At 44.3% G+C, this 57671-nt stretch carries 54 protein-coding genes; 31 read left to right on the top strand and 23 right to left on the bottom strand.

Annotation, left to right across the window (positions count from 1 at the left end; all coding sequences use genetic code 11):
- Nucleotides 1–340: 340 nt before the first annotated feature.
- On the top strand, nt 341–1381 hold the full coding sequence (locus tag MAR181_RS02065; RefSeq protein ID WP_013794957.1) for a cache domain-containing protein: 1041 nt from the start codon (nt 341–343) through the stop codon (nt 1379–1381).
- Nucleotides 1382–1387: 6 nt separating this feature from the next.
- On the opposite strand, the gene MAR181_RS02070 is transcribed toward MAR181_RS02065, so the two are convergent.
- The 4 genes from MAR181_RS02070 to msrA all read right to left on the bottom strand — a co-directional run bounded on the left by MAR181_RS02070 (nt 1388) and on the right by msrA (nt 5234).
- Nucleotides 1388–3043 (bottom strand): EAL domain-containing protein, encoded by a 1656-nt coding sequence (locus MAR181_RS02070; protein ID WP_013794958.1) that lies wholly within the window; start codon nt 3041–3043, stop codon nt 1388–1390.
- Nucleotides 3044–3195: 152 nt separating this feature from the next.
- A complete protein-coding gene (locus MAR181_RS02075) occupies nt 3196–3720 on the bottom strand; it encodes a peroxiredoxin (RefSeq protein ID WP_013794959.1) in 525 nt (174 codons plus the stop codon).
- 37 nt (nt 3721–3757) lie between these two features.
- Complete coding sequence (gene nfsA / locus MAR181_RS02080; RefSeq protein WP_013794960.1) at nt 3758–4495, bottom strand: oxygen-insensitive NADPH nitroreductase; 738 nt, start codon at nt 4493–4495, stop codon at nt 3758–3760.
- Nucleotides 4496–4586: 91 nt separating this feature from the next.
- Complete coding sequence (gene msrA, locus MAR181_RS02085; protein ID WP_013794961.1) at nt 4587–5234, bottom strand: peptide-methionine (S)-S-oxide reductase MsrA; 648 nt, start codon at nt 5232–5234, stop codon at nt 4587–4589.
- A 161-nt stretch (nt 5235–5395) separates the two neighbouring features.
- On the opposite strand from msrA, the gene yghU reads away from it, so the two are divergent.
- Complete coding sequence (yghU, locus tag MAR181_RS02090; protein ID WP_013794962.1) at nt 5396–6253, top strand: glutathione-dependent disulfide-bond oxidoreductase; 858 nt, start codon at nt 5396–5398, stop codon at nt 6251–6253.
- 162 nt (nt 6254–6415) lie between these two features.
- Here the strand turns inward: yghU and hisF are convergent, their stop codons facing one another.
- From hisF to hisB, 3 genes are read right to left on the bottom strand one after another with little or no spacing between them, the layout of a single operon-like run.
- Nucleotides 6416–7189 carry an imidazole glycerol phosphate synthase subunit HisF gene (gene hisF, locus MAR181_RS02095; protein WP_013794963.1) on the bottom strand — a complete coding sequence of 258 codons (774 nt, stop codon included), beginning with the start codon at nt 7187–7189 and terminating at the stop codon, nt 6416–6418.
- A 42-nt stretch (nt 7190–7231) separates the two neighbouring features.
- Entirely contained in the window at nt 7232–7894 is a 663-nt protein-coding gene (hisH, locus tag MAR181_RS02100; protein ID WP_013794964.1) for an imidazole glycerol phosphate synthase subunit HisH, read from the bottom strand.
- Between the two features lie 29 nt (nt 7895–7923).
- Nucleotides 7924–8517, bottom strand: a complete 594-nt coding sequence (gene hisB, locus MAR181_RS02105; RefSeq protein WP_013794965.1) for an imidazoleglycerol-phosphate dehydratase HisB — start codon at nt 8515–8517, stop codon at nt 7924–7926.
- 242 nt (nt 8518–8759) lie between these two features.
- Here hisB and MAR181_RS02110 point away from each other — a divergent pair, with 242 nt between their 5' ends.
- The 4 genes from MAR181_RS02110 to MAR181_RS02125 all read left to right on the top strand — a co-directional run bounded on the left by MAR181_RS02110 (nt 8760) and on the right by MAR181_RS02125 (nt 13772).
- Nucleotides 8760–11081, top strand: a complete 2322-nt coding sequence (locus MAR181_RS02110) for an AsmA family protein (RefSeq protein WP_013794966.1) — start codon at nt 8760–8762, stop codon at nt 11079–11081.
- 33 nt (nt 11082–11114) lie between these two features.
- A complete protein-coding gene (gene mutY / locus MAR181_RS02115) occupies nt 11115–12176 on the top strand; it encodes an A/G-specific adenine glycosylase (RefSeq protein ID WP_013794967.1) in 1062 nt (353 codons plus the stop codon).
- 21 nt (nt 12177–12197) lie between these two features.
- Nucleotides 12198–13391 (top strand): chromate efflux transporter, encoded by a 1194-nt coding sequence (gene chrA, locus MAR181_RS02120; protein ID WP_013794968.1) that lies wholly within the window; start codon nt 12198–12200, stop codon nt 13389–13391.
- A 96-nt stretch (nt 13392–13487) separates the two neighbouring features.
- A complete protein-coding gene (locus tag MAR181_RS02125) occupies nt 13488–13772 on the top strand; it encodes an oxidative damage protection protein (protein ID WP_013794969.1) in 285 nt (94 codons plus the stop codon).
- A gap of 76 nt (nt 13773–13848) precedes the next feature.
- Here the strand turns inward: MAR181_RS02125 and MAR181_RS02130 are convergent, their stop codons facing one another.
- Nucleotides 13849–14265, bottom strand: coding sequence for a flagellar basal body-associated FliL family protein (locus tag MAR181_RS02130; RefSeq protein WP_013794970.1), 417 nt, complete (start codon nt 14263–14265; stop codon nt 13849–13851).
- A 142-nt stretch (nt 14266–14407) separates the two neighbouring features.
- Here MAR181_RS02130 and MAR181_RS02135 point away from each other — a divergent pair, with 142 nt between their 5' ends.
- The 6 genes from MAR181_RS02135 (at nt 14408) to MAR181_RS02160 (ending at nt 18900) form a co-directional block, all read left to right on the top strand.
- Nucleotides 14408–14917 (top strand): disulfide bond formation protein B, encoded by a 510-nt coding sequence (locus tag MAR181_RS02135; protein WP_013794971.1) that lies wholly within the window; start codon nt 14408–14410, stop codon nt 14915–14917.
- Nucleotides 14918–15017: 100 nt separating this feature from the next.
- Nucleotides 15018–15488 carry an Rsd/AlgQ family anti-sigma factor gene (locus tag MAR181_RS02140; protein WP_013794972.1) on the top strand — a complete coding sequence of 157 codons (471 nt, stop codon included), beginning with the start codon at nt 15018–15020 and terminating at the stop codon, nt 15486–15488.
- Nucleotides 15460–16443: a WD40 repeat domain-containing protein gene (locus tag MAR181_RS02145; protein ID WP_013794973.1), complete on the top strand. Its 984-nt coding sequence runs from the start codon at nt 15460–15462 to the stop codon at nt 16441–16443. The genes MAR181_RS02140 and MAR181_RS02145 overlap by 29 nt, the downstream gene beginning before the upstream one ends.
- Before the next feature lie 3 nt (nt 16444–16446).
- Nucleotides 16447–16830 (top strand): DUF423 domain-containing protein, encoded by a 384-nt coding sequence (locus MAR181_RS02150; RefSeq protein WP_013794974.1) that lies wholly within the window; start codon nt 16447–16449, stop codon nt 16828–16830.
- Nucleotides 16831–16971: 141 nt separating this feature from the next.
- Nucleotides 16972–17712, top strand: coding sequence for a tRNA (guanosine(46)-N7)-methyltransferase TrmB (gene trmB, locus MAR181_RS02155; protein WP_013794975.1), 741 nt, complete (start codon nt 16972–16974; stop codon nt 17710–17712).
- Nucleotides 17713–17772: 60 nt separating this feature from the next.
- Complete coding sequence (locus tag MAR181_RS02160; RefSeq protein WP_013794976.1) at nt 17773–18900, top strand: Wzz/FepE/Etk N-terminal domain-containing protein; 1128 nt, start codon at nt 17773–17775, stop codon at nt 18898–18900.
- Between the two features lie 256 nt (nt 18901–19156).
- Here the strand turns inward: MAR181_RS02160 and MAR181_RS02165 are convergent, their stop codons facing one another.
- Nucleotides 19157–19555, bottom strand: coding sequence for an H-NS histone family protein (locus MAR181_RS02165; protein ID WP_013794977.1), 399 nt, complete (start codon nt 19553–19555; stop codon nt 19157–19159).
- 286 nt (nt 19556–19841) lie between these two features.
- Here MAR181_RS02165 and MAR181_RS02170 point away from each other — a divergent pair, with 286 nt between their 5' ends.
- Nucleotides 19842–22001, top strand: a complete 2160-nt coding sequence (locus MAR181_RS02170; protein ID WP_013794978.1) for a Tex family protein — start codon at nt 19842–19844, stop codon at nt 21999–22001.
- Between the two features lie 75 nt (nt 22002–22076).
- Here the strand turns inward: MAR181_RS02170 and MAR181_RS02175 are convergent, their stop codons facing one another.
- Nucleotides 22077–22670 (bottom strand): FMN-dependent NADH-azoreductase, encoded by a 594-nt coding sequence (locus MAR181_RS02175; protein WP_013794979.1) that lies wholly within the window; start codon nt 22668–22670, stop codon nt 22077–22079.
- Between the two features lie 164 nt (nt 22671–22834).
- Between MAR181_RS02175 and MAR181_RS02180 the strand changes: the two genes are divergently transcribed.
- A complete protein-coding gene (locus MAR181_RS02180) occupies nt 22835–23752 on the top strand; it encodes a LysR family transcriptional regulator (RefSeq protein WP_013794980.1) in 918 nt (305 codons plus the stop codon).
- Nucleotides 23753–23811: 59 nt separating this feature from the next.
- Here the strand turns inward: MAR181_RS02180 and MAR181_RS02185 are convergent, their stop codons facing one another.
- Nucleotides 23812–24372 (bottom strand): MSMEG_1061 family FMN-dependent PPOX-type flavoprotein, encoded by a 561-nt coding sequence (locus MAR181_RS02185; protein WP_013794981.1) that lies wholly within the window; start codon nt 24370–24372, stop codon nt 23812–23814.
- A gap of 269 nt (nt 24373–24641) precedes the next feature.
- Here MAR181_RS02185 and glmU point away from each other — a divergent pair, with 269 nt between their 5' ends.
- Nucleotides 24642–26003, top strand: coding sequence for a bifunctional UDP-N-acetylglucosamine diphosphorylase/glucosamine-1-phosphate N-acetyltransferase GlmU (gene glmU, locus MAR181_RS02190; RefSeq protein WP_013794982.1), 1362 nt, complete (start codon nt 24642–24644; stop codon nt 26001–26003).
- 124 nt (nt 26004–26127) lie between these two features.
- Nucleotides 26128–27954, top strand: a complete 1827-nt coding sequence (glmS, locus tag MAR181_RS02195) for a glutamine--fructose-6-phosphate transaminase (isomerizing) (protein ID WP_013794983.1) — start codon at nt 26128–26130, stop codon at nt 27952–27954.
- 109 nt (nt 27955–28063) lie between these two features.
- Here glmS and MAR181_RS02200 read toward each other — a convergent pair whose 3' ends face one another.
- Nucleotides 28064–29221, bottom strand: coding sequence for an oligogalacturonate lyase family protein (locus MAR181_RS02200; protein ID WP_013794984.1), 1158 nt, complete (start codon nt 29219–29221; stop codon nt 28064–28066).
- Between the two features lie 247 nt (nt 29222–29468).
- Between MAR181_RS02200 and kdgR the strand changes: the two genes are divergently transcribed.
- From kdgR to dtd, 6 genes are all read left to right on the top strand, one after another.
- Entirely contained in the window at nt 29469–30257 is a 789-nt protein-coding gene (gene kdgR / locus MAR181_RS02205; protein ID WP_013794985.1) for a DNA-binding transcriptional regulator KdgR, read from the top strand.
- Between the two features lie 214 nt (nt 30258–30471).
- Nucleotides 30472–30828, top strand: coding sequence for a cupin domain-containing protein (locus MAR181_RS02210; RefSeq protein WP_013794986.1), 357 nt, complete (start codon nt 30472–30474; stop codon nt 30826–30828).
- A gap of 1 nt (nt 30829) precedes the next feature.
- On the top strand, nt 30830–31468 hold the full coding sequence (locus MAR181_RS02215; RefSeq protein WP_013794987.1) for an RpiB/LacA/LacB family sugar-phosphate isomerase: 639 nt from the start codon (nt 30830–30832) through the stop codon (nt 31466–31468).
- Between the two features lie 110 nt (nt 31469–31578).
- Nucleotides 31579–32679 carry a pectinesterase family protein gene (locus tag MAR181_RS02220; protein ID WP_013794988.1) on the top strand — a complete coding sequence of 367 codons (1101 nt, stop codon included), beginning with the start codon at nt 31579–31581 and terminating at the stop codon, nt 32677–32679.
- A gap of 268 nt (nt 32680–32947) precedes the next feature.
- Complete coding sequence (gene typA, locus MAR181_RS02225; RefSeq protein ID WP_013794989.1) at nt 32948–34768, top strand: translational GTPase TypA; 1821 nt, start codon at nt 32948–32950, stop codon at nt 34766–34768.
- A 112-nt stretch (nt 34769–34880) separates the two neighbouring features.
- Nucleotides 34881–35315 carry a D-aminoacyl-tRNA deacylase gene (dtd, locus tag MAR181_RS02230; protein WP_013794990.1) on the top strand — a complete coding sequence of 145 codons (435 nt, stop codon included), beginning with the start codon at nt 34881–34883 and terminating at the stop codon, nt 35313–35315.
- 69 nt (nt 35316–35384) lie between these two features.
- Here dtd and tatC read toward each other — a convergent pair whose 3' ends face one another.
- The 8 genes from tatC to MAR181_RS02270 all read right to left on the bottom strand — a co-directional run bounded on the left by tatC (nt 35385) and on the right by MAR181_RS02270 (nt 41942).
- Nucleotides 35385–36164 (bottom strand): twin-arginine translocase subunit TatC, encoded by a 780-nt coding sequence (gene tatC, locus MAR181_RS02235; protein ID WP_041651542.1) that lies wholly within the window; start codon nt 36162–36164, stop codon nt 35385–35387.
- A 35-nt stretch (nt 36165–36199) separates the two neighbouring features.
- Nucleotides 36200–36598, bottom strand: coding sequence for a Sec-independent protein translocase protein TatB (gene tatB / locus MAR181_RS02240; protein ID WP_013794992.1), 399 nt, complete (start codon nt 36596–36598; stop codon nt 36200–36202).
- Nucleotides 36599–36601: 3 nt separating this feature from the next.
- Nucleotides 36602–36820, bottom strand: a complete 219-nt coding sequence (gene tatA, locus MAR181_RS02245) for a Sec-independent protein translocase subunit TatA (protein ID WP_013794993.1) — start codon at nt 36818–36820, stop codon at nt 36602–36604.
- 80 nt (nt 36821–36900) lie between these two features.
- Nucleotides 36901–37230 carry a phosphoribosyl-ATP diphosphatase gene (locus MAR181_RS02250; RefSeq protein WP_013794994.1) on the bottom strand — a complete coding sequence of 110 codons (330 nt, stop codon included), beginning with the start codon at nt 37228–37230 and terminating at the stop codon, nt 36901–36903.
- 16 nt (nt 37231–37246) lie between these two features.
- The gene (ubiB, locus tag MAR181_RS02255) at nt 37247–38890 is read right to left on the bottom strand and encodes a ubiquinone biosynthesis regulatory protein kinase UbiB (RefSeq protein WP_013794995.1); all 1644 of its coding nucleotides are present in this window, start codon (nt 38888–38890) and stop codon (nt 37247–37249) included.
- 2 nt (nt 38891–38892) lie between these two features.
- On the bottom strand, nt 38893–39648 hold the full coding sequence (gene ubiE, locus MAR181_RS02260) for a bifunctional demethylmenaquinone methyltransferase/2-methoxy-6-polyprenyl-1,4-benzoquinol methylase UbiE (protein WP_013794996.1): 756 nt from the start codon (nt 39646–39648) through the stop codon (nt 38893–38895).
- Between the two features lie 121 nt (nt 39649–39769).
- Nucleotides 39770–41305: a GGDEF domain-containing protein gene (locus tag MAR181_RS02265; RefSeq protein ID WP_013794997.1), complete on the bottom strand. Its 1536-nt coding sequence runs from the start codon at nt 41303–41305 to the stop codon at nt 39770–39772.
- A 16-nt stretch (nt 41306–41321) separates the two neighbouring features.
- The gene (locus tag MAR181_RS02270; RefSeq protein WP_013794998.1) at nt 41322–41942 is read right to left on the bottom strand and encodes a thiol:disulfide interchange protein DsbA/DsbL; all 621 of its coding nucleotides are present in this window, start codon (nt 41940–41942) and stop codon (nt 41322–41324) included.
- A 246-nt stretch (nt 41943–42188) separates the two neighbouring features.
- Between MAR181_RS02270 and yihA the strand changes: the two genes are divergently transcribed.
- The 3 genes from yihA to MAR181_RS02285 all read left to right on the top strand — a co-directional run bounded on the left by yihA (nt 42189) and on the right by MAR181_RS02285 (nt 44736).
- On the top strand, nt 42189–42833 hold the full coding sequence (yihA, locus tag MAR181_RS02275; RefSeq protein ID WP_013794999.1) for a ribosome biogenesis GTP-binding protein YihA/YsxC: 645 nt from the start codon (nt 42189–42191) through the stop codon (nt 42831–42833).
- 133 nt (nt 42834–42966) lie between these two features.
- Complete coding sequence (locus MAR181_RS02280) at nt 42967–43398, top strand: VOC family protein (RefSeq protein ID WP_013795000.1); 432 nt, start codon at nt 42967–42969, stop codon at nt 43396–43398.
- Between the two features lie 102 nt (nt 43399–43500).
- Nucleotides 43501–44736 (top strand): winged helix-turn-helix domain-containing protein, encoded by a 1236-nt coding sequence (locus tag MAR181_RS02285; protein WP_013795001.1) that lies wholly within the window; start codon nt 43501–43503, stop codon nt 44734–44736.
- Between the two features lie 52 nt (nt 44737–44788).
- Here the strand turns inward: MAR181_RS02285 and rhaI are convergent, their stop codons facing one another.
- Both rhaI and MAR181_RS02295 read right to left on the bottom strand, forming a co-directional pair.
- Nucleotides 44789–46081 (bottom strand): L-rhamnose catabolism isomerase, encoded by a 1293-nt coding sequence (gene rhaI / locus MAR181_RS02290; RefSeq protein WP_013795002.1) that lies wholly within the window; start codon nt 46079–46081, stop codon nt 44789–44791.
- A gap of 62 nt (nt 46082–46143) precedes the next feature.
- On the bottom strand, nt 46144–48234 hold the full coding sequence (locus MAR181_RS02295) for a bifunctional rhamnulose-1-phosphate aldolase/short-chain dehydrogenase (RefSeq protein WP_013795003.1): 2091 nt from the start codon (nt 48232–48234) through the stop codon (nt 46144–46146).
- 239 nt (nt 48235–48473) lie between these two features.
- Between MAR181_RS02295 and MAR181_RS02300 the strand changes: the two genes are divergently transcribed.
- From MAR181_RS02300 to MAR181_RS02325, 6 genes are all read left to right on the top strand, one after another.
- Nucleotides 48474–49256 carry a DeoR/GlpR family DNA-binding transcription regulator gene (locus MAR181_RS02300; protein WP_013795004.1) on the top strand — a complete coding sequence of 261 codons (783 nt, stop codon included), beginning with the start codon at nt 48474–48476 and terminating at the stop codon, nt 49254–49256.
- 62 nt (nt 49257–49318) lie between these two features.
- Nucleotides 49319–50311, top strand: coding sequence for a rhamnose ABC transporter substrate-binding protein (gene rhaS, locus MAR181_RS02305; protein ID WP_013795005.1), 993 nt, complete (start codon nt 49319–49321; stop codon nt 50309–50311).
- 146 nt (nt 50312–50457) lie between these two features.
- Nucleotides 50458–51972 (top strand): sugar ABC transporter ATP-binding protein, encoded by a 1515-nt coding sequence (locus tag MAR181_RS02310; RefSeq protein ID WP_013795006.1) that lies wholly within the window; start codon nt 50458–50460, stop codon nt 51970–51972.
- Nucleotides 51966–52973 carry an ABC transporter permease gene (locus MAR181_RS02315; protein ID WP_013795007.1) on the top strand — a complete coding sequence of 336 codons (1008 nt, stop codon included), beginning with the start codon at nt 51966–51968 and terminating at the stop codon, nt 52971–52973. The genes MAR181_RS02310 and MAR181_RS02315 overlap by 7 nt, the downstream gene beginning before the upstream one ends.
- A 15-nt stretch (nt 52974–52988) precedes the next feature.
- Complete coding sequence (locus MAR181_RS02320) at nt 52989–53996, top strand: ABC transporter permease (protein ID WP_013795008.1); 1008 nt, start codon at nt 52989–52991, stop codon at nt 53994–53996.
- Between the two features lie 21 nt (nt 53997–54017).
- Nucleotides 54018–55733 carry an L-rhamnose mutarotase gene (locus MAR181_RS02325; protein ID WP_013795009.1) on the top strand — a complete coding sequence of 572 codons (1716 nt, stop codon included), beginning with the start codon at nt 54018–54020 and terminating at the stop codon, nt 55731–55733.
- Between the two features lie 222 nt (nt 55734–55955).
- On the opposite strand, the gene MAR181_RS02330 is transcribed toward MAR181_RS02325, so the two are convergent.
- Nucleotides 55956–57353 carry an MBL fold metallo-hydrolase RNA specificity domain-containing protein gene (locus MAR181_RS02330; protein WP_013795010.1) on the bottom strand — a complete coding sequence of 466 codons (1398 nt, stop codon included), beginning with the start codon at nt 57351–57353 and terminating at the stop codon, nt 55956–55958.
- Nucleotides 57354–57671 lie beyond the last annotated feature (318 nt).

The following is a 57671-nucleotide window of genomic DNA, read 5'->3' on the forward strand; positions in this document are numbered from 1 at the left end:
TGCCTTTTGATGCTAATTTTGAATAATCGCCTTCTATATATTCCAATATTCTAAATAGCTGGACTTCCCAGACTTTACTAGACACCTATTAACGTTAAAATCTAGTTAAATAAGAGGTGTATTATGAAGTCCGAACGATTCTGTTAACGCAGTTAGTGGGCTTGGATTTGTTGTGGGAGTTTAGCGGTTCTATCCGCGTATTTGAGGGAAGGGAATAATAGTGATTTTCGTTTACTTATTGGTTTGATATGACGGGGTAATCAACTACATAAAAAAACAATTAATTTAGGCTTAAGCATCGTATAGTTGGATCAATCAAAATCACTCTGAGAGAGAATGTATGAAGCTTTCAAGTAAATTCACTTTGATTGTTTTCGTTGTGTTTTTAGTTATTGCGGGACTGTCTTATTTGTCTGTTTATACTTTAAAAGAGAGTCTTATTGATGCTCGAAAGCATGAAATTCAGTCGATTTTGAAATTTACGGTGAATCAGGCGAATTACTATATAGAGCAAGAGAAGAATCAGATACTGACCCGTGAAGAGGCGGAAGAAAAGGTAGAAGCGCTGTTATCTACGATGCGATTTGATAACTATTATATCTGGGCAAATGATTCAAATGGCATTGCGAGAGTGCATGTCAAACAATCTGTTGTTGGGGCGTTTCAGACTTCTTACCCTAAATATGTCAATGATTTAGATGAACATCCTTTCATGTTTGTTGTTGGTGAAAGCCGTAAAGCTACTTCAAATGCTTTGTATGTGAAAGTGAACGGCATGACCTTGTTGCCGGATTGGCGATGGATGATAGGTATTGGCGTTTATTTAGATGAGTTGGATGAAACCTTACGTCAGTATACTCATCTTGTAATCGCGATTGCGGTGGCTTCGTTTTTACTTCTCTTGGGCGTGTTATTGTGGGTCTATCGAAATACGATTAGCGTGTTGGGGGATGACCCTAATCGAGCTTATGATTTGATGAGAAGAGTGGAACGAGAAGGGGTTCACTATTTAATCGAAGAGCGCTTTCACAAAGGCAGTTTGCTCTATTTAATTAGAGACAGTTTTGAGCATTTTTATCACGCTTTTGAGTCCATGCAACAGCATGCGTATATGGTGGCAGACAAAACTGAAGAGGTGACGCTTGCGACACAGCAAGCTGAAAAACTAATGCAGCAGTTGCTGGTTCAAGGTCGTCAGCTTTCAGAGGCTTTGTCACACAACTCTGAACAAGATATAGCGGTTATTCAAGCATCTTATTTTGCATTATTACAGGATCTTGAAGAGGTTTTGGTCCAGTTGAATTGCGCCGTTGAACAGTCGTCAAATATCAAGCAAGGTGCCAATAAAATCATTGATGATTTAGGTAACTTAGACTTTTAAAAAAGCTTAGTCTGGTGAGTTGGTTAAGAAGGCAGTGGAGGTAAACGGCTGATTTTTTAACAGCTTACCAAGTGACTCGGTATCGACTGCTTTTGAATATAGCCAGCCTTGTCCAATGGCATTGGGGGTGTGTTGTGTTAGGTAATCGACTTCTTCTAGTGATTCAATGCCTTCAAAAACAAGCTTCACGTCCAATTTACTGACCAACAGAAAAATACTGTCTAAGGTGATCTGGTTGACGGTTTGAGTGCCAATGGATTGAATAAACATCTTATCAATTTTGATTTCATGAGGATCAAAGGCGGTTAACCAAGACAAGTTCGAAAAGCCTGTACCAAAATCATCAAGAGAAATTTGGTACCCTTTGCGTAAGAAACGTTTGGTGACTTGTTTTAATACGTCACTTTGTGCCGCGGAACGTTCGGTCACTTCGAAAATAATCTGTCCTGGATGAATGCCTCTCTGCTGTACTTGCCTTTCAACGAAATGTAAGAAGCTTGGGTTTGAAAGATCTTGGATGGACAAATTGATGCTTAGGGTAAAGTCCGAGTTGGCTTTCAAATAGCGCAACATGTCGTCTAAATTTTTCTTCACTAGCTGCTGCGTCAGAGGGGTGATGAGTTTATTTTTCTCAGCACAAGCGATGAATTGGTCTGGTGAAACCGTACCCAGTTCTTGGTCTTGCCAACGTGCTAAGGCTTCAACACCAATGATTTCACCTGTATTTAATTGGATTTTAGGTTGGTAAAGTGAATATATTTGATCATTTTTAATGGCGTATTTTAAACGGTAAATCAGTGAACGACGGTTGGACTTAAAAATCGCCCAACTAAATGCCATGAACATCCCAAAGAACGCCCCGACCAAAATCGCCCAAAGCCATTGCCAGATATTCATGTCAAAATAACCTGTTCTTTTATCAATGGCCGTGGCGCAGAAATTAAAGCCAGCAGGGCATATTCTTAACGTTAATATATTGTTAGCCGTGGGCAACATAGGCACATTATTCTTTGAGTAAGACATGGCCTTTTTAGCTTCTTCTAAGGTGATGTCATCGAAAATTCGATAAATATGTTGTTTTTTTGAAGAATACAGCACACTACCCGTTTTGCGAGAGTGGCGAATTAAATCTGTGAAAGTGGCTGGAGAAGGAATGACAAAAGCATTTCCAGCACTAAACACGGAGCGTTGTTGTCCTTTTGCAAACAGTCCATTGGTTTCAGGCCAATTAATGCGAAAACTGGTGTCTATGTTAGCTTGTTTAGGAAGTTCTAGAGGTGGTGTGAATGGGCCCCACAAAGCAGAGCAAATGAGCTTATGATCCTCTGTAATACGCCCTATGTCTTCAATATAAGGGTATTTCAATAGCGCTATTCGCAAACTATTGAGGTCTTTGTCAGAACAGGCTATCTGATCATTGGTGATGGCCAAATTAAGACTTGTACGCATTTGGAAGACGGATTGCTTGGTACGCTCAATGATGCCTTCTAAGTAACGCTGTAGGGAATGCTGTTCTTGGTAGAGGTAGAAAGCATGGTGTGCGAACAGACTGACACTGATGGAAAAGAGAAGATAAATACTCAGCTTTTGCCATGATGGCAGCAAGACGGATGACAATATCATATCGAGTATGATGGATTTCTTTCGAAAATACCCCAGCATGATTTGTCGCTTTTATCCTGATGTGTAATGCGTAACTTAAAATCTTCTAAAAGGAGTTTAACTGATTATTCGCTAAAAAAGAAATAAGACGTCTAAAAAAGGGAAAGTCTGCTAATGTGCCTTCCCTTTTTGTTATGTATTGTGAGTTTAGATTAACGACTTTTCAGATAAGCTAACATGGTATCCGCATCAGACACTTCAAATGGATCACTGGGAGCATTATCTTGATACCCTGGCTCGGTCAGCATTTTTTTGATTTCACCATTGTCCACATGCATGGCATAACGCCAGCTACGCATACCGAAACCAAGATTGTCTTTTTTCACCAGCATGCCCATTTGACGAGTGAAGTCACCATTGCCATCCGGCAGTAGAAAAACATTTTTCGCATTTTGGCTCTTACCCCATTGGAACATAACGAAGGCATCGTTGACTGAGATACAAATGACAGTATCCACACCTTGCCCTTTAAATTCTTCATACAGTTCCTCATAACGAGGTAAATGAGAGGTTGAGCAAGTTGGTGTAAAGGCACCAGGTAATGAAAACACTACGACACTTTTGTTTTTAAACAGATCATCGGTTGATACATCTTTCCATTCGAATGGGTTTGGTCCGCCGAGTGCTTCATTGCGTACGCGGGTTTTAAATATTACCTGAGGGACATGTTTTAACATGAGTTTTCCTTTTTTCATTTAGGGTATTTCAATAGGATTAGCACTTTAAAAAGCCGTGATTTTGTAAAAAACTTAGCATGTGTTCGCGCTTTTTCTTTTGCACGGCGGCGGCTGTTTGTTCAGACCAATTACTTTGTTTTTTATTGTCATCTCTGGATCGGTAATAAGTCTGCATTTGTTGGTCATATGCTTCCACATCTGAGGCGCAGCGTGAAGTATCGTAGGTGTCCCTATGTAAGATGCTGTTCACTGGAAGACGAGGTTTGAGATCTGGTTGAGCATCTGGGTAACCCAGACATAAGCCGAAAATAGGGTACACCTGTTTGGGGAGTTCAAGCAGTTGAGCTAATTGCTCAGGATCATTGCGAATACCACCAATAAACACCGCACCAAGACCAACGGATTCGGCGCCCAACATTAAATTTTGTGCCATAAACGTGGCGTCGGTTGTGGCGGCGATAAAATGCTCGGTATTGCCGTCTAATGGACCTAAACCTTGTTTTTCACTGCAATACTCAACACGGGTTAAATCGGCACAAATTACCAAAAACTCAGCAGCCGACTCAACCCAACCTTGGCCACCGGCTAATGTGGCAATCTGCTGTCGATGTTTTGGATTAGTGATTTGAATAATCGAATAAGCCTGAATAAAACTGGATGATGCTGCGCCCTGAGCCGCGCTAATCAGTTTTTCTAGCAAGGCATTATCTATGGTTTGATCGGTATATTGACGAATCGACTTATGGGATTTTTGGGCCTGTAATATGGGATTCAAGGGAATTCCTCCAGTAGATAATGGCCTTTCATACTAGAGGCTGAATCCTGTTTCGACAAGACGGTAGTCGTTAACGTCTTGTTTTTTCATATTAATGATAGTCCTTGCTGGCAACCTCTCCCCAAAGCTGTTCTATTGTTCGGTCACGTCCACAGCTGGAACGATAAAAGCCATAGCGAATGGGGTTCTTTTTGTAATAGTCTTGATGATATTGCTCTGCCAGATAAAACTCACTGGCAGGTAAGATGGGTGTGACGATGTCGGCGTTAAAGGGCTTTTCTTTGGTTATTTTTGCCAAAGACGCTTCAAATATCGCTCGCTGTGACTCATTTTGATAAAACAGCCCGGTACGGTAGGGAGCGCCTTTATCGCAGAACTGACCACTGGCGTCGGTGGGGTCAATGGTTTTCCAGAAGTAATCCACCAAACTTGTTAAAGAAACTTGATCATCCTCAAAGACGATCTCAACGGCTTCATAATGCCCTGTTTTTCCCAAGGAAACCTGTTTATAGGTTGGTTTCAGGGTCTGGCCTCCAGTGTAGCCGGATTCTACTTTGATGACCCCTGGTACTTTTTCAAAGTCTGATTCCACACACCAGAAACACCCTCCAGCGACAATCAAACGTTGTTGTTCAGCATGGGCTGTAGGGGCAAATGCTGCACTTCCTATGAGCCAGCCTGTGAGTATGCTTTGGCAGATGGGTTTCAAGGGCGAAAACGCAGTATGGTGGTTTTTCATTTGTTGACCTCAAGTAGGGGATTCTCATTTTTTACCCATTAACGCTATGTACCAAGCTTGTCATGTTGCAAATCAAGCCCATAATGAATGACATGTACCAATCATAATCTATAGACGTTACCAGTGATGGATTTCTTACACAGAATTTAAGAGGAAGCGTAATGAGCGATAACCACCAAGAATACGTGCCACCAACAGTCTGGCAGTGGGAAGCAAAAAGTGGCGGACAATTTGCCAACATTAACCGTCCTATTGCGGGGGCGACACATGAAAAGACCCTTGAAGTTGGTAATCACCCACTTCAACTGCATTCCTTAGCCACACCAAATGGCCAGAAAGTGACTATTATGTTGGAAGAGTTGTTGGCAATGGGGATTAGGGAAGCGGAATACGATGCCTACTTGATTAATATTGGAGAGGGCGATCAGTTTTCTTCTGGTTTTGTCGACATCAACCCAAATTCTAAAATCCCCGCTTTGATGGATCACAGTACCACACCACCAACGCGTGTATTTGAGTCTGGTGCCATCTTGCAATATCTGGCTGAAAAATTTGATGCTTTGGTGCCAACAGATCACCAAGCGAAAACCGAATGCCGTAACTGGTTGTTCTGGCAAATGGGGTCTGCGCCTTATTTGGGCGGTGGTTTTGGACACTTTTACGCTTACGCGCCAACTAAGATGCAATACCCGATTGATCGCTTCACCATGGAAACCAAGCGCCAGCTGGATGTATTGGATAAACACCTTGCTGCCAATACGTATATGGCAGGTGAAGAGTATTCCATTGCTGATATTGCGATCTGGACGTGGTACGGCAATTTGGTGCTCGGTAATCTCTATAACGCCGCGGAATTTTTAGACGTTGCAAGTTATCAGCATGTCGTGCGTTGGGCTAAGTTGATAGAGCAACGTCCCGCGGTGAAACGAGGTCGTGTGGTGAACCGCTCTTTTGGTGATGGCGCGCAGTTACACGAACGCCATGATGCCAGTGATTTTGACGGTTTAGATTTAGGTTAAATTAGTCAAAAAAAGTGCACTAAAAATTGGACAGGAAAAAATCCTTGGTCTAGTTTGAAAGAGTGAGTTATTTAACTCGACATATTTGCCCACTGGCAAACCATAATGAAAAAAGCCTACCTTGTGATCAAGTAGGCTTTTTTCATTTGAGCTGGTGAGAGGCTACAAACGCATCTCAATGCCGGCCTCGGCCATGCATTGCTTGGCCTCTTCAATACTGTATTCGCCAAAGTGGAAAATACTGGCGGCTAATACGGCATCGGCTTTGCCTTCGGTGACACCTTTAACAAGATGCTCAAGGTTACCAACACCACCTGAAGCGATCACCGGAACGTGAACCGCTTCGCTGATGGCGCGAGTGACGCCGAGATCAAAGCCATTTTTAGTACCGTCACGGTCCATACTGGTGAGTAGTATTTCACCGGCGCCGTAATCGACCATTTTCTTCGCCCACTCAACTGCGTCTAACCCGGTGGGTTTACGACCACCGTGGGTGAAAATTTCCCACTTGTCTGGTTCGTCTTCGGCACTGACTTTCTTGGCGTCGATGGCCACCACAATACATTGTGAACCGAAGCGTTGCGCTGCTTCACGGACAAATTCTGGGTTGAATACCGCAGCCGTGTTAATGCCCACTTTGTCGGCACCGGCATTCAACATGCGACGAATGTCGTCACAAGTTCGAATACCACCACCTACGGTAAGTGGAATAAATACTTGCGCGGCAATGGCTTCGACCATATGTACTGTGGTTTCACGGTCGTCTGAGCTGGCGGTTATGTCTAAGAAGGTGATCTCATCAGCTCCTTGTTCATCGTAACGTTTGGCCACTTCAACTGGGTCACCAGCGTCGCGGATATCCACAAATTGTACCCCTTTGACGACTCGCCCATTGTCCACATCCAGACAAGGAATAATTCGTTTTGCTAAGCCCATGTCGGCTCCTAATCTTTTACTTCGCTCGTTAAATGAGGGGGGCTAAGGTTTGCCATCCCAATGGATGAAGTTTTTGTAGAGTTGCAAACCATCTTTGTGGCTCTTTTCTGGGTGGAATTGCACGGCAAAGACATTGTCATGAGCAAGAGCAACACAGAATTCCAAACCATAGTCACAAGTGCCAGCTACATCATCTTTATTGCTTGGTACCACATAGTAACTGTGCACAAAGTAGAAGCGGGCATTGTCTGGAATCCCTTGCCAAAGTGGGTGTGAAATACTCTGTTTCACCTGATTCCAGCCCATGTGTGGCACTTTCAGTTTGCTGCCATCATGATCTTTATGGTCGTTGCCGAAGAATAAGGCGTTGCCTTGGAAATGGTTTAGGCAATCAACCCCGCCGTTTTCTTCACTGTGTGACATCAAGGATTGAATACCGACACAAATTGCTAAAAACGGTTTTTCCCGCATGGCTTTCTGAATGCTGGGGACCAATCCGGTGTTGTGCATTTCACCGATGCAATCACGGATGGCCCCTACGCCTGGTAATAAAACGCGATCGGCCGCATCAATGACAGCAGGGTCACTGGTGACAATCACTTGAGTATGATCGTCGGCCACGTGTTCTAAAGCTTTGGCGACCGAATGTAAGTTGCCCATACCGTAGTCAATCACGGCAACCGTTGAAGTGTGAACTTGACTCATATTTTACCTGTCCTAAAACAACTAGAGGCTTACAAGCAGCCCTTTGTAGATGGCATTTGACCAGCCATACGTTCATCCACTTCCAGTGCCATACGTAGGGCACGACCAAACGCTTTGAAAACAGTTTCAGCTTGGTGGTGAGTGTTTTTGCCACGTAGGTTGTCTAGGTGCAAGGTTACTTTGGCGTGATTGATAAAGCCGTGGAAGAATTCTGAAAACAAATCCACATCAAAACCACCGACAGAAGCACGAGTAAAGGGCACATGCATCTCCAAGCCTGGTCGACCAGAGAAGTCGATCACTACGCGGGAAAGCGCTTCATCTAGTGGAACATAGGCGTGCCCATAACGCTTGATGCCTTTTTTATCGCCAACGGCAATTTCAAAGGCTTGGCCTAAGGTAATGCCTAGGTCTTCTACTGTGTGGTGAGCATCAATGTGAAGGTCACCAACCGCGTGAATGTCTAGATCGATCAGGCCATGGCGAGCGACTTGCTCTAGCATATGATCTAGAAAAGGTACGCCTGTGACGCAGTTAAATTTACCGGTACCGTCTAGGTTGATCGACACCTTGATCTGAGTTTCAAGCGTATTACGCTCGACACTGGCAACGCGATCGGACATTGATTGGATTCTCCACAGTTGATGGCGACTGACCGCCACTTTAATGACATAGTGCGCCCATTATAGAACGAGGGCTCGTTAGCGGCTATGCCTTAACGGCAGGTTTTTTCATGAGTTCTGGCTATTGGATCGATTAACTCGGCTTGCGGGTGCTATGATAGGGCCACCAGTTGTGCTCATCATCGGTGTGTTTTTGAACGAATTTGCGTGTTGTTTTGCGCCTTTATAGGGAGCGTTTATTGATGGTTTGGTTTAAGCGATTTGTTTACTTTGTCTTGATTCTACTGACTTTGATCGGTTTGGCGTTGGCCTATGTCGGGCTGTTTGTGAACCCGAATGATTTTAAAGATGAGCTGAAAAATGTCGCAATGGAAAAAGCCAATGTGAGGTTGCGTTTAGAGGGCGACATTGGTTGGTCCTTTTTTCCTTGGTTAGGCTTAGAGATGGAAAACATTGGTGTGGCCATTGGGTCCGATGCTGAAATCGTGCAATTTGATCGAGCCGAATTTGGTTTGGCGATGCTTCCCTTGCTAGAACAAAAAATTCAGGTAAACAAGGTCAATTTGGTGAACCTGAAAGCTCATCTTCATCAAAATGCTCAAGGCGAAGGAAACTGGCAGTTGCAGATACCGCCCTCTACTTCAAAGACAGATGCCAACATGGCTGTGGTTAAGGGGAGTTCAAACGTTAGCGCTTCAGCTTCGCAAACAGCACACAGTAGCGACGTTAAAATTCCAGACATCCACCTAGAAGAGTTGCGTATTGAAAAGGCTCAGATTGTTTACCGGAATGAACAAACTAAGCAATTGATCGAAGCTGACTTAGATGTGCAGTTAAAAGACGTACAGTGGGACAAAGCTTGGCCAATGGTGATGGAAGCGAGCCTGACTCAGAGTGATCTACAAGGACACCAATCGATTAAGGTGGAAGCGAGTTTAAACAGCCAATTAACCGTTTTCCCTGAACGTGAATCCCTTTTATTAGATGCCTTGGTGGTGCAAGCCAGCATATCGGGTGAGGCGATTCCGGCTAGCCCGTTAGAGGCGAAGCTAAGCGCAGTCAATGTGGCGATGGATTTGCCACAGGAAAACTTGTTGATTGATGGTTTGTCACTCAGTTCGATGGGCGTAAATCTAGATGCGAAAGTTCAGGCATTTGAAGTGTTAAGTGATCCAAAGTTCTCAGCGACCTTGTCGGTTGGGGCGTTTAACCCACGTACCTTATTAACCGCTTTGCAGATCCCATTGCCTGATATGGCCGATTCAACGGCCTTGACGAAAGCCAGTGCCAATGTTGCTCTAGAAGGCAGTTTGGATGAATTGACGGTACAGCCTATTGCCATTGTGTTGGACGATACGAAAATAGAAGCAAATGCTGTGTTGTCTCTTTCTCCCTTGCGCTGGGATGTCAGTATTGCCGGTGCCAATCTGGACTTGGATCGCTACTTACCCGACCCCGTCGAAGCGGAAGCCGGTGTCGATACAGAAGCAGAAACAAAAATTGGCATAGAAGCAAAAAGCACAACGGCGAGTGGTAAGGCGCAAGCCAATCCCACTGAGGCAGAATTGATACCTGTGGAATTAATTCGGGGTCTTAATGGTCATGTTGGTCTGATATTTGATGACATTCAGGTCAAAAAACTCACCATAGACCAATTGGCTTTGGATACCACTCAAACTAATGGCGTCGTCAGCATTTCGCCTTTGGAAGCATCGTTATACCAAGGTAAAGTATCGTCTCAATTACGCCTAGATGTTCGTGGTAATACGCCTAAAATAGACATTGAACCCAGTGTCGAAGCGGTACAGATTCAACCATTTCTGATCGATTTAATGGCAATGGATAACATTGCCGGGGAAACCTTCTTAAGGGGTGATTTAACCAGCCAAGGAAACAGTGTCGATGCTCTGATGTCATCATTACAAGGTGACTTGCTGGTGGAAATAAAGCAGGGGGCTTTGGTGGGGACAAACTTGACCAAAAGTGTCTGTGAAGGCATAGCATCGATTCGTAAAAAGACACTCAATGTCAGTCAATTTGGTAATGATACTCCGTTTGAGACCATGCGCTTTCCTGCTCATATAGTCGATGGTCAGATTTCAACACCGGGTTTAGCTATTAGCTCAGTGGGGTTACAAGTGACGGGGGATGGCATCATTGCCTTGCCCACTCAATCTCTGAATTACCAAGTCAATGTGGGGATTGCTGGCAGCCAGTTAGATGCCGCATGTGGGGTGAATGAAACAGTCACTCAATTAACCTTTCCAGTGGTTTGTAAAGGGGCATTCAGCGATGATCCTGCCGGTTTGTGTCGTCCAGATTTAGTGGGCTTTGGAACATTGTTCGCGGACTTAGCGAAGCAAGAAGCGGCACAAAAATTGGCGGAAGAAAAAGCCAAACTAAAAGCAGAGCTGAAACAAAAAGAGGCGGAATTGAAGGCGGAATTAAAGGCCAAACGTGACGCCGAAGAAGCTCGATTAAAAGCCGAGCTGAAAGCGAAGCGCGAAGCCGAAGAGGAACGCCTCAAGGATAAGCTAAAAGATAAATTAAAAAGCTTGTTTTGAATGACATAAAACAAGCCTTGTTGTGAGAGAAGAATGCAACCAGTCGAACATTTTGCGCCCCGAGTATTAGCTTGGTTTGATGAGCATGGGCGCAAAAACTTGCCTTGGCAGGAAAACAAAACCCCATACCGTGTGTGGATTTCTGAGATTATGTTACAGCAGACTCAGGTCACCACGGTCATTCCCTATTATCAAAAATTTATGACGTCCTTCCCCACCGTGGAAGCGTTGGCCGCCGCAGAACAGGACGAGGTCTTGGCTCATTGGAGTGGGCTTGGGTATTACGCCCGTGCGCGCAATATGCACAAGGCTGCGAAAAGGCTGGTTGACGAGTTTGACAGTGAGTTTCCGCAAAGCTTGGAAGGTGTGTGTGAGCTGCCGGGGATTGGGCGCTCAACAGCGGCGGCCATTTTGTCTATTTCTCGAGGGGTGTCAACTGCTATTTTGGATGGCAATGTCAAACGTGTGTTAGCACGTTTTCATGCTGTGTCCAGTTGGCCTGGTGAAAAGAAAACAGAGCAAGCTATGTGGCGCTTGGCGGATGCTTATATGCCAAGTCAGCGTTGTGGCGATTACACGCAGGCGATGATGGATCTGGGGGCGACCCTGTGCACACGTTCTAAGCCACAGTGTTTGTTGTGTCCCTTAGAAATCGATTGTCAGGCCAGTAAAAAACCGGATCCGACGCAGTTCCCCATTCGTAAGCCCAAAAAGGCCCCTAAGCCCGAGAAGCAAACTCAAATGCTGGTCTTGACCGATGATGAGCAACAAATTTTATTGGAAAAACGTCCTTCATCTGGAATTTGGGGGGGGCTGTGGAGTCTGCCGGAATTGGCGGTAGAAGAGTCAATTGTTTTACACGCGGAACAAAGGTTCGCGACGAATGTGTTGTCTGTCACGCCTTTGTCATCTTTTCGACATACGTTTAGCCATTACCATTTAGACATTGTAGCGAGTCAAGTCAAGTTGGCGGCGATCAAGGGCGTTATGGAAGCCAATAAATACCAGTGGTTTTCGCTCTCTGATGCTTTGGCATTGGGGCTGCCAACGCCAGTTCGGCGTATTTTAGAACAAGATCTGAATGAATTGAGTTAACACATCAACAGGACGCACATTATGTTGGATTCAGCCAAACAAAATTCAGCTTATTTAACTCGGGTCGTGGAGATATTTTCTGCGTTCTTTTTATTAGGTTGGACAAGTTTTGGTGGGCCAGCGGCGCATCTGGGATATTTTAATCAGGTTTTTGTGCAACAGAGAAAATGGGTTGTCGAATCTCAATATGCTCAATGGGTTGCTTTGAGTCAGATCGTCCCTGGTCCTGGTTCGAGTCAGGTGGGCTTCGCACTTGGGTATCATCGTGCTGGGTTATTGGGTGGCATCGTGGCGTTTATCGCCTTTACATCGCCTTCTTTTATGATCATGGTGTTGTTGGCGCAATTTGGTCATATTTGGCAGGGTGACGTCATCTTTACGGGTGTGGTTCATGCACTTAAGTTATTAGCTGTGGTTGTGGTGGCGGATGCTTGCTTGACCATGTGGCGTTCGTTTTGTCAGTCAAGACTGACGGTTTTTTTAGCCTTGTTTAGTACGGCAATCTTGATATGGCTGCCCATGAGTTACATCAGTTTGGTGGTGTTAATCGTTGCTGCAGTGGTATCTATTCTGCTCTTGGATACAGAGCCCAAAATTTACTCGGCGTTGCCAAGTGTCCCAATGGCAGGCCTGTTCTTTTGTTTGGCGATATTGCTGTTTGTACTGAGCTTTTTCTTATCAGAAGGTCTTGGACAGCTGTTTGCGGATTTTTATCAGGCGGGCGCCTTGGTGTTTGGGGGCGGCCATGTTGTGTTGCCTATGTTGTCGGCGTTCGTTGCTGATACCGTTTCAAACGCTAACCTTCTCATCGGCTATGCCGCCGCACAAGCTGTGCCTGGACCTATGTTTACCATGGCCAGCTTTTTGGGGGCTGCGTCGGCACCGGAAGGGACGAGCAGTTGGTTATGGGCCTTGGTCGCGACACTGGCGGTTTTCCTTTGTGGCTTATTGTTAATGTTGAGCGCACAGGGTGTGTGGCAAAAGCTGTCTGATAATCGTCGCTTTTTAGCCGCGGTCGCTGGGTTAAATGCCGCGGTTGTGGGGATTTTGTTGGCCGCCTTGTATCATCCCATTGGGTCTTCCAGCGTACTTTGTTGGCAAGATGCGTTGATGGTTGTGGTCGGTTTTGTTTGGCTGAAGTGGAAACGACCCTCTATTCTCTTTTTGATTTTGGCGTTTGTGTTGCTTGGTGTGTTGCGTGGTTCTTTAGGATGATTAAGTGTCTTGCTGATAAAGCTTGAATTTTATCTTTGTAACGCCATTATGATGACAAGCAATCCGGTTAATCAATAAAGCTAACGAGACAGTCTTATGGCGAATATGGTTTTTTGTAAAAAGTATCAAACAGAAATGGAAGCGTTAGAGCGAGCTCCTTTGCCTGGTGCGAAAGGACAAGAGGTATTGCAAACGGTTTCAAAGCAAGCATGGCAAGAATGGCAACTTCTGCAAACCATGATGATCAATGAGAAACAGCTTAACTTAATGCAGCCAGACGCTCGAAAATATGTGATGGAGCAGATGGATAAGTTCTTCAATAACGAAGAAACCGATAAGGTAACAGGGTACGTGAATCCTGATGACATTACGGAGCTGTAAATACGGTTTGAGTGATAAAAAAAGCCCGGCATAGGAAGCGTTTAGCCGGGCTTTTTTTATGTGTTTTTTGAGTGACTTATTGGGTTACGAAACTGGCAAACAAAATGTCTTTAATCGGTGTGATCCCCGTTTCCGTCTTGAGGGCATCGTTGACTGCAGCAGCAGCCTCTTCTCGAGTTTTCTCACGAGCAATGGCACCGGAAACTTGCGCTGTGGTTCGCGAGCTTAAAAACATCACGATTGCATCACGAACCAATGGCATATTGTGCTCAATTAAATCCACCCGAGTTTCATCCGTACGAATGCTGATGCTGGTTTTGATGTATTTTAGCTGTGACCCTTCACTAATGTGATTCACAATGAAAAGGGGTTTTAGCTCAATATAAGCCGGTGTCGGCGGATCAGCAGCATACGCGCTGGAGACAAGTACACTATTTAGACAGATGAGGAGCAATGCGATAGGTTGTCGAAATAAAGGCATCATCAATGACATGTTCGTTTCTCGTATTCATTACAATAGTTAGTATACTAACTGGCATATTAGCATGCTGTCAGTAGGAATTTTGCACTTTCCTGTATTCTTGCTGTCATAATGGCTTGGTTTTTGTTTTGTTGGTTGTTTTAGGAAACCCTATATGACAAGTTTTATCACGGCGCGCCGTTTTCATGGACTCATTGCTTTCACCGCTTTCGCCTTACTTAGTGTGGCGTTTTATATGGAATATGAAATGGGCTTAGAGCCTTGTCCTTTGTGTATGCTGCAGCGCATTATGTTCTTTGGTGTTGGGGTGATATCACTTATTTCTGCTTTACTTAATAGTGTCAAAATACGTTGTGTATGCGCTTGGCTGGTTGCTGTGTTATCGATATTGGGTGCGGCCTTAGCCATTCGCCATTTATATTTGCAGAATTTACCAGACGATCAATTACCTGCATGTTTGCCTGGTTTGAGTTATATGTTTGAGGTGTTTCCATGGCAGGAAATCATGCAAGCCATGATAATGGGCACAGGAGAATGTGGTGATGTGGTGTGGACGTTCATTGGTTTGAGCATTCCAGGTTGGACCTTAGTTGCCTTTGTTACCATAGCCATTATTAATGTGAGGATTGCATTGACAGAAAATAAAGCTACATCCTTCTCATAAAAGGTTACAAATCCCTGCAGGGGATTGCCTTGCAGGGCTGATTTGATAGGAATATGCTTGGCATAAGACGTAAAAATAATGAATAGGTTGGAGTCTGCATATGTTAGAAAGTTGTAAAACAGCCCAAGAGCGGTGGGGCGGCGTGCATGAAATTATCGATCGGTGGTTGGAGCAACGCCGACAGATGATTGAGTCTTTGGTCTTTCTACGAGAACGCGGTGAATTTACACCAACTGATACGCCTAAGATTTTGACCCTTTGTGAAATGTTGGTCGATTATGTTTCTACAGGCCATTTTACGATTTATGAACAGTTGGCCATTGAAGCCAAAGAGTTTCATGATGATGGTGCCATTGTCTTGTTAGGTGAGCTGTTGCCTGAAATCGACAACACCACCGAAGTGGTGATTGAGTTTAACGACAAGTACGACACCAAAGAACACTGCAACACGCAATTAGAAGCCTTACCTTTTTCTTTACAAGCCTTAACTGTGGTATTGGCTGAACGTTTCCAGTATGAAGACAAATTGATTAGGGAATTACATGAAGCGCACAGTGAAAAAAGCGCTTAAGAACAGTATCTGGGTCATGATAAGTGTGACTCTGTTATCTTGTTCTGCGGAATCGCCAGTCCGAACGGCGCAATATGCAACACAGGGACTTTATTCTGCCGATTTAAGCCATGATGGTGCTTATGCCTTAGTAGGCTCCATTCAGCATGGCGGCAGTTATTGGAAGACGTCTGTTAATGAGCGCCGTTTCAGTTGGAATCACGCTCAAGGAGAATTCTCTTCGTTTAACAGTGTCGACATTGCGCCCAGTGGTGAGTTTGCCGTAACGGGTGAAGCTCGTACACTGGTGCTATGGCGTACGGCCAATGGTCAATCCGATGGTTACTGGACCACTCCTGGTGATATCCTAGCGGTTAAACTGACTCAAAATGGTGATTATGCCTTATTAGGGTTGGATGATCAGACGGCTCGTTACTTTGATGTAAAACGAGGTGGTATTCGTCAGACTCTGAGAACTGGTGCGAAGGTTCGAACGGTTGATGTCACAGCGGATGGTCGTTTAGGTGTTACTGGTGACGATTTATCCAAGGTCATGGTTTGGGATCTGCAGACGGGCCAGAAAAAATTTGAATGGACATTAAATAATCGGATTTCAACCGTGTCGATTTCAGCGGATGGCAAGTACGTTTTTGCCTCGGCACAGTTAGGGAATGCCAAAGTGTGGTCCTTGGTGAATGGTCGAGAATTAACCTCAATTGATACGGGTAAGTTGAAATACCGCAATGTCACCATCAGTAAAGCCATTTTCTCTGATGATAACCGTCAATTACTCACTGGTGAAGTAAACGGTAAAGTATCCTTGCTGCAAGTTAGTACTGGGCAAATATTGAAAGAATGGGAAGTGCACAAAGCAAAAAACCGCCCTTCAGGTGCCAGTGTGATTGCTTTGTCATTTGGTCTAGGTAACCGTTATTATGCTGTTGGCAGTAACGGTTATTTGAATGTGTTGGAATAACGCATGCCAAAGGCTTCTTTCCCCGCTAGGTGGGCTTCTTTGTTTGCGCTACAAGCCTTTATAGCGGTGGTGGCGGGTGCATTCGGCGCGCATGCTTTAACCAGTATGTTGGAGCCAAAAGCATTGGCTTGGTGGCAAACGGCCAGTCAATATTTGATGTATCATGCCTTAGCAGGTTTACTGTTTTCCTTGTTTTATACCCATATCGGTTCGGTCCGTCGAATCCTCGCCCTGCTTTTAGTCGGTAATCTGTTGTTTTCTGGAAGTCTCTATCTTATGGCATTGACGCAATTAACCTGGCTAGGAATGTTAACGCCTTTGGGGGGGATGTGTTATTTAATGGCGTGGACTTGGTTTGTTTGGCGATTATGGCAATGTAAACCTTAGTAATTGAGCTGTATTGGACAATGGAAAACAGGACAGAAGCGCTTTTTTGCGTTAGCATAGCGTCCCAATTTTAGACTGATGTTGGCTTGCGTGGCCACCATTAGATCTCCCTACTAGAGCAATTTGAAACGATAGAGCAACATGAAAGATCAACAAACCGAAATTCAAGACTCAGAATTGCCAGAGTCCAACCCACAAGAACCAGCCAAAAAGCGCACCATACGAAGCTTTGTTGTTCGTGGTGGACGCATGACAGAAGGTCAGCAAAAGAATTACGACGCCAATTGGGCGATGTATGGCCTGAGTCTAGAAGACGGCCGTATTGATTATAAAACAGTATTTGGTCGTGAGTCCGAGGTGGTCCTAGAAGTGGGTTTTGGGATGGGGGCTTCTTTGGCTGAGATGGCTAAAAATGCACCTGAAAAAGATTTCATCGGTATTGAAGTGCATCCGCCAGGCGTGGCTAAATTGATGATGTTGGCCAAAGAGCAGGGTATTACCAACTTAAAAGTCTATTGTGATGATGCTATTGAAGTCATGGCGAAGTGTTTGCCAGAAAAAGCCGCGAGTTGCTTTCAGTTATTTTTCCCAGACCCATGGCATAAAAAGAAGCATAATAAGCGACGCATTGTTCAGCCATTATTTGCGCAGCAAGTGGCGAATGTTTTAAAAACAGGCGGTCAATTTCACATGGCAACTGATTGGCAGCCTTATGCAGAACACATGATGGAAGTAATGGAAGAGCAAAGCTTGTATCAAAATGCGGCAGGCAAGGCGCAATATTACCCACGACCAGAGTGGCGTCCTCTTACTAAGTTTGAAAATCGTGGCGAGAAACTAGGACACGGTGTTTGGGATTTGATTTATACTGTTATTCGTTAAAAAGGTTATCACTAGGGCTTAAAATCAGAATTAACTTAAATGTCATTAAGGGGAACATGAGTGAGCGATCAGCTATTTAAGGAACAGCAGCAAGAACTACCAACTTTAGGCCAATATTATAGCCGTCAAGAAGATGAAATAGATTTGAAAGAGCTATTTTTAGCACTTTGGAAAGGAAAGTGGATTATTGTTTTATCTACTTTTTTGGTGACTGTGCTAGCAATAGCATATGCATTATCTGCGACACAGAAATGGACGGCTCAAGCTATTGTCACTGTCCCACAAGTGAGTGATTTCTCTCAATATCAAAAAATGGTGAATGGTTTTCAGCCCGCTTTTGATATATATCAAGAAGATGGGGCTGTATTGGTAAGTGAGAGCTTAGCTTCTTTAGTTGATTCTGAAAAGTTATTTTCATTGTATATACAACAGTTTCAGTCTAAGTCAAATAAGTTGGATTATATAGCGACACTAGAGGCTTTTAAGCAGGACAAAGCTTTGATCAGCAGCGAGCTGTCTGACGAAGAGCTTGAGCGGGCTGAGCAATTACTTTATTCAAAGTGGTCTGATAAATTAGATTCTTCTTCGCAAAAAGATAATTCGTCAATATATACCTTGAATGGCACATGGGAAAACGCCGAGGGCAGTTTTTCATTCCTAGCAGGCTACTTAGATTATATCGATGTAAAAGCCAAGAATGTTGCCATTTCAAACTTAGCTTCTATCGTCAATGGTAAATTTAATGGGCTGACTCAAGAAAAGCGTTTGTTAGAAGATCAGGCAAAAAGTCGTTTGAAGATTGAACTGGAACAATCTAGGTATGCATTACAGATTGCTAAAGCAGCCAAATTGAATGCCCCAGTAGAAAACTTGGGTGATAAGGATATATTCTCAATTAATATGGGGGCGAATGCTTTAGAGGCAAAAGTTAAGGTTCTTGAGCGTTTAGAGCAGCTAGAGATACTGGAGCCAAAAATTCAAATTATAAACTCTAAGCTCAAACTATTGAACCAGTTAGCTGTTGATCCAAGTATCGTATTCCAAACCTCAAGATTTATTGAGCGTCCGGAGAAACCTTTGAGTCGTACTTCACCTAAACGACCTTTAATTGCTATTTTAGGTACTTTTCTTGGCGGTCTGTTGGGTTGCTTTATTGTTTTAGTAAGGTTTGCTTTTCGAGAAAAGTAGTTTTTGAGGATTCAAAAGGATGATTTTTAAATAACTGAGGTTTGCTCACATAGCTAAAAATTTTAGAAACTATAACGATAGGGATTTTTGATAGTGCACGTGTGCTCTGAAAGGTAGTCGAAGGAGGCCTGCATAGAGATAGGTCTTCAAGTGTGCAGAAGCTTATCTAAGCCTGAACTAACACGGTGATTCTTGTTTAGACAATAAAAAAAGCGACCAAAGGTCGCTTTTTTTATTGAGGTTTATCAGTGCTTGTTTATTTAATTTCTACACTGTCGCGGCTATTGCCAGCATCAAAGTATTCTTGGAACACTTTTGGTGTTCGGCCACGGCCAGTCCACTCATGAACTTCACCCGCGACTTCAAGGCGGTATTTAGGCTCGACTGTTTTGCCTTTAGTTGCGCCTGTTTTTGGTGTGGTAAGAAGAGCAACTTCTTCCATAGTGAGACCGCTTTTTGCGATTAAATTAGCAATTTCTTCAGCGCGAGCGGATTTCTCCGCTTGTTCAGCCGCTTTAGAGGCTTCTTCTTCTTTTGCTTTTTCTAATGCGTTGTTTAGCCCGGCAATTAGATTCTCAAGTTGTGCAACGCTTAGCTCTTTCGCGGCAGCGCGTGCTTTTGCTTTATTGCCTGCTAACTCAAGTAATAAACTCATTAATTTCCCCTATTTAACGGTGAGAACTGGTTGCGTATGGTCCTGTACTGAAAAATAGATCCATCTTTTAAACCCAGTTATATATGTGTTCAAATGACATCGATGATTAAATAACTTTTAAATACATTGGTTTGATGCTTCAAAAATTCAAAAAAGAATACATAAATTATATTCAATGTAATCGAAAAGTCTAATTTCATTGTAGATTCTAATCAAAATATAATTAATATGCTAATACAATTTCATCTGCTAATTGTTATCAATGTGTAAAAAAATAGGTTAATAAATGAAAGGCATTTCTCAGATTTTAAGTGACGAGTTTTCATTATCAATACAATATTCAGGCAATATCATTGATTTGTTTGAAGAAGGCGCCAGTGTGCCTTTCATTGCTCGTTATCGTAAAGAGAATACGGGTGGTATGTCCGATATTCAACTTCGAGCCTTTTATGAAAGGTGGCAATATCTTGTCGAATTAAATAAACGTCGAGACAATATTCTTTCTTCTTTGTCAAAAGACAGTAACGTCCCTGAACTTGTTAACCAAAAAATTCGAAACGCGATGTCGAAAACAGAATTAGAAGACATTTACGCACCTTATAAAAAATCCAGAAAAAGTAAGATGGGTGAGGCCATTGCTAAAGGGTTAATGCCCTTAGCCGTGGCGCTTTGGCAGGGGCGATGTCTTTCTGATGTGGCAAAAGTGGCCATTTGGTGTCAGCAAAACAAATTAAATCTAGACTCAACAATGGCGTTGCAAGGTGCGCAAGATATTTTGATAGAGACAATTTCGACGGACAGTGATTTATTAAAAGTGGCTCGACAAGCCATGATGAAACAAGGTGTGATTACTAGCCGAGTATTGCGAGGTAAAAAACAAGAAGGGGAAAAGTTTCGGGATTATTTTGAATATGAAGAAGCTGTCTCGAAAGTGGTTTCTCATCGTCTTTTGGCCCTTTTCAGGGGAAAGAAGGCAAATATATTAAAATTAGGGGTTGTGTTTAAAGGACAAGTTGATTGTCCTAATTTTCTTTATTTGTCACATCTAACAAGATTATTCGATGGTAATCAAAAATCCGCATCCTTGTCGACCATCCAAATGTACTATGTTTATCTCGCTTGGCAAACAAAATTGCAGGCCAAGTTGGAAACAGATGTGCTTGCACAACTGAAAGACAAAGCCGAAGACGGTGCCATTCAAGTTTTTGCGAATAATTTAGAAGACTTGTTAATGGCTGCGCCAGCGGGTGCCCATCGAGTTATTGGTGTGGATCCAGGTTTTCGCAATGGTGTGAAGCTAGCGGTTATCGACGAACAAGGAAATGTCTTGGATTATGGGGTGATTTATCCGCATGCACCTCAAAACCAGGTTCAGGCGGCACAGCAGAAGCTCAGTCAGTTGATTCAGCAGCATCAAATCCGTTGGGCCGCGATCGGAAATGGTACGGCTTCGCGAGAAACGGAAGCGTTATTGAAGGATCTTATTGCTACAGAAGGATTATCTTGTCAGGCGGTTGTGGTGAGCGAAGCAGGTGCTTCGGTCTATTCCGCCTCGCCGTTAGCGAGTGCTGAATTTCCTGATTTGGATGTCACCATTCGTGGCGCCATATCCATAGCTCGGCGTTTTCAAGACCCATTAGCCGAGCTGGTAAAAATTGATCCTCAAGCAATAGGGGTGGGGCAGTATCAGCACGATATCAAAGTCAGCGCTTTGTCGACGTCTCTTACAAACGTGGTGGAAGATTGTGTTAACCGAGTTGGCGTCGACATCAATCTTGCGTCTGCGTCATTGTTGTCCTACGTCTCTGGGTTAAGTGATCGCATTGCACAGAATATTGTAGCTTACCGAGAATCCAAAGGACGCATTGAATCTCGAACAGAATTGAAGAAAGTCAAAGGCATAGGTGATAAGTGTTTTGAGCAGTGTGCAGGTTTTTTACGTATCTTGAATGGTAAAGAACCACTGGATGCCTCGGGGGTTCATCCAGAGTCATATGCACTGGTACGCAGTATGGCAGTGAAATTGGCGCTGACTAGTCGTGAATTGTTGAATAATAACGTCGCTTTGCAGCAGTTAAAAACGTTAGCGCCCAGCTTTCAAAATGCAGGGGATTATACCTATTCAGACATTTTGAATGAGCTTGACAAGCCCGGCCGAGACCCTCGCCCCGAATTTACCTATGCGGCTTTTGATCAAAGTATTCAGTCATTAGACGATCTCCATGAAGGTATGACGCTAGAAGGTGTGGTGACCAATGTGGCTGCCTTTGGGGCATTTGTGGATTTAGGGGTACATCAAGACGGTTTGATTCACATTTCACAATTAGCCGATCGATTTGTAAAAGACCCTCGGGATTTAGTGCGAGTAGGGCAGGTGGTTAAGGTGATGGTGTTAGAGGTGGATGTGAAACGAAAACGCATAGCCTTAAAGGCGCAGGGGTTGTGATAACGTCTTGATCTAAAAAAGCACCAGTTAATGAGTTAACTGGTGCTTAAAAGGGAAAACTAGGTTTGCTGAGATTTAAACTGCTGCAGCAATCTGTTGTTTTGCTTGATCAAACGCTTGCTCACCTGGTTCGCCTAGGGCTTGTCCACCGGCAGTAAAGGTCTCTTTGACGTTTAAGCCAAGGAAGCCAAGGAAAGTGTTGATGTAAGGTGCTTGGTGATCCATTGGTGTTTCTGCAAGGAAACTACCGCTTGCTGTGAATACGTATGCGTCTTTCTTTAACAGACCTTCAGGTCCTGTCTCTGTGTACTGGAAAGTACGACCAGCACGTGCCACATAGTCAAAATAAGACTTAAGAGTGGATGGTATGCTGAAGTTGTACATAGGTGCAGAGACAGTGATCAGATCTGCGGCTTCTAGTTCATCGATCAGTTCGTCACCAATAGCAACGATGGCTTTCTGTTCTGTCGTGCGGTTTTCTTCTGGTGTGAACAAAGCGCCTAGGGTTTCACTTGTGAAATGCGGCAGTGGATTCGCATCAACATCACGGGTGACTACGTTACCCTCTGGGTTTTTTGCTAACCATTTTTCGACAAACGCATCTGTCAGTTGACGAGATTTAGAGTTAGCGCCAGCGGCACTTGAATCAATACGTAATAAAGTAGTCATATAAACGTCTCCTTAGTCATGAATTTAGCTTCAATGGTTCAGTTATTTGAAAGTAAAATGATGATATAACCAAATTATTCGATAAAAAAGTGACATTTTTTGGAGATATTGATCGAATAATACGATACTTTAATTTCAAATTGGTTTGAAAAAGAAGAACAGATGTGAAATCCCCAAGAGTGACATTAGAGCAGTGGCGAGTATTGCAAGCCGTGGTTGACAAAGGTGGCTTCGCACAAGCGGCAGAAGCCTTACACAAAAGTCAGTCATCTGTGAGCTATACGGTAGCTAAGTTGCAGGAGCAGTTAGGTTATCCTTTGTTAATTATCGAAGGTCGAAAAGCCAAGTTAACAGAGCGAGGAGAAGTCTTATTACGGCGTTCTCGACATTTGATAAAAGAAGCCGTTGAGTTAGAAGAGCTAGCACATACCTTAGGTCAGGGTTGGGAGCCAGAGTTAGAACTGGTGGTGGATCAAACATTTCCAACCCCTGCGTTATTGAGAGCTTTAAAAGCATTTGAACCTCAGAGTCAAGGAACGCAAGTACAATTAAAAGAAGTGGTGTTAAGCGGCAGTCTAGAAGCCTTGCAAAATGGCCGGCCTGACTTAGTGCTCAGTGGTATCGTACCAAAAGGCTATTTGGCGGACCCGATTGTTGAAGTGGAATTAGTGGCGGTGGCGTCTCCCTTGCACCCCTTAATGGAAGAGAAAGAGCCGATTAATAATGAGCGGCTCAGTCGAGAGTTACAGTTAGTGATCCGAGATTCTGCCGTTGAGTCTTCCATGGATGCGGGCTGGTTGGGGACGGAAAGACGTTGGACGGTTTCTAGTGTGCAATCGGCTTTGGAAATTGTGGTTAGCGGAGTTGGATTTGCTTGGTTGCCGAAAGCAGATATTTTTGATGAACTAGCTAACGGAAAATTGAAAAAATTGAGTTTAGTCTCTGGTAGTGAGCGTAACTTTCATTTGTATGCCATTTTTGGTAAGGGTGAGCGAACTGGGCCGGCGACACGATTACTGGTTGAGTTGTTGCAAGAGGAATGCAATGCTTGCCCAACCAGAGTGACTCCTATATCAGCCTAATGGATTTTGCTTTTATCGACTTGTCATCGAGTAAGTTGATAAAGGCGTAATGGTATCATTTAGATAGATGACGTTACTTGATCTTGTATGATTTTTAGCAAAGACGGCAAGAATGTTCGATCTACTTTATGATCGTCTGACCATAGCTTCGCAAAAGCAATGGCTTTCGGGCAGTGAAAGAGAGTGGTCTCCACGTTGATTTTAACCACCAATTTAGGGCGTTTTTGGCCTTCATAAAACCTATCCAGCAAGGCTTCGTCAGTATGAAGGGTGGCCGAACCCTGTACGCGAACAATTTCTCCTATCCCTGGAATCATAAATAACAGACCCATTTTAGGGTTGTCGATCAGGTTTCTCAAACTGTCCAAACGGTTGTTGCCTGACATATCAGCAAACGCCAGTGTGTGAGGATCCAAAACCTTGACAAAACCTGGCTCTCCGCCACGGGGCGAGACGTCGTTAAATCCAGCTTTGTCCGTTGTGGCGATGACAGCATAAGGGCTGTGTTTAATAAAATGGATGGCGTGCTCTTCTAAGTGCATGATTTCCTTGCTTTCGGCAAGTGGATGAGGTGCATCGTAGAGCTGGTTTAGAGCCTCATGGCTAACAATTTTTGTCATCGTATCCCTCTGTTGAACGGTTTGACTGGAGCATGGGGCAGTATTGTAAATCAATCTCACTTATAAAAGTACGCTCTTCTAAATAGGTGAAAGCAGCTGACAATTATTCTTTTAGAGTGTCAGATTAGAAGAAATAAATCAGAGTGTTAGCGTGAAAATTTAAAATTGTCATTTTATTTTTGACAATTCGCCTTGTTGTGTTTTGAGGAAAACGATCTAATAGATTAAATAGACAAAATTCATTATCAGATATTATACAAGGAAGCGTCATGAGTCAGGACATCGTAATTCTTGCTGCAGGCAAAGGCAGCCGAATGAAATCCTCTTTTTCCAAGGTATTGCACAAGGTTGGTGGCGTTGCCATGGTTAGGAGAGTGCTGGCGACGGCCGCTTCCATGACAAATGCTAAATTACACTTAGTGGTTGGCCATCAAGGTGAGCAAGTGACTAACCATTGTCAGGATTTTGCGGCCAATGTGGTTTGGCAAAACAATCCTCAAGGTACTGGCGACGCATTGCGTCGCGTGGCTTCTTCTCTACAGTCTGAGGGCTCAACTCTGACGCTTTATGGCGATGTTCCTTTAATACGCCCTACTACATTGGAGAAAATGGCGGCCTTATCCACACCAAACACCTTAGTGTTATTGACCATTTCCCTAGATAACCCAACAGGTTATGGACGTATTGTGCGTAATGCAGACGGAAATGTGTGTGCCATTGTCGAACAAAAAGACGCGTCAGCGGAAGAGTTGGCCATTAATGAAGTGAATACTGGCATCTTACTGGCACCTAACCAGCCGTTACAAACTTGGTTGGCCGCGCTGACCAATGATAATGCTCAGGGGGAATTTTACCTCACTGATATCATTGCTATGGCCGCGAAAGATGGCGTTGATATAGTCACAGTACAACCGGAAAACGAAGCGGAAGTGGCTGGCGTGAACGATCGCGTTCAGTTGGCCGCATTGGAGCGCGAGTGGCAGCAGCAACAAGCCATTCAATTGATGCAAAATGGGGCCACTTTATTAGACCCTGCTCGTATTGATGTTCGTGGTGAGTTAATCACGGGTGAAGATGTGATCATCGACGTGAACTGTGTGTTTGAAGGCAAGGTTGAGTTGGGTGATGGTGTGGAAGTCGGTCCGAACTGTCATCTAAAAGACTGTGTGGTCGGCAAGGGTACAGTGATTAAAAGCCATTCCATGATAGACGAAAGCCAAGTCGGAGAGGCTTGCGATATCGGTCCATTTGCGCGGTTACGACCAGGTACACGTTTGGCGAACAAAGCAAAAATAGGCAATTTTGTTGAAACCAAAAAAGCGAACATTGGTGAAGGCAGTAAGGTCAATCATTTGAGTTACATAGGTGACACGGAAATGGGGGCTAACGTAAATGTTGGCGCGGGTACCATTACTTGTAACTATGATGGTGTGAATAAACATCTGACGCAAGTCGCCGATAACGTTTTTATTGGCTCAAACTCGGCTTTAGTGGCACCGGTTCAGGTGGCTGAAGGCGCAACGATTGCTGCAGGCTCGACCATTACCAAGGCCGTAGGTGAAAAACAATTGGCGTTCGCTCGATCTCGACAAGCCAACAAAGATAATTGGCCAAGACCGGTTAAAAATTAACGGTTAGAGCTCAAAAAGATATCTCTATATATCGTCATATGTGGTGAAACATATGGCATAAAGCTTGAAACAAACTGTATTGATAGATTGGCGAGAGTGCCAATCTATCTCAAAAGGATTCAATATGTGCGGAATAGTGGGTGCGATTGCACGTCGTAATGTGTCTAAAATCTTAATTGAAGGATTAAGTCGTCTGGAATACCGTGGTTATGATTCGTCAGGTGTGGCGATTAATAACGAAGAAGGGGTGTATTTTCATCGCGCGGTTGGGAAAGTTCAGGCCTTGCGAGATAAATTTTCTGAGCAACCTTTGGACGGTAAAATGGGCATTGCACATACTCGTTGGGCCACTCACGGTAAACCAACGGAAGCCAATGCTCACCCTCATTTTTCGGGCGACGACCTAGCCCTAGTGCACAATGGCATTATCGAAAACCATGAGCCATTGCGTCGAGAGCTTAAAGATAAGGGTTATGAATTTAATTCGGAAACGGATACGGAAGTCATTGTTCACCTGATTCACGATGCATTGAAAACACAGCCTGATTTGTTGAAAGCCGTGCAATCGAGCTTGTCTCGTTTAGAAGGGGCTTTTGCGATCGGTGTCGTGCAAAAAGACGACAATGAACGTTTTATTGCCGCTCGTAAGGGAAGTCCTCTTGTGATTGGTGTTGGCATCGAAGAAAATTTTGTGGCATCAGACCAGCTGGCATTACTGCATGTGACGGATCAGTTTATCTTCTTAGAAGAAGGTGATGTGGCAGACGTATCACGTGATCAAGTGACAATCTATGACATCCGAGGTGAGGTGCAAGAGCGCCCTGTCAGTGTTTTTAATCATAATGTAGACGCGACAGATAAAGGCGAATTTCGTCATTATATGATGAAAGAAATCTACGAGCAGCCGAATGTTATCAGTGCTTGTTTGGAAGGTCGCATTAGCGACAGCAAGGTGCTGACCAGTTGTTTTGGCGCTGAATCGGACTTTCTTAAAAAAGTTGAGAACATTCACATTGTGGCATGTGGTACCAGTTACCATGCAGGCATGGTGGCAAAATATTGGATTGAAGAATTAGCTGGCTTACCTTGTAGTGTGGAAGTGGCCAGTGAATATCGTTACCGTAAGGTGGCTGTGCCGAAAAACACCTTATTCTTGACCTTGTCACAGTCTGGTGAAACCGCCGATACTCTGGCGGCACTACGCATGGCAAAAGAGTTAAATTACCTAACTACTTTAGCGATTTGTAATGTGCCTTCGAGCACCTTGGTACGTGAATCTGCTTTGACCTTGTTGACCAATGCCGGTGCCGAGATTGGCGTTGCTTCAACCAAGGCTTTTACAACACAGCTTACTGCTTTGTTGATCACCAGCGTCGCCATTGCCGTGGAAAACGGATTGAGTGCAGAAAAAGAAAAAACGCTAGTACAGGCTATGCGTTCTTTGCCTGCTTGTGTGAATGAGGCTTTGCAACAAGATGGGCATATCAAGCAAATCGCCGATAAATTTGCCAATAAGCACAATGCGCTTTTCTTGGGGCGTGGTGCCATGTTCCCGATTGCCCTAGAGGGCTCGTTGAAATTAAAAGAAATTTCTTACATTCATGCTGAAGCGTATCCGGCGGGAGAACTGAAACATGGTCCATTGGCATTAGTCGATGAAGACATGCCGATCATTACGTTAGTTCCGCATAATGGCATGTTGGATAAAATTAAATCGAATCTTCAAGAAGTCGCGGCTCGTGGTGGTGAGCTTTATGTTTTTGCAGATCGAGAAACTGACCTTCACAATGAGGAGAATATTACCTTCTCTGAAGTGCCAAAAGTCGAAGCCATCTTAGAGCCTATCGTACATACCATTCCTTTGCAGCTATTGTCATACCATGTTGCTGTGGTAAAAGGTACGGATGTAGACCAGCCGAGAAATCTCGCAAAATCTGTTACGGTTGAGTAATAAAAAGGCCCAGTTAGCATGCTAACTGGGCAAACTCATACAGAGAGTGACATGAAAAATAGGTCAATTAGAGGTTTGGCCCTGCTAAGATATCAATTAGCAAGGCATTTTAACCTTGATGGATAGAGGCCAGATAGACGGCGGGTGAACCATTCCTATCCGAACCAAATAGCACGGACTGATTGTCAGGTGTAAAGGACGGATGTGGATGATTGACTTGACGATCGCCCTCCAATACCGCCCAACTTGTTTTGTGTTCAGCAATCGCTGAGATGTTATCTTTCTGTAAATCAATCACATAAAGGTTTGGGTCGTTTTCTATGCTGTGGCTAGAAGTGTCTGTGACATCGACAGGTGTGCCTGAACCATCACCAACCACCAGAGTACCATCGTAATTGCTCATTAAGTGGCTACAGGCCGGCATGTTACTTTCTACCTTAAAGCTTAAATCGTCAGCATCAACGGAACAAAGCTCACGCTGGTGGCTGTTGGGGCGATAAGAAACAAACATCATTTTTGAGCCGTCTGGTACAAAAAATTCGTGGGTACAGGACTCATTCTTGTCTTGCTCGTAGACTTTACGTAAGTTCTTGCCGTTTTCATTTATCATCCACATGCGAGTCTCGACAAGGTCGTGTGGTCCTTCATGACAAAAAGCGATGGTATTGTCATCATTTGGTCGATATAAGGGGTGACCGAGCCAGATATTGTCTTCAAATACCACATTTCTTTCACCGGTTTGTAAATCAATGGAAATCAGTCGGCAGTGAGGGTTTTGGTGATACAGTTGTGCAAACTTTTCCCAGCTGTCTAATTCCATGTAATCGCTGTCTTTAATTTCGATCCCTACCACTTTTGTGCAGTCTGTGTTGGGGACCCAAGTGCCATAGCCCACCCAGCCCTTAGCGACTTCATATAACACAGAGTGCTCTTGTGTTTTAAGGTCAACACGAATCAGTTGTTTATTGTGTTTGACGAAGATAAGGGCGTCGTCTTGGGTGGTGATAAAGCCACCAAACACATTATCACCAGAGCCTTCTGTTAATTGAAGGGCCGTTTCTTCTTTTAGGTCTACGAGATGGTAATTACGGTGTTGGTCAAAGTCCGCAGCGAGTAATAATTTATTGCCGTCATGGGTGAAGCATTTTTGGTAGAAATAATTGCGGTTACAAAGCGCATTGTCAGGCGTTAGTTGAATGATGTTAGAACCCGTTTGAGTGTCTTTAAAGTGTTTAAACGGTAAAGACAATAGGTGGCCGAGTGACATGAATCCCTCTCTTATTTTTGTTAAATACAGTCTGCATTATGGTCTCGATAACCTTAAGAATAGACAAAATGACAAACTCTAGTCAACTAAAATGAAAAGCCGTTTTATTTTTATTTGTTGTGGTGTTGTTCCAAATTAAGTGGGTGGGACGAGGTTGCGAATTGAAAGGCCCTAGTATGGGATGTATCTATTAGACATTTTCTACTATACTGGCAAAATCCTATTTCAATAAAAATGAAACTAACTTATGGCAAACGAAGAAAACAATAATCAGCAAATTGAACCTGTTTCCTCTGTTATGAAGGTGTTTGCAATTTTAAATGCCTTATCTGAAAAGAAAGCCTCTGGCGTGACAGAGTTATCACAAAAAGTTATGACTTCCAAAAGTACGGTGTATCGCTTCCTACAGACCATGAAGATGCTCGGTTATGTTAGTCAGGAAGGCGAGGATGATCGTTATTCATTGACTCTTAAACTGTTTGAAACAAGCTCTAAAGCGTTGGATTACGTTGATTTAGTTTCCTTGGCAGAGCCTCATATGAATCGTATTGGTGAATTGACCAAAGAGGCATTGCACCTAGGGATTCGTGATGGTGATGGAATCATTTATATCTACAAAGTAGATGCTCAGTATAATTTACGCATGCAGTCTCGCATCGGTGGTCGTAACCCTCTTTACTCTACGGCAATTGGCAAGGTGTTATTGGCTGAGCGTCCAGAAGACTATGTGCGCGATGTCTTGAGTGAGACGGAATTTACCCCTTCAACATCTCATACACACCTGAATATCGAAGCCTTGCTTGAAGAGTTAACCTTAGTCAAACAGCAGGGTTACGGGGTCGATAACGAAGAGCAAGAAGAGGGGTTGCGTTGTATTGCAGCCCCCATTTACGATCGTTTAGGCAATGTCGTGGCAGGATTAAGTTTGTCCTTTCCTTCGCTGCGTTACACTCAAGAAAAATTTGATACTTACACTAGCTTGTTGCAAGAAGCGGCAGCGGATATTTCCGAAAAGTTAGGGGATGTTAAATCTTAGTATTGAATGAATTGATTTGAGTGGATAAAAAATGGAGGCTTGGGCCTCCATTTTTGTTTGTGCTGAGAGAATGTGAAATAAGTCGCTTTCGAGTTTTTATCTTAATTGATGGCTTTTGGGATTTTGTGAAACAGCTTTTCATAAAATGTTGAATAATGTTTTGGTTGGCTGCTATAGTGTCTAAGTCTAAAGCAAGAATACTAAGAGTTAACCTATGTTTGTTTACAATAACCAAGTCCCGCTGGAAGACCTCGGAGACGGGGTATCTCGCAAAATTATGGCGTATTCCGACAACATTATGACCGTTGAGGTTCATTTTGAAAAAGGTGCGGTAGGTCCATTGCACAACCACCCTCATGAGCAGCTTACCTATGTGTTATCAGGTAAGTTTGAATTCACCATTGGTGATGAAACTCGAATCGTTAGCCAAGGCGATACGCTCTACAAAGAGCCTAATGTCATGCACGGCTGTGTGTGTTTAGAGCCTGGTGTGTTACTGGATAATTTCACGCCAATGCGAAAAGACTTTGTCGGGTTAGAAGAATCTTATTACCAAAAACAGGATGCTTAATATGAAAATTGCGCTAATGATGGAAAACAGTCAAGCAGGTAAGAATGCAGTCATTTTTCAGCAGCTTAATGAGGTAGCGGAGCCACTCAATCACCATGTTCACAATGTTGGCATGAGTGACGAAAATGACCATCACTTAACCTATATCCATTTGGGGATTATGGCCAGTATTTTGCTTAATGCGAATGCAGTTGATTTTGTTGTGTCAGGGTGTGGTACTGGCCAAGGCGCGATGATGTCTCTGAATGCTCACCCTGGGGTGATATGTGGCTATTGCTTGGAGCCTTCCGACGCCTTTTTGTTTAATCAAATCAACAATGGTAACGCCATTGCGATGGCATTTGCCAAAGGCTTCGGTTGGGCGGCAGAATTGAATGCTCGTTATATTTTTGAAAAAGCCTTTACTGGCCCTCGTGGTGAAGGGTACCCAGTCGAGCGCAAAGAACCGCAAGTTCGTAATGCTGGCATTTTGAACCAAGTTAAAGCGGCTACTATGAAAGAAAACTACATAGATACGTTAAAAGCAATGGATCAAGATCTTGTCAAAACTGCGGTGACGGGCGAGCGTTTCCAGAAATGTTTGTTTGAAAACGGCCAAAATCCTGAGATTGAAGCTTATGTGCGTTCATTGTTGGTCTAATGATATGGCTTAATTCGTTATGTTGTTTTGAGTAAAAAAAGGAAGACATGTTCTTCCTTTTTTATTGTCTGCCCCCCAATTTTTTATGACAAAGGTGATGGTAAGCAGGAATGAAAGGTTTTCATGCGGTGGTATCTCTGGAGGGTCAAGAAGGTGCTTTTTCTAACGTACAAGCAGCATTAGATGCGGCACCAAAGGATGATTCGCTGTATCGCATCTATATCACATCAGGTCGATATCACGAGCGCATTGGTATAACTCGAAATAATTTAGAAATAATTGGATCTGGGTGTTCTGAAGTGGTGATTTATGGTGCTGTGTGCGCTGGCATGCTGAAAGAAGCTGGTCATATCGCGAGTACTCTTGGCAGTCGAATTATCGAAATTGATGCTGTTAATGTCACCTTGAAACGCCTGACGGTCATTAATCAGTGGGACTACATTGCTAATGCTCTGAAGTCAGATCAAGATCCAAGCAAGCAGCAACATACACAAGCCGTTGCTTTGCTTATCAATGAGCACAGTGATCAAGTTTTACTAGAAGAGGTCTGTTTAGATAGCTACCAAGATACCTTCTGTGCTCAGGGTGGAAGAAGTTACCTGAAAGCCTGCAAGATCAGCGGTAACATCGACTTTGTATTCGGTTCAGGTTGTACATTGTTGGAATCATGTGAATTGGTGTGTAAGTCTTATCCTAGTCAAGATAAGGTGCTTGGGTATGTAGCCGCTCCCAGCACAAATAAGCTTCAGGAATATGGATTGGTTTTTCTACGATGTAGTATTTATCGTGAAAATATTGATCTTTATGCTTCATCTGAGGAGAAAACCTATGCCTTGGGGCGACCTTGGCACCCAACCAAGACATTTGATGATGGTCGTTATGCTGATCCAGATGCGATAGGCGTTGCCATGTACATAGAGTGTGAATTAGAAGGGCATATATTTGGTTGGGACAAAATGTATGGTTTGGCAAGGGACGGTACAAAACGTTATTTTGAACCGGATAAGCATGCTCGCTTTTATGAGTGGCGTAATACGGGCAGCGGGGCTCTGCATTCTGGTTATAAAGGACTGTGGCCAAAAGCAGAGTGTTTTTCCAACTTAGGTCAGGAATTCGCTCAAGCATTACGTCAGGATGTTTTGGGAGACTGGGCGTTGTTGTTTAATTTTCCCTCTAAGTCTTCACGTCTTAATAGGCCATCCTCTAAGTAAGTTAACCTCAAGCTTCTAGCTGATAAAATGCTAGCCTATTTCACCCTTTCGAATTTAGTCGAAGGTGACAGTGATCCGAATGTCCTTTAAATAATAGCAAACTCATGAAAATAGAATTTATTTGTGCAGTTTAATGGGAACTTAACAAATATAAGGGTACAATTGCGCGAATTTTGTCCCATATCTAGATCCGAAGTGCTTAAAAGTCTGTTTCGCAAGGGCGGAATGCGACACTTAATTTGAGCCTCGCTTATTACAGAGAAATAAAATGTCTATTGATATTAGTAAGTTACGTAACGTTGCTATTATAGCTCACGTTGACCATGGTAAAACAACACTCGTTGACCAGCTACTAAGCCAGTCAGGAACACTTGATCGTAAAGACGAAGGTGCAGAGCGCATCATGGACTCGAACGATCAAGAGAAAGAACGTGGTATTACCATCTTGGCGAAAAATACAGCGATCAAGTGGAACGATTACCGTATCAATATCGTAGACACACCTGGACACGCCGACTTCGGTGGTGAAGTAGAGCGTGTATTGTCGATGGTTGACTCTGTATTGTTGTTGGTGGATGCGGTTGATGGTCCAATGCCACAAACGCGTTTCGTAACTTCTAAGGCGTTTGAGCGTGGTTTACGCCCCATCGTTGTTATCAACAAGATTGACCGCCCAGGCGCTCGTCCTGATTGGGTAATGGATCAAGTATTTGATCTATTTGACAGTCTTGGTGCATCTGAAGAGCAACTTGATTTTCCTGTTATTTATGCTTCTGCAATCAACGGTATTTCTGGTAATGATCCAGAGCAAATGGCAGAAGACATGACGCCACTTTACCAAATGATCGTCGACAGTGTACCGGTTCCTAACGTTGACCCGGAAGGCACGTTCCAGATGCAGGTATCAGCATTGGATTACGATAGCTATGTAGGTGTTATCGGTGTGGGTCGTATTACACGCGGTAGCTTGTCTCCTAACCAACAAGTGGTTGTGAAATCGGCTGATGGTAAAGAGCGTAAAGGTAAAGTGCTAAACGTTAAGGGCTACCACGGACTTCAGCGTGTCGACACTGACCAAGCTTATGCTGGTGATATCGTTTGTATTACTGGTATCGATGGTCTAAGCATCTCGGATACTTTGTGTGATCCAACGTGTGTTGAATCTCTCCCTGTTTTGACGGTAGATGAGCCAACGGTTAGCATGACCTTCATCGTTAACGATTCACCATTTGCAGGTAAAGAAGGTAAGTTCGTTACAACGCGTAACATCAAAGACCGTCTAGACCAAGAGCTTATCCACAACGTAGCTCTGCGTGTGACTCAAGGCGATACGCCTGATAAATTCATCGTATCGGGTCGTGGTGAATTGCACTTATCTGTATTGATTGAAACCATGCGTCGTGAAGGTTTCGAAATGGGCGTATCTCGTCCAGAAGTAGTGAAAAAAGAAATTGATGGCCAAATCCAAGAACCATTTGAGCAAGTTGTGATTGACGTTGAAGAGCAACATCAAGGTTCCATCATGGAAGAGCTTGGTCTGCGTAAAGCGGAACTGACGAACATGGAGCCAGATGGTAAAGGCCGTGTACGTCTTGAATTCATCGTGCCTTCTCGCGGCTTGATTGGTTTCCGTGGTTTGTTCCTAACTTTGACTTCTGGTTCCGGTATTATGACCAGTGTCTTCGATCACTATGGTCCTGTTAAAGACGGTGAAGTAACTGGCCGTCAAAACGGTGTACTTGTTAGTATGTTGACTGGTAAAACAGCGGCTTACGCTTTGTTTAACTTACAGAGTCGTGGACGTATGTTCTTGGGACATGCGGTGGACATCTACGAAGGTCAGATCATTGGTATTCATTCACGTGATAACGATCTTGCGGTTAACCCAGTTAAGGGTAAGCAGCTGACTAACGTACGAGCTTCTGGTACGGATGAAGCCTTGACGCTTACGCCGCCAATTAAGCACACACTTGAGCAAGCGCTTGAGTTTATCGAAGACGATGAGTTGGTAGAAGTAACACCAGAAAGCATTCGTATTCGTAAGAAGCTACTAACGGAAAATGAGCGTAAGCGCGCTGGCCGTAAATAAGACATTGCTTAACTGAGCAGCAGCAAATAAGCCTATCATTAGGCTTAGGAGCGACAGAAGCGCCTTCGGGCGCTTTTGTTTTATCTGGCCTACGGAAAAAAGAGAGGATCAAATGAAAGTATTAGTGCAGCGTGCCTTAAATGCCAGTGTGACGGTGGAGGGTGAGGTCGTTGGTGCCATTGACCATGGTCAGTTGGTCTTAGTGGGAATTGAAAAAGGCGATACTGAGGTGGATGTTCAGCGCCTTGCCGATAAGTTGCTCAAATATCGGATGTTCAGTGATGACGACGGCAAGATGAATCTGAATGTTCAGCAAGCGAATGGTGGGGTTTTACTGGTGTCTCAGTTTACCTTAGCGGCGGACACGAAAAAGGGGTTGCGTCCTGGGTTCTCAACTGCGGCCATTCCAGCGGAAGGCGAGCGCTTGTTTAATGAGTTCGTTGAAAAAGTGCGTGCACAGCATAGCAAGGTTGAAACAGGTCGCTTTGGTGCTGACATGAAGGTGGCTTTGATTAATGATGGCCCAGTGACCTTTATGTTGGAGTAGTAGAATGGGTTAGACCATAGGACTACACTCTCTGAAACTGGATTATTCAGGCATGAGTCAGTCTAGAGGCTAAGCTTTCGGTTCGGTGACTTGGATATCTTCGTCAGTCTCGTCACTTTCCTCATCCGCTTGTTTTACCGTACGTCCGGCTAATAAGCCGACTTCAAACAGCATCCACATGGGAATGGCCAATAAGGTCTGAGAAAAAATATCGGGCGGCGTAATCAGCATGCCGACGACAAAACACCCTAAGAAGATAAAAGGTCGTTTTTTTGATAGTTTGGCGACCGTGGTTACACCCGCTTTAATCAGCAGATACGTGGCAACCGGGATTTCGAAGGTTACACCAAAGGCAAAAAACAGCTTGAGAACAAAGTTAAGGTAATTATTGATGTCCGTCATGACCGTGACTTCCCCTGGGCCTACCGTGGTGAAAAAGCCGAAAATCAAAGGCAGAACGACGTAATAGGCAAAAAGTACACCCAGGTAGAACAATAAAATGCTGGAAATGAGTAGGGGGATAGCAATGGTTTTTTCGTTTTTATACAGGGCTGGGGCGATGAAAGACCAAGCTTGGAATAGGGTGTAAGGGACAGACAATAAGACCGCGATGGCGAAGGTCAATTTTAGGGGCGCTAAAAAGGGCGAAGCGACTTCGGTCGCGATCAATGAACTGCCTTCAGGTAAGAGTAGTCTCAAGGGTTCTGAGACGATAAGGTACAAATCATTAGCAAAATAATACAAGCCAACAAAAATCAGTAAAATCGCCAAAACCGACTTTAGGAGTCGATTTCTTAATTCAATTAGATGAGCTACTAAAGGTGCTTGTTGGGTTGAATCTGTACTCATAAAAGGCTTGCCCATATATCGTGATCAGGAATCAATTAATCGCTGCTTTTACTGTCTTGTTTTACCGTTATGTCGGTATCAGGTTCTGCTTCAGGCGATTCCGTTATGTCAGTCGTAGCGACTTGCTCAGTGTGTTGTGTGGCTACCACAGGAACCGGTTCTGGTTCAGTTTGTGACACGGCAAGCGGGGTGATGGTATTTTGGATTGCTTGACCTTCTTGCAGCATACGCTTGTTGGTTTCGGCGATCTTTTGCTGCATTTCTTCGTTATCAAGCTGGGCATTAATTTCTCTTTGTACCGAGTTAATGCTACGGCGAATTTTACGGATCCAAAGACCAGCTGTCTTCGCAGCGTGAGGAAGGCGTTCCGGGCCTAAAATTAATAGGCCAACAACGAAGACAACTAACAGTTCCGAAAAGCCAATATCAAACACGGATTATGCGCTCTTATCGTCTTTTTTGGCTTCGCCATCGATGACTTTTTGCTGAGCTGCTTTTTCAGCTTCGTCATCGCCTTCTTTATCGACCGCCTCTTTAAAGCCTTTTACCGCCCCACCGAGGTCAGAGCCTAGGTTTTTTAACTTTTTAGTGCCAAAAATTAGCACTAAGATGGCCAACACGATAAGAAGTTGCCAAATACTGATTCCACCTAACATAACATTTCTCCTGCTTAGTTAGGAAAGTGCGAACAAGCCTTCTGTAAGACCCAAAGGGCGTGGGCTTGTTCGTACCTTCCTCAGTTTCTGCTGGCTTTTTCGTCCAAGCCAGACAAATTAAATCGACGAGCTAACTCATCCAGTATAGCATCGGGACCCATGTCTAAATGAGATAACATGACTAAGGTATGGAACCAAAGGTCAGCCGTTTCATAAATAAGATCGGATTTATCACCTGAAGTGACCGCATCCTTCGCTGCAATAATTGTTTCAATGCTCTCTTCACCAACTTTTTCAAGGATCTTGTTTAATCCTTTAGCATGCAGGCTAGCGACATAAGAAGAATCGGCTGAAGCGTTTTTGCGTTGCTCTAGAGTGGCTGCTAACTCAGCCAAAACATCGGTTTTCATTATAGTCTCTCAAATGTTACGGTTTTAAGACAAGTAAATACAAGCCTAATATAAACAATCCAGCGCTGGTCAGGTCTGCGTGCTTGAGTTGCTCCAACGTATTTGGCTCTGTTACTAACCAAGCTCCGGCTAGACTGAATGCCCCTAGTAGGCGGAATGGCCAGTTTCTGCGGCGCAGTTTCAGCTCTTGGCTAAGCTCTTTTATCTCATTGGTTTGCGCTTGCATGCGCTCTTCCTGATGAGACAGTTGTGTTAATGCTGTGAACACTAGGTTTGGAATCTGTGGTAAATGCCCCGCCCATTGTGGTGCCTGCTTGCGTACTTCTTCCATGACGCGTTTTGGTCCCATTTGTTCACGCATCCAGCGTTCTAGGAAAGGCTTTGCAGTGACCCATAGGTCAAGGTCTGGATAAAGTTGTCGACCTAAGCCTTCGATGTTGAGAAGGGTTTTCTCAAGCAACACCAATTGTGGTTGCACTTCCATGTTAAAGCGACGTGCTGTCTGGAATAAACCGATTAAGACTTGGCCAAAAGAGATGTCTTTTAATGGTTTAGCAAACATGGGTTCGCAGACACTGCGTATAGCGGATTCGAAAGCATGTACCGGTGTGCCCTTTGGTACCCAACCGCTCTCCACATGCAGTTCGGCGACGAGGCGATAATCCCGTTGGAAAAAGGCCAGTAAATTACGGGCAAGGTAGCTCTTATCTTCATCATCTAGACTGCCCATGATGGCACAATCTATGGCGATGTATTTGGGTTTGTCTGGGTTGCTTGGGTCAACAAAGATGTTGCCAGGGTGCATGTCGGCATGAAAAAAGCTGTGGGAGAAGACTTGAGTGAAGAAAATTTCTACACCTCGTTCTGCCAAGCATTTCATATTGACTTTGGCTTGGTTGAGTGCCGGAATGTCGGCTACGGGAATGCCTGAAATACGTTCCATCACCATCACATTACGGTGGCAATAATCCCAGTAGACTTGAGGAACATACAAGAGTTCAGAGTGAGTGAAGTTGCGTTGCAGTAAGCCAGTATTGGCGGCTTCTTTGGCTAAATCTAACTCATCTAAAATAGTGTATTCGTAGTCTGTCACCACTTCAATGGGGCGCAATCGACGACCGTCTTCACTGACGTTGGCAACAAAGTGAGCCAAGCTGTAAAGCAAGCTGATGTCTTTGCCAATGGTGTTTTCGATTTTAGGTCGAATGACTTTAACAACAACGTCTTCGCCACTGTGCAGTGTCGCAGTATGGACTTGTGCAATAGAAGCTGATGCGAGGGGGTTTTCTGAAAACTCAGCAAACAATTGCTCAATCGGCGCTTTTAAATCGCGCTCAATAATGGCTTTCGCGACCTTGCCCGAAAATGGCGGTACCTTATCTTGTAATTTGGCCAGTTCGTCGGCTAAGTCATCGTCTAGCAAGTCGCGGCGAGTTGATAGAATTTGCCCAAATTTTACAAAGATAGGACCAAGAGACTCCAGCGCCAGACGCAGTCGTTCCCCTCGATTTTTACTGGCCCGCTTTCGGCCAATGGCGCATAAAGCACCGAGTGTATAGCGTAGATACCAAGGTAGCAGAGTAAATGGAATAAAAACATCAAGGCGGAAACGCATCATGGTGTAAAGAATGCGTAGAAAACGAAATGCACTGGTGAACATGGTTAGAATTTAAACCCTTTGTGAAGTGCGACAATACCGCCGGTCAGGTTCTGGTAGCTACTACGTTCGAAACCAACCTCTTCCATCATGCTTTTGAGGGTTTCTTGATCAGGGTGCATGCGGATGGATTCCGCTAAATAGCGATAACTGTCTGCGTCATTTGCAATTAACTTACCCATCGCAGGCAACAATCGGAATGAATACTGATCATAAATCTTTGATAACACTTCGGATTCGGGCTTGGAAAACTCTAATACTAATAGACGACCGCCGGGTTTCAGTACACGGTACATAGAAGCCAATGCTTTGGACTTGTCGGTGACGTTTCGCAAACCAAAAGCGATGGTGATGCAATCAAAGGTATTGTCAGGGAAAGGCAATTCTTCGGCATTGGCTTGCACAAATTTCACATTGCCAACCACGCCTTGGTTAGCCAATTTGTCGCGACCTACTTTTAGCATGGAGTCGTTAATATCGGCGAGGATGACTTGCCCTTCACGGCCAACCAAACGTGAAAACTTCAAGGTTAGATCGCCCGTACCGCCGGCAATATCCAGCACTTTGTTGCCTGCACGAACACCCGATTGGCTAATGGTATGACGCTTCCAAAGACGATGAACGCCACCAGACATCAAGTCGTTCATGATGTCATATTTCGCTGCGACAGAGTGAAACACTTGTGCTACCGCTTGTACTTTTTCGTCGGCAGGAATTTCTTTAAAGCCAAAATGGGTGGTGTTTTTTTGGTCGTCTTGCATAAATGAATTCATCCTAACAAAATGCTGGCGAAGGAAAAAAGCGTCCAGCATGGCATTATCTGTATTTGTTAATGGGGTTATTGTACCTGTCGTAGCCGAGAGCGGGTACTGCTTATTCAGTCTATTTTTCGGCCATCACGCGATTACGCCCAGAATCTTTCGCTTGATACAGCTGTTTATCTGCCCGTTCAAATAAGCTTTCAGGTGTCTCTTGTGCTTTGTGCTGAGCAAGACCAATGGACACTGAAATCGATACCGGCTCGCCCTGCATATTGAACGGGGTTTTTTCAACGGTCTGACGAATGAGTTCGGCTTTCTCCATGGCTTTATCAAGAGGTGTGTTGGGAAAAACAACAACAAACTCTTCGCCACCATAGCGAAAAATCAGGTCTTCTTTTTGTAAAACGCTGCGAATTTGCTTTGGCACAATGCTAAGGACTTTGTCGCCGGCCAAATGCCCCCAGGTGTCGTTGACTTTTTTAAAGAAGTCGATATCGCATACAGCTAAACACAACGGCTTTTGGGTTTTTTGCATGATCTGGCAAAGGGGTAAGATGGCATCTTGATACGCAGTACGGTTTGGGATCTCAGTCAACGCATCGGTCATGGCTTGTGCTAATTTTTCTTGCAGCATAGTACGCAACGAGGCGGAATCTTTTTCCATGCGAGTGACTTTGTTTTTCAGGCTAGTAATGGACTGATTGGCGTCTTTTTCTTGCTCTTGCATACGTGAGCGATATTCAGACATGGTGTTGGAAATGCTCGATAAACGCTCGTTGATTAAATTTTGCAAGCTTTCTAAGTCATTTGCACCTTGAACGGCTTGGCTGGTTTCTTCGACTTGCTTTTGTAATTTTGAATTAAAACCTTCACGACTTTCTGACAGGGACTTTTGTGACTGATAACTGCTGGTGACTGAAGCGTTAATACTCGCCAGTTGTTTGTTCAGTTCACTCAGGTATTTGGTCAGGCTTTCTTGGGTTTTGCCGATGGCAATCATCACCAAGGAAATGACTTCATCCAGCAAAGTCGGTAATTGTTCTAGATTACTGTTGCCTGTTAGGGCACTTTTTAATGTGCTCATTTCACCGTGATAACGTTTTGGCAGAGATAAATTATCCACCAACCCAGCTAAGGTGTGACTGATTTGCACCATGATTTCTTGATCGTTGGACTGAGCTTGATCCTTGTCTTTGCTGCGATTAAACAAGCGCTGGAATAGGGAGTTTTTCTCAGTCTGATGGCTTGAATCCGTTTGATTAAAGGTTTGTTGGCTCAATTCTAAAAACAATTTAAGCAGATTTGGCCATTCGTAAGGTAATTGCCATTTGCTACGAATTTCGTATTCCAGTTGTTTTTTTAAAGGCGCAGGAAGAGGTTGGTTGGCATTTTTGCCTAATACGTCGATCAGGCTTTGTAAGGAGGTTCGAACCAGTTTGGCTCTTTCTTCCTGTGCTTTATCGCTGCTGAGTAATAACGGCTCAGCTTGATTGAGAAGTTTTTGTATTTCGTCAGCATTAACACCCTGGGTAATGCTTTGCCTAAGTTGGCGGACGACGGAATCAAGCTCGGGGTAATTTCCTTCAGCGAGCATGCTAGTTCTAGAAACGGCTTTGCGTAGAACTTCAATCAATTTATCGCTTGATGACTCCGTCATACCACCTCAACTCATATTAATTTTGACGTTCTTTTTCGATTAGAAAATCGACCACTTTAAAAATATTTTCATTGCCGTTGGCGGTTTGTGCAGACACTAGGTACTTACCATTGACAATCACACCTGGTACACCACGAGCACCGTAAGCACGAATTTTAGCATCAGCTTGACTCAAACGACTGTTCACTGAGAAAGAATCGTACAGTTTGTGGAAGTCGTCTTCATTTACGCCATAATTCACAAAAAACTCGGCAAGAGCGTCCTCTGAGTTTAGACGACGATGCTCAACATGAATAGCATTAAACAAGTCTCCGCGAATTTTATCTTCTACGCCAAGGATATCGGCAATGTAAAATGCTTTCGCATGGGCTAACCAACCACGTCCAAATACCGCCGGCTGATATTTAAAGTCGACGTCCGCTGGCACATCTTTTTTCCAAGCTTGAACAAGTGGTTCTAAGGCGTAGCAATGTGGACAACCATACCAAAAAATTTCAGTGACTTCGATTTTACTTGGGTCGCTGGTACGAACTGGTGTCTTGATGGTGGTATAACCATTGCCATCACTGTATTCCGCCGCTATGGCAGTCAGTGGCATAAGTAGAGAAAAGATCAGAGCTGTAAACAGCTTTTTCATGGGAAGCTCCTAATGATAAAAGTGAAACTATAGTGACATCATGCACTTAAAGATAAAAAACTTCGATCCTGTTTACAGGGGAAGGTTCTGCATTTCCGGTAAGTTTACATAAAATTTACATCAATAGGGGCGATTGGGTGAGCCAATCGCCTTTTAAATGGCATCTTAGGCGGATTGCTGGCATTATATACACCCTAAAACGCATCTGCGAATGCCAATCTCAATCGACTGACGAATATCAAATTTATGACACCTTACGACTCCACGTTCCAATCGGCTTATTTCATTAAAAGTGCGGAAAAACTGTCTCAATGCCCACTTGATCAAGGTGTTGAAGTGGCCTTTGCAGGGCGCTCCAATGCGGGTAAATCGACTGCATTGAATACCTTAACGAACCAAAAGAAATTGGCTCGTACTTCAAAAACACCGGGTCGTACTCAGTTGATCAACTGCTTTGGTTTGAATCTTGATGATCGTCGCCTGATTGACTTACCGGGTTACGGCTTCGCGAAAGTGCCGATCGAAATGAAAAAGGTTTGGCAGGCACACATGCAGGATTACCTGATGAATCGCCGTTCCTTAGCTGGCGTGGTATTGGTTATGGACATTCGTCATCCGCTTAAAGAATTCGACGAAATGATGTTGGATTGGGCGAAAGCCAATGGCATGAAAGTGCATGTGTTATTAACCAAGTCTGACAAGTTAAAGCGTGGCCCGGCGAAGTCGACTATGTTGTCGATTCAGCGAGAGCTAAAGCAGCAAAACATCGACGGGTCGGTGCAAACCTTCTCTGCCCTAAACGGTGACGGTGTGGATGACCTTCGCATCAAGTTGGCTGAATGGCTTGTGTTAGATAATCAAGACGAAATCCCAGTATCGCCAAACGCGTAATGTTGGCATTGTTATACCGTAATCAGATGCTCTATGATTTGATTACGGTGGCATGTTCCCTTTTAAAGTGATTTATCTTCCCTTCTTATAATATCCATTGTCGCCACCACGATTTAAAAAGAGTATTGAGCCGATGAAACAGGATATCGTACATATTGCTTTGGTGGTCCGTGACTATGATGAAGCCATTGATTTTTATGTGAATAAACTCAAGTTTGAATTAATTGAAGATACTTATCAGCCTGAACAGGATAAACGTTGGGTGGTGGTGTCGCCACCTGGTTCTAAAGGAACGACTTTGTTATTGGCGAAAGCGTCTAAGCCTGAGCAATTGGACTTTATCGGTCACCAAGCGGGTGGTCGTGTATTTCTATTCTTAAACACAGATGACTTTTGGCGAGACTATCAGCGCATGCAGTCCGAGGGGGTTCATTTTGTCCGTGAGGCTGCAGAGCAAGAATATGGAACCGTCGCGGTGTTTGAAGACTTATACGGTAATTTATGGGATTTATTGCAACTTAAAGCGGATCATCCTATTTCCAGTCGACTAAAAGCGCTGATTTGAGCTGACTCATTATGGTTTAGAGGCTTGGTGTTTGATTTTTATTCGCTTCGTGACATCAGAATGGGTAACTTAAAGGAAACCCTTATTTGAGCTAGGTCAATCATGATGAAAATAACTCGGACAACCGATTTAGAGCGTTTACGTCGATTCGCCCTATCGTCGCAAGGTTTATTGCAGCTGAACCCTTTCGGCCGAGGTTTGGCTGGGACGCACGACGCGATTAAGCGCCTAGGTTATGTACAAATAGATACCATTTCTGTTGTTGAGCGAGCCCATCATCATGTCTTGCATACCAGGGTGCCTAAGTTCCAACCTGAGATGATTCATAGCTTGTTAGCAAATGGCCGTATTTTTGAGTATTGGTCTCATGCTGCGGCCTTTTTACCCATGGACGATTTTCGATTTTCCCTACCTTATAAAAAAGCCATCCAAAGTGGCCAGGTTCATTGGTATAAAAATCCAGATAAAAAACTGATGGCTGAATTGCTGGCTCGAATTCGCTCCGATGGCCCGCTGCGATCTCGTGATTTAGAGGCTCATAAAAACGCTAGCTCAGCGGGTTGGTGGGATTGGAAGCCTGCGAAAAAAGCGCTTGAGCAGTTGTATATGGAAGGTGAATTAATGGTAAGTCACCGGGAAGGCTTCCAAAAAGTTTATGATTTAACCGAGCGTGTTTTGCCATCTCACATTGATTCAAATCTGCCCAGTGCCGATGAATATGCCGCACACATGATGGATCAGCAATTGCGCTGCCATGGTTTTGTTTCGTTAAAAGGACTGACTTATTTGCGCCGTAGCACAGAGCTCCGTCAGGCTATGAAAAGCTTAGTGCGAGAACGTTTGCATCAAGGCGCTTTGGAAGAAATCGAATTAGGCGATGGTGAACGTTTTTTGATGCCAGCTGGCACGTTAGATCAACGAGCGCCTAGATTGAGTAATCGTCTGACGATTTTGTCGCCTTTTGATAACAGTGTTATCCAGCGGGATCGCCTTAAATCGGTGTTTCAGTTCGATTATCAGATCGAATGCTATGTGCCAGAGCCAAAACGACAATACGGCTATTTCAGCTTGCCGTTATTGTTTCGAGGGGAATTTATTGGACGCATGGATTGCAAAGCCCACCGTCAAGAGCGCCGCTTGGAAATTAAATCTCTCTACTTAGAAAAACAGATTGAAACATCGAACTTTAATGTCGACATCATTCTAAGTGCCTTTGTCGACGCCATTAAAGCATTTAGCCAATTCCAGCAATGTGACTCAGTGACCTTAACCTCAGTTGAACCTAATGCTCTAAAGTCGCCTTTGCGAATCGCGTTACAAGCGCTCGGTGATGGATGAAGCAAAAGTACGAAATCAATATAACTTCGTACTTAATGCGCTGAATCGCCGTCTACACAATACCAGACCCCGTTTTATTGGGATCGGTTGGGCGAGCCTTGGCCATGGCAGCACGATAGCCGCTAGCACGGTAACAACTAACAGGATCAATGGCACCATCAGTCTGCAAGCGTGCCATTTGCAAGATGGGTTCAACGTCTAAGTTGTAGGCTTGTTTCAAGCTGGTTTGCGCCATCATGGGGTCATTGTCTTCTTGATACTGAGATAGTGCATGGCGGTCTACGAGTAAGCTTTTCACAAAAGCACGTTGCACTTCGGCTGCACTGTACATCAGACTCTCGATAGGATCGGTCACATTGTGCGATTGATCCAACATATAGAAAGGACTGTAAGAAGGATCTTGTGTACGAATGTCGGTTAATTCGTTGAAGATTAAGAACAACTGATAAGGGTTGATCGAGCCGCTGTCTAAATCATCATCGCCGTATTTACTGTCGTTAAAGTGGAAACCACCTAACTTACCAAATTGCGCTAGACGACTGACAATCATTTCGATGTTAACGTTTGGCGCATGGTGTCCCAAATCCACTAAGGACAAACAGCGTTCGCCGGTTTCTTTGGCAGCAAGGTAGCTGCTGCCCCAGTCTTGAATCACGGTTGAGTAAAAGGCCGGCTCAAATATTTTATGCTCTAACAGCATGTTCCAATCATCAGGCAAACTGTTATACACCGTCTTGATGCTGTCTAAATAATGGCTAAAGCTGTTTTTAAAGTGCTGTTGGCCAGGAAAGTTAGAACCATCGCCAACCCAAACCGTGAGCGCTTTTGAGCCGAGTTTTTGACCCAATTCCACCACCTCAATGTTATGGTCGATGGCTTGTTCTCGAACCGCTTTATTGGTGTGCGTCAAACTGCCGAATTTGTACGACGCTTCCTGACCAATTTGATCTTGGAAGGTATTGGAATTCATGGCATCAAAATGCAGACCATATTGCTCGGCATACTGTCGCAGTTCCTTCGGATCCTTTGGTCTGTCCCAAGGAATGTGCAAGGAGACTGCCGTTGTGGTTTGTGACAATTGTTGGATGACGGAACAGTCATCTAGCTTTTCAAAAATATTGCGGGGTTCGCCTTGACCTGGAAAGCGTGCAAAACGCGTCCCACCAGTACCAACGCCCCATGAAGGGACCGCGACTGTAAATTGTTTTGCTTGCTCTAGGATTGTGTCTATTTGGATTCCTGAACGATCCAGTTTTTCCGCAAGCGCATTGTAGTCACTGGTGAGGGCCGATTCTTGCTTAGTGTTTTGTTCTTGTAACAAGTTTTGATCAATTAATAGGGTCATGATCGAATCCTTTTGTTGTTCTTATTTAGTCGGTTCTTGTAAGACAGGGTTTCATCAATGCACTAGCGAGTAAACGACGGCGCGTGACCCGCATCGACATTAAGTATGTTGCCTGTCGACTTAGCAGAGGCATCCGAGGCAAAGAAGTAAATGGCTTCCGCAATGTCTTCAGGTAACACATTCAGTTTCAACATGCTGCGTTGACGATAATGCTCTTCTAAATCATCGGTAGACAGCTGGTAAGCACTGGCTCTTTCTTCTTTCCATTTACCGGTCCAGATTTTTGAACCGCGCAATACTGCGTCTGGATTAACCACATTAGATCGAATCCCCAGTGGTGCACCTTCCAAAGCAACGCATCGAGACAGCTGAATTTCGGCCGCTTTAGCAACACAATAAGCACTGGCATTGGCTGACGCAACCAAACCATTTTTACTGGCAATAAACACCATATTGCCGCCCATGTTTTGTTGTTTAAGTAAAGCAAAGGCTTCCCGTGCAACCAAGAAATACCCTGTCGATAAGATGCTTTGATTTTTATTCCATAGTTCAAGCGAGGTTTCTTCTAGTGGGGCAGAAGACGCAATGCCTGCATTGGAGACCACTATGTCTAGACCTCCAAAGGCAAGGGCACAGTGTTTGATTGCACGAACAACATCTTCCTCGTGAGTCACATCCATTTTGATGCTAGAGGCGCAATCTTTTCCAAATTCGTTGGTCAGTTCATTTTTGGCCACGGCCAATGTTTCTTCATCAATGTCCATGAGCACGATGTTGGCACCTTCTGTTGCGAGGCGTTTTGCGGTTGCCAGACCAATGCCGCCAGCGCCGCCTGTGACCAAAGCAATGTGACCTGCTAGGGATTTGGGTTTGGGCATGCGCTGTAATTTAGCTTCTTCTAATAGCCAATATTCGATATCAAAGGCTTCTTGTTCAGGTAAGCCAACGTATTCACTAACGCTATTGGCCCCACGCATTACATTGATGGCGTTTACATAGAACTCACCGGCAATTCGTGCTGTGGCTTTGTCTTTTGCAAACGACAACATGCCAACCCCTGGAATCAAATAAATCACAGGATTTGGGTCGCGCATGGCTGGGCTGTTGTCGCGTTTACAGCGTTGGTAGTAACCAGCGTAATCGTCACGATAATCAGCCAAGCTTCTGTCTAAGGATTCGATGACTTCGTCCAAGTTGTCTTTTTGTGGGTCATAGGCCACCACAAAAGGACGGATTTTAGTGCGCAAGAAATGATCCGGACAAGATGTGCCTAATTTTGCAAGACGCTCTAAATCCATTGAGTTAACGAACTGTAGCACTTCATCGCAAGCATTGAAGTGCCCAATTTGACGTTGCTTTTCACTGGTTTTGCCGCGAATCAATGGCATAAGGCGAGAAACCACTTGGCGACGTTTGTCCTCAGGTATTGTATTAAACCGCTTGCCACCAAACACCGCTTTCCCTGCACCTTGTTGTTCTAACCAGATTTGCGCTTTGTTAATGATGTTCAACGAGTTGAGGTAGCACTCTTTGTTGTCATTGGCCCAAGTAAATAGGCCGTGACTTTCAAGTACCACTCCCTTTAAATGCGGATTCTCCGTGGCGATTTTATGTAAATCCATGCCCAACTGAAACCCTGGGCGACGCCATGGTAGCCAGCCAATTTCACCGTTAAAAATGTCTTCTGTGAGTTGCTGACTATTTTTGCTTGCGGCAATGGCGATCACCGCATCTGGATGTAGGTGGTCAACATGAAGGTAAGGTAAATAGGCATGCAGCGGCGTATCGATACTGGCGGCTCGGCTATTTAAGTTGAATGTACAATGGGGAAGATACGCGACCATTTCATCTTCAAACTCGACACCAGGATAAAGAGACAAAAGCTGATTCAGTTTATCCAAATAAAGTGTTGAGAACCCCGCTAGTCCCATGGAGCCAATATCGCCTCCAGAGCCTTTTACCCATAAAACAGTGGTTGTTTGCCCTGTTAGTGGGTCATCCATTTGAAGTTTGGCTGAGGTATTGCCGCCGCCGTAATTTGTCACGCGCATGTCAGAACCAAGCAAATTTGATCGATATTGCAATAATTCTGGCTCAGACATCAGGGATGCATCCGCATCGTTCCAAAGATTGGCAAGTAAATTAGTAGACATGGTTTAACCTCAAGTATCGTCTCGTTTATGGGCCTACGGTGCTATTCGAGTAGGCAGATATAACGCGGACTTAAATTTTATTTTTGTTATGCACAATCAGCGGGTTAGAATGATCGATAGTTTTCATACTAAAACAAAATCAATCATTTTCAAGCATTATTTATCTATGAAGAGGTTTTTTGATTAAAATTGCTTGATAATGATTGAAAATTAATTATATTGAATATCGAGGATAACCAATGCACGAAATTGAAAGGCACAGAGTAATCCTGTCAGAAGTAGAATCTCGTCCTATTGTGACGGTGACGCATCTAGCCGATGTGCTAGGGGCATCAGAAGCTACAGTGCGTAGGGACATTGCTTCTCTTGATCAGGAAGGAAGGTTACGACGAGTGCGAGGTGGGGCAGAAGCCATCAACCCACCTTCGGATGTCAGCTTACTAGGGCGGCCATATTCAGTCAGTCAAACAATTAATATGGATGTAAAGCGAAGCATCGCAAAAGCGGCCGTAGAGTTATTGTCGGACAATATGTCAATTATGATCAGTGGTGGTACAACCACAGCGGCTATGTCTGAGTATATGCGTAGTTTGAAGTTGCAGGTGCTGACGAACTCATTTTCGATTGCGGATCAGCTGATAAAAAAGAGTAAGTGCAGCGTGACGGTGCCGAGTGGCAAAATTCATCGGGAACAGAACATCATTTTGAGTCCCTTTCCGAGTGATATTTCCAATCATACCTACGCAGACATTTTGTTTATCGGTGCCTATGGTGTGAATTCTCACGGTGTAATGGAGACAGATCCACAAATCGTACAAGCGGTGATGAAACTGATAAATCGAGCTGATCAGCGGGTGCTTTTGGTCGATAGTTCAAAGTTTCAAAATCGATCAAGTATGGTCATTTGTCCTCTGTCTCAGATAGACATCGTCATTACGGACGATGGTATAGATAACAAGAGTAAAGAAGTGATTCAATCGGCAGGTTGTCGTTTGATCATAGTGGAAAAACAAAAACAATAAACCGCGTCTCATACTTGGCAATATCTGATTGTGTGGTGATGAGCGCGCTCTTGGAGATAATTATGAAAACGAAACTCATCACAGTGTTGCTGGCTTGTGCCACTCTTTTTACCTCTGGTGCGTATGCCGCCGATCAGGTCCGAGTTGCGCTCTTAGTAAAGGCTTTGGGGATTGGCTTTTTTGAAGCGGCCTATCGTGGCGCTGAAGAGGCCAGTAAAGAGCTTGGGGATGTTAAAATTATATACACAGGCCCGACGTCAACTACGGCGGAAGGTCAGATTGAAATCATCAATTCTTTGATCGCTCAACGTGTTGATGCCATTGCCGTGTCAGCGAATGATGCCGATGCTCTGGTGCCTTCCCTAAGAAAAGCCCAACAACGCGGTATTAAAGTCATTTCTTGGGATTCAGGCGTTGGTAAAGCCGGTCGACAAATCCATCTAAACCCTTCTAGTAACAGCTTGATTGGCGAAATGAACATACAACTTGCTGCCGCTGCGATTAAAGTCAAAGGCAAATCGTCTGGTACTTTCGCTATCTTAAGTGCGACACCCACCTCGACCAATCAGAATATCTGGATTGGTGAAATGAAAAAATCCCTTAGCAAATTCCCTAGTCTAACATTGGTTGATACCGTGTATGGCGATGACTTAGCGGATAAGAGTTTCCGTGAAGCAACCGCCTTGATTAAAAATCACCCTGACCTAGACGTCATCGTAGCACCAACCACAGTCGGTATTTTGGCGGCCGCGCAAGCCGTGAGCGACATGGGCTTGACGGGAAAAGTTTATGTCACAGGCTTAGGCTTACCATCTGAATTAGCGGGTCATGTACACAGTGGGGCCATTCACAGTTTTGCAATTTGGAATCCAATTGATCTTGGCTACTCGGCCACTATGCTGGCTTACAACCTGGTGAAAGGTAAAGGAAGCAAAACCGAAGTGCCAATGGGGCGTATGGGAACACTTGAAGTCGACGACAATGGTGACGGTGCGATGGCAAAACCCTTTATCTATGATGCGTCTAACGTTGATCAATTCTCTTCTATCTTTTAGTTAGCATTAAACGCCTTTCCAGTCTCCCTCTTGAAAAGGGATCTGGGAAGACGGTCTTTTTTCTTTGAGTCCACAAGAGAGAGGACTAGGATGAGGTGACAACTCATTCACACTTTTCATCATGAATAACAATAAGAGCAGCCGTTATGAAGGATGCAATTTTTAGTCTGAAAAAGGTGAGCAAGGTCTTTCCTGGTGTCAAAGCACTGGACTGTGTTGACCTTTACCTTTATCCCGGTCAAGTTACGGCGTTGATTGGTGAAAATGGTGCGGGTAAATCGACCCTAGTTAAAACCATGACAGGCATTTATCAGCCCGATGGCGGGGAGATTATCTTTAACGGCCAGCCTGTACAGTTTCATTCTCCTCATGATTCCCATGCTCTGGGCATTACAGCGATCCATCAGGAAACTGTGTTGTTTGATGACCTGACTGTGGCGGAGAATATTTTCCTCGGTAATTACCCCATGAAAAAAAGGGGGCTAACTCGATATCTTTCTATTGATTGGTCGACCATGGTGACGCGATCCCAAGAGATATTGTCGTCCATTAAAGCGGATATGGATCCGAATCAAGTTCTACGAGAACTCAGCATTGGTCAAAAGCACATGGTGGGGATTGCCCGTGCTCTGTCGATTGATGCCAAAGTGGTGATCTTAGATGAACCAACGGCGGCCTTGTCTCACCATGAAATTCAAGAATTGTATGAACTCGTGAATACCCTAAAACAGCAAGGGAAAGCGATACTCTTTATTACTCATAAATTTGATGAAATTTTCGCCCTAGCGGATCGTTACACTGTGTTTCGCGATGGTTGTTACGTGGCTGAAGGGCTCATTGAGGATACCAATGAAGCGTCCTTGGTCGAGATGATGGTGGCGCGAAGTATCGAAGCCACTTATCCGAAAAAAGACGTAGAGATTGGCGAGACATTGCTAGAAGTGAGCCATATGTGCCATGCCACTGAGTTCGACAACATCAGCTTTAGTTTGAAAAAAGGCGAAATTCTTGGCGTTTATGGTTTAGTCGGTTCTGGTCGGACTGAAGTCATGCAAGCCTTGTTTGGTACTACGCAACACGTGACTGGTATGGTCAAAATGAATGGCAAGGAAGTGATCATTCACTCACCTAAAGAGGCAATAGATAACGGTATTGTGTATGTGCCAGAAGAGCGTCAGAAGCAAGGTGTCGTGTTGGAATTACCTATCTATCAGAACATCAGTTTGCCGCAGATGGAAGCGTTAGTAAAACAGGGGCAAATAGATCAAGAAGGTGAGATGCGATTGGCTCGTCAATATTGTGAACGTTTACAAGTGAAAGCCTCTAGCTGGGACGAGAAAGTGATGAATTTATCGGGCGGGAATCAGCAAAAGGTGGTGATTGCCAAATGGCTTGCCACCAACCCTAAAGTCATCATTCTGGATGAACCAACCAAGGGCATTGATATTGGTTCGAAAGCTGCCGTACATGAATTCATGTCCGAGCTGGTGGAAGCTGGCTTGTCGGTGATTATGGTGTCGTCAGAATTGCCAGAAATTCTGGGAATGTCAGATCGTATTTTGGTCATGAATGAAGGCCTAATGGTTGGTGAATTGTCACGGATGAACGCCACACCGGAAAAAGTGGTTTCCCTGGCGACCGGAGGTAGTTTGGCATGTTAAAGCGTTTTATCCATTCTCGCGAAGGCATATTGAGCCTGATTGTATTGGCGATGTTTTTTTGTGTCGGGGCGATTAGTCCAGACTTCATTAGTCTATCGAACAGTATTGGTATTTTTAACGATACGGCCATTTTGATCATGTTGGCGTTAGGTCAAATGCTGGTGATATTGACCCGTTGTATCGACCTTTCCGTCGCGGCCAATGTGGCCTTTACCGGCATGCTGGTGGCCATGGTGAATCAGGCGTTTCCAGACATCAATATGGCCTTGTTGATTTTTTTATCCTTGATCGTTGGCGCTTTTTTAGGGGCCATTAATGGCATGTTTGTTTGGTTATTAAAAGTCCCTTCTATCGTCATTACCCTTGGCACCATGAGTATCTATCGTGGGGCGACGTTTTTGTTGTCGGATGGAGCTTGGGTGAACTCCCACCAAATGAGTGAGTCTTTTATTGGGCTACCTCGTTTTGAGATTTTGTCGATACCGGTACTGGGCTGGACGGCAATCGCCGCGATCATTTTGGCTTTCTGGACGATGACATTCAGTGTTTGGGGACGCAATTTTTATTCTGCGGGTGGCAACCCAATGGCGGCTTTTTATTCTGGGGTGAACGTGGGCAAAGTGCAGTTTTACGGGTTTTTGGTGTCTGGAACCTTGGCCGGTTTGTGCGGCTATTTTTGGGTCTCACGTTTTGCCGTTGCGTATGTGGATGTGGCAAATGGTTTTGAGTTGCAGGTGATTGCGGCTTGCGTAATTGGTGGGGTCAGTATCGTTGGTGGGTTGGGCACAGTCATAGGCTGTGTGATTGGTGCGCTATTTATTGGTGTGGTGAATAACGCCTTGCCGATTATTGGTGTTTCGCCTTTTTGGCAAATGGCCATTTCAGGCACCGTCATCATTATTGCGGTCATTGTGAATGCGTCATCGAATAGAGATAAAGCACGAATCATACTGCGTAAACCGGATCAATCTTCCGGTTCAGTGTCGACACAATCACATTAAAAGAAAGAGATTTTTATGGACACAATAATAAAAAAATCCACTACACCAGATGCCCTTTCAACCAGTAGGTTGCAAGCGTTCTTGCGCTGGGAGAGCTTCTTAATTCTGATTGTCTTTCTAGTTTGTGTGATGAACTCGTATTTATCGCCTTACTTTTTGGACCCATGGAATTTGTCAGATGCGACCTTTAATTTTACCGAAAAAGCGTTAATTGCTTTGCCAATGGCGATGTTGATCATTGCCAAAGAAATCGACATTTCTGTGGCGGCCATCATCTCACTTTCCAGTACCATAATGGGCTTAGTGGCACAAATGGGCGCGCCTGTTTATGGGGTGGTGTTTGTGGGTGTTTTGGTTGGCTCGGCTTGTGGTTTGTTTAATGGGGTTTTGGTGACGCGATTTAAGATCCCGTCTATTGTGGTGACCATAGGTACCATGAGTTTATTTCGAGGCATCAGTTATATCTTACTGGGCGATCAGGTGGTGCGTGACTATCCAGATGGTTTCGAGTTCTTTGGCCAGGGTTACGTTTATTGGGTGTTCTCGTTCGAGCTGGTGTTGTTTGCCTTCTTTGCCTTGCTGTTTTATTGGTTGTTGCATCGCACCATATTTGGCCGTTACACCTACGCGATTGGTAATAACTCGACGGCGTCGTATTACTCAGGCATAAAAGTAGACAAACATCGTTTGATCCTTTTTACCTTGGTGGGCGTGATGTCTGGCATTGCTTCAGTACTGTTAACGTCTCGTTTAGGCAGTACGCGCCCTAGTATCGCAATGGGTTGGGAGCTGAGTATCATCACCATGGTTGTGTTAGGTGGGGTGAGCATTCTCGGCGGAAGCGGCACTATTGGTGGTGTGGTTCTGGCTGTTATTCTAATGGGCTTGGTGACTTTTGGAATGGGCTTATTGAACATTCCAGGCATTGTGATGACGATCATTGTCGGCGTGATGTTGATTGTGGTCGTGAGTTTGCCTGTGCTCATTACTCTGTATAAAAACTCCCTTAAAAGCACACTATAAAAATAAAAAGGCATTCGTGTTATGAGATACGCCTCAGTAATGTATTTACACAAAGGCTGTGAAGCTGAGTATAAACGGCACCACGATACTCTGTGGCCAGAATTAGCGGAACACCTTAAACGCCATGGCATTCATAATTATTATATACATCTGGATGATGCCAATAGCGATCAGAATGGCAGCCGATTGTATGCGACGTTTGACGCGGATGATCTGGATGCTGAAGCTTTGGCGGATCATCCTGTGATGCAGCGTTGGTGGGAATACATGGCGGATATTATGGAAACTAAAACGTCCTCCTTTGAACCCGTTGCTGATGCCTTGCAAGAAGTGTTTCGTTTTAATGTGTTGCAACCAGATAAAACTCGCGTTGTGGCGGTTTTAGACATAGGTAAGACCAACATTAAAATTTGCTTAATGGACGGTCAAACAGGCACTTTATTACAGATTGAAAAGCGTGTTAATGAAGTGCTTGATAAACCGCCGTATCCTCATGTGGATGTGGAATCCATTTGGCAATGGATCAAAAACACCTTGGCTATGTTAGCGCAGCGTTATTTTATTTCCAGCATTGCTATCACTACTCATGGTGCGACCATTGCTTGTATGCAGGGGGATAAACTCGCTTTGCCGATTTTGGATTATGAATACGATGGCGTGGCGGAATATAAAGACGAATACGATGCGCTCCGTCCAGGTTTCAGTGAATCCTTTAGCCCAAGATTGCCGCAAGGCTTGAACCTTGGGGCGCAATTATTTTGGCAGCAAAAGTGCTTTACGGACGCGTTTTCTAAGGTCGATTCGTTGCTTTTGTATCCGCAGTATTGGGGATACAAACTGAGCGGAAACAAAGCGGCTGAGGTGACATCGCTTGGTTGTCATACGGACCTTTGGAATCCGACGAGTTGCCAATTTTCGTCTTTTTGTGAACAGCAAACATGGGCGGACTACTTTCCTGACGTGATGGAGTCTGGGGCGAAACTGGGCACTATTTTGCCAGATCTAGCGAAAGAAATCGGCTTGCCAGCGAGTTGCGTTATTTTCAATGGTATACACGATTCCAACGCGTCCTTAGTGCCTTATATCGGGCAACCTATGGAGAAACTCACCGTGGTGTCGAGTGGAACATGGACGGTCATTGCCACCATTAATGGCAGTTTAGATTCTTTGCAAGAAAGCAAAGACATGCTTGCTAACGTGGATGCTCTAGGTCGCGCTACGCCAACGATTCGTTTCATGGGAGGGCGTGAATGGGAGCTATTGCGCAGTGACAGCAAAGCCGCTTTGAGCGACGTGAGTTTTATCCTTGAACACGGTATTTTGGCACTGCCTGCTTTTTCCAAAGGTGGCGGACCCTTCGCTCATTGTGAAGGTCGCATTATTGACCGTGGTATGGAGCTATCTGCCGCTCAACAATCGGCCTTAGCGGATGTGTACGTGGCCTTGATGACGGATTATTGTTTGAACCTAATGGACACTAGCTATACTGTGATTGTTGAAGGTGCGTTCAGTAACAACATTAATTTTCTAACTTTGCTTGCCTGTATGCGCAGCCAAAATGAAATCTATGCTTCCCGAGATGTTACAGGCACGTCTGGCGGCGCGGCCTTGCTATCCAACAAAAGTTTAAAGCTAAAAGGTCGCCTTAGCCTCGCCTTGTGCGATGCACAAATCAAACCATTGTTGAACTTGTATCGCCAGCAATGGCGAGATCTGGTGGGGGAGTTGTCGCTTTAATGAAAAGCAACAATTTCCCTAAAACTCGGACACGCGGCTTGTGTTATCTAAAACCGAAAGCGCTAAGACTGAAAGCACAAAATTATCTCTTGTCAGTTGATCTATCGAAGTTTTGCTCATCAGTTTCATGTCACGCTCAAGTTCGGCTTTCATTAAGCAAACCTATGAATCGAAACAGGCGTACTTTTGAGTAAGTTTAGCTGGACGTTTTGGGAACTTGGTTTACGGAATAATAACCTCGACACCTTTGAACTCTTTTCTGATGCATGTTTTCAGGGTTTGCTTAGTATGGTCATCACCATGAACTATGTGAATACGCTTTGGTTGGCTGCGCATGCGGCGGATGAAGTTCAACAAATCTTCTTGTCCAGCATGGGCGGAGTAGCCGCTAATCTGTTGTACTTGCGTTTTAATTGCAAAGCGTTCACCGTCTAACATCACATAGCCATCTTCTTTATTGTGGTAAGTTAATATCTCTCGGCCAGGCGTGCCTGCGGCTTGGTAGCCAACAAGCACAATGTCATTACGTTCATCACCGATCAGTGCCTTGATGTAATTCACAATACGGCCACTGGCACACATTCCTGATGCCGCAATAACAATGGCGGGCCGGCTTTGACGTTTAAGATAATCTACTGTTTGCAAGTGAGTTTCGTGATCATCAATGGTGGTAACCTGCTCAAAATCCAGAGGATGACGACCTTCAGCGATGCGACTTTGCGCTTCTTCATCCCAATAGGGTGCTAATGATTGATAAACCTGAGTGAAGCGATTGGCGAGCGGGGAGTCGATAATAATGTCTAGATCTTGCCAGTCGAGTTGGACGCCGGAATCGGTGTGACTGATTGGCTTCTGGCGATTTTTGTGGATGATGGATTCCAATTCGTAGAGTAACTCTTGTGTGCGGCCAATGCTAAAGGCGGGAATCAACACGGTGCCAGAGTCGCTTAAAGCTCTCTCTAGGCTGTGTTGTAATCGATCGATACGGCTTGATCTGTCCTCATGGTTGCGATCGCCATAGGTGCTTTCGATCACCAGTTGGTCAGCCTTATGTGGGGATTTGGGTGCTGGTAATAAAGGCGAATGAGGCGCACCCAGATCGCCAGAAAACACTACGTCATGATAAGGCTTGTTTTGCAATTTGATGGCCTCATTAGACACTCTAAAAGAGGCATAAGCCGAGCCCAGAATATGACCCGCGCGTGAAAGACGAAGTTGGACTTTCGTCTCTGTTTGCATGGGGATTTTCACCCACTCTTGATAATCCAAAGGGACGATTTGCTCGTGGATGCGGTCTAAGCAAGCATTGATAATGCTCTTGTTGCGCGTCACACCGACTTTTAACGCATCCTCGATGACCAAAGGCAATAAAGTTGCGCTGGGTTTAGAACAATAAATTGGTCCAGTAAAACCCGCTGCCAGCAGATAAGGAATCCGACCCACATGATCAACATGAACATGAGTGATGACTAAAGCTTGTACTGCTGAAAGATCAAAATCTATTTCCAGATGATCTGCAGACGCCTCAATATTAAAGGTCTCAGTCCCTTGAAATAAAACACGATCGATCAAAATAGACTGTTGATCATCGACAAACGGCTCATGACAAGAGCCTGTCACCCCGCGTACTGCTCCATGGTGTTATAAGCATCCCTGTACTGCATAAATAGTTTAAAGGACTAAACCAAAGATGGAGGGGAGCCAAGTGGGATATTTTGCAAAAACAGTTTGTTAGCATTAAGTAATTTAGTGATCTATCAATGGAATGTACACATCCATTTGAGATGACCCTGATGAAAGTAGCTGTAGCTGTAGCTGTAGCTGTAAAAGTGATATTCCTCTTTGCATAAATTTACACATTGTTTTAGCATTGTTCATCGTATGAACGTTGTATGTAATTATGTCTTTTTCTCGTGATTTGCTTAACATCCAAATAAG

Origin of the sequence: Marinomonas posidonica IVIA-Po-181, from assembly GCF_000214215.1 — a bacterium.
Lineage (GTDB): Bacteria > Pseudomonadota > Gammaproteobacteria > Pseudomonadales > Marinomonadaceae > Marinomonas > Marinomonas posidonica.

Bases quoted from the DNA above. Each gene is read 5' to 3' on its own strand.
- MAR181_RS02065 (WP_013794957.1), top strand. From the start codon at position 341: ATGAAGCTTTCAAGTAAATTCACTTTGATTGTTTTCGTTGTGTTTTTA.
- MAR181_RS02070 (WP_013794958.1), bottom strand. From the start codon at position 3,043: ATGCTGGGGTATTTTCGAAAGAAATCCATCATACTCGATATGATATTG.
- MAR181_RS02075 (WP_013794959.1), bottom strand. From the start codon at position 3,720: ATGTTAAAACATGTCCCTCAGGTAATATTTAAAACCCGCGTACGCAAT.
- msrA (WP_013794961.1), bottom strand. From the start codon at position 5,234: ATGAAAAACCACCATACTGCGTTTTCGCCCTTGAAACCCATCTGCCAA.
- yghU (WP_013794962.1), top strand. From the start codon at position 5,396: ATGAGCGATAACCACCAAGAATACGTGCCACCAACAGTCTGGCAGTGG.
- hisF (WP_013794963.1), bottom strand. From the start codon at position 7,189: ATGGGCTTAGCAAAACGAATTATTCCTTGTCTGGATGTGGACAATGGG.
- hisH (WP_013794964.1), bottom strand. From the start codon at position 7,894: ATGAGTCAAGTTCACACTTCAACGGTTGCCGTGATTGACTACGGTATG.
- hisB (WP_013794965.1), bottom strand. From the start codon at position 8,517: ATGTCCGATCGCGTTGCCAGTGTCGAGCGTAATACGCTTGAAACTCAG.
- MAR181_RS02110 (WP_013794966.1), top strand. From the start codon at position 8,760: ATGGTTTGGTTTAAGCGATTTGTTTACTTTGTCTTGATTCTACTGACT.
- mutY (WP_013794967.1), top strand. From the start codon at position 11,115: ATGCAACCAGTCGAACATTTTGCGCCCCGAGTATTAGCTTGGTTTGAT.
- chrA (WP_013794968.1), top strand. From the start codon at position 12,198: ATGTTGGATTCAGCCAAACAAAATTCAGCTTATTTAACTCGGGTCGTG.
- MAR181_RS02125 (WP_013794969.1), top strand. From the start codon at position 13,488: ATGGCGAATATGGTTTTTTGTAAAAAGTATCAAACAGAAATGGAAGCG.
- MAR181_RS02130 (WP_013794970.1), bottom strand. From the start codon at position 14,265: ATGTCATTGATGATGCCTTTATTTCGACAACCTATCGCATTGCTCCTC.
- MAR181_RS02135 (WP_013794971.1), top strand. From the start codon at position 14,408: ATGACAAGTTTTATCACGGCGCGCCGTTTTCATGGACTCATTGCTTTC.
- MAR181_RS02140 (WP_013794972.1), top strand. From the start codon at position 15,018: ATGTTAGAAAGTTGTAAAACAGCCCAAGAGCGGTGGGGCGGCGTGCAT.
- MAR181_RS02145 (WP_013794973.1), top strand. From the start codon at position 15,460: ATGAAGCGCACAGTGAAAAAAGCGCTTAAGAACAGTATCTGGGTCATG.
- MAR181_RS02150 (WP_013794974.1), top strand. From the start codon at position 16,447: ATGCCAAAGGCTTCTTTCCCCGCTAGGTGGGCTTCTTTGTTTGCGCTA.
- trmB (WP_013794975.1), top strand. From the start codon at position 16,972: ATGAAAGATCAACAAACCGAAATTCAAGACTCAGAATTGCCAGAGTCC.
- MAR181_RS02165 (WP_013794977.1), bottom strand. From the start codon at position 19,555: ATGAGTTTATTACTTGAGTTAGCAGGCAATAAAGCAAAAGCACGCGCT.
- MAR181_RS02170 (WP_013794978.1), top strand. From the start codon at position 19,842: ATGAAAGGCATTTCTCAGATTTTAAGTGACGAGTTTTCATTATCAATA.
- MAR181_RS02175 (WP_013794979.1), bottom strand. From the start codon at position 22,670: ATGACTACTTTATTACGTATTGATTCAAGTGCCGCTGGCGCTAACTCT.
- MAR181_RS02185 (WP_013794981.1), bottom strand. From the start codon at position 24,372: ATGACAAAAATTGTTAGCCATGAGGCTCTAAACCAGCTCTACGATGCA.
- glmU (WP_013794982.1), top strand. From the start codon at position 24,642: ATGAGTCAGGACATCGTAATTCTTGCTGCAGGCAAAGGCAGCCGAATG.
- glmS (WP_013794983.1), top strand. From the start codon at position 26,128: ATGTGCGGAATAGTGGGTGCGATTGCACGTCGTAATGTGTCTAAAATC.
- MAR181_RS02200 (WP_013794984.1), bottom strand. From the start codon at position 29,221: ATGTCACTCGGCCACCTATTGTCTTTACCGTTTAAACACTTTAAAGAC.
- kdgR (WP_013794985.1), top strand. From the start codon at position 29,469: ATGGCAAACGAAGAAAACAATAATCAGCAAATTGAACCTGTTTCCTCT.
- MAR181_RS02210 (WP_013794986.1), top strand. From the start codon at position 30,472: ATGTTTGTTTACAATAACCAAGTCCCGCTGGAAGACCTCGGAGACGGG.
- MAR181_RS02215 (WP_013794987.1), top strand. From the start codon at position 30,830: ATGAAAATTGCGCTAATGATGGAAAACAGTCAAGCAGGTAAGAATGCA.
- MAR181_RS02220 (WP_013794988.1), top strand. From the start codon at position 31,579: ATGAAAGGTTTTCATGCGGTGGTATCTCTGGAGGGTCAAGAAGGTGCT.
- typA (WP_013794989.1), top strand. From the start codon at position 32,948: ATGTCTATTGATATTAGTAAGTTACGTAACGTTGCTATTATAGCTCAC.
- dtd (WP_013794990.1), top strand. From the start codon at position 34,881: ATGAAAGTATTAGTGCAGCGTGCCTTAAATGCCAGTGTGACGGTGGAG.
- tatC (WP_041651542.1), bottom strand. From the start codon at position 36,164: ATGAGTACAGATTCAACCCAACAAGCACCTTTAGTAGCTCATCTAATT.
- tatA (WP_013794993.1), bottom strand. From the start codon at position 36,820: ATGTTAGGTGGAATCAGTATTTGGCAACTTCTTATCGTGTTGGCCATC.
- MAR181_RS02250 (WP_013794994.1), bottom strand. From the start codon at position 37,230: ATGAAAACCGATGTTTTGGCTGAGTTAGCAGCCACTCTAGAGCAACGC.
- ubiB (WP_013794995.1), bottom strand. From the start codon at position 38,890: ATGTTCACCAGTGCATTTCGTTTTCTACGCATTCTTTACACCATGATG.
- ubiE (WP_013794996.1), bottom strand. From the start codon at position 39,648: ATGCAAGACGACCAAAAAAACACCACCCATTTTGGCTTTAAAGAAATT.
- MAR181_RS02265 (WP_013794997.1), bottom strand. From the start codon at position 41,305: ATGACGGAGTCATCAAGCGATAAATTGATTGAAGTTCTACGCAAAGCC.
- MAR181_RS02270 (WP_013794998.1), bottom strand. From the start codon at position 41,942: ATGAAAAAGCTGTTTACAGCTCTGATCTTTTCTCTACTTATGCCACTG.
- yihA (WP_013794999.1), top strand. From the start codon at position 42,189: ATGACACCTTACGACTCCACGTTCCAATCGGCTTATTTCATTAAAAGT.
- MAR181_RS02280 (WP_013795000.1), top strand. From the start codon at position 42,967: ATGAAACAGGATATCGTACATATTGCTTTGGTGGTCCGTGACTATGAT.
- MAR181_RS02285 (WP_013795001.1), top strand. From the start codon at position 43,501: ATGATGAAAATAACTCGGACAACCGATTTAGAGCGTTTACGTCGATTC.
- rhaI (WP_013795002.1), bottom strand. From the start codon at position 46,081: ATGACCCTATTAATTGATCAAAACTTGTTACAAGAACAAAACACTAAG.
- MAR181_RS02295 (WP_013795003.1), bottom strand. From the start codon at position 48,234: ATGTCTACTAATTTACTTGCCAATCTTTGGAACGATGCGGATGCATCC.
- MAR181_RS02300 (WP_013795004.1), top strand. From the start codon at position 48,474: ATGCACGAAATTGAAAGGCACAGAGTAATCCTGTCAGAAGTAGAATCT.
- rhaS (WP_013795005.1), top strand. From the start codon at position 49,319: ATGAAAACGAAACTCATCACAGTGTTGCTGGCTTGTGCCACTCTTTTT.
- MAR181_RS02310 (WP_013795006.1), top strand. From the start codon at position 50,458: ATGAAGGATGCAATTTTTAGTCTGAAAAAGGTGAGCAAGGTCTTTCCT.
- MAR181_RS02315 (WP_013795007.1), top strand. From the start codon at position 51,966: ATGTTAAAGCGTTTTATCCATTCTCGCGAAGGCATATTGAGCCTGATT.
- MAR181_RS02320 (WP_013795008.1), top strand. From the start codon at position 52,989: ATGGACACAATAATAAAAAAATCCACTACACCAGATGCCCTTTCAACC.
- MAR181_RS02325 (WP_013795009.1), top strand. From the start codon at position 54,018: ATGAGATACGCCTCAGTAATGTATTTACACAAAGGCTGTGAAGCTGAG.